General features: G+C 40.4%; 55 protein-coding genes (2 of these 55 cut by a window edge). 24 read left to right on the top strand and 31 right to left on the bottom strand.

What is annotated here, in order from left to right:
- Positions 1-1,231: the 5' portion of a tRNA uridine-5-carboxymethylaminomethyl(34) synthesis GTPase MnmE gene (gene mnmE, locus AB669_RS20430; RefSeq protein ID WP_047801209.1), read on the bottom strand. 128 nt of this gene lie to the left of the window's left edge; only the first 1,231 of its 1,359 coding nucleotides appear in the window; its start codon is at positions 1,229-1,231; its stop codon lies off the left edge, out of view.
- Between the two features lie 359 nt (positions 1,232-1,590).
- On the opposite strand from mnmE, the gene AB669_RS20425 reads away from it, so the two are divergent.
- Positions 1,591-2,478: a hypothetical protein gene (locus tag AB669_RS20425; RefSeq protein WP_197082457.1), complete on the top strand. Its 888-nt coding sequence runs from the start codon at positions 1,591-1,593 to the stop codon at positions 2,476-2,478.
- Here AB669_RS20425 and AB669_RS20420 read toward each other — a convergent pair.
- Positions 2,464-4,668, bottom strand: a complete 2,205-nt coding sequence (locus tag AB669_RS20420; protein ID WP_047801207.1) for a radical SAM protein — start codon at positions 4,666-4,668, stop codon at positions 2,464-2,466. The genes AB669_RS20425 and AB669_RS20420 overlap by 15 nt on opposite strands.
- A gap of 155 nt (positions 4,669-4,823) precedes the next feature.
- Here AB669_RS20420 and AB669_RS20415 point away from each other — a divergent pair, with 155 nt between their 5' ends.
- Complete coding sequence (locus tag AB669_RS20415; RefSeq protein ID WP_047801206.1) at positions 4,824-5,540, top strand: hypothetical protein; 717 nt, start codon at positions 4,824-4,826, stop codon at positions 5,538-5,540.
- A gap of 31 nt (positions 5,541-5,571) precedes the next feature.
- Here the strand turns inward: AB669_RS20415 and AB669_RS20410 are convergent, their stop codons facing one another.
- Complete coding sequence (locus tag AB669_RS20410; protein WP_047801242.1) at positions 5,572-6,762, bottom strand: aminoacetone oxidase family FAD-binding enzyme; 1,191 nt, start codon at positions 6,760-6,762, stop codon at positions 5,572-5,574.
- A 55-nt stretch (positions 6,763-6,817) separates the two neighbouring features.
- Between AB669_RS20410 and AB669_RS20405 the strand changes: the two genes are divergently transcribed.
- Both AB669_RS20405 and purE read left to right on the top strand, forming a co-directional pair.
- Complete coding sequence (locus tag AB669_RS20405; protein WP_047801205.1) at positions 6,818-7,957, top strand: 5-(carboxyamino)imidazole ribonucleotide synthase; 1,140 nt, start codon at positions 6,818-6,820, stop codon at positions 7,955-7,957.
- Between the two features lie 52 nt (positions 7,958-8,009).
- Positions 8,010-8,525 (top strand): 5-(carboxyamino)imidazole ribonucleotide mutase, encoded by a 516-nt coding sequence (gene purE / locus AB669_RS20400; protein ID WP_047801204.1) that lies wholly within the window; start codon positions 8,010-8,012, stop codon positions 8,523-8,525.
- Positions 8,526-8,631: 106 nt separating this feature from the next.
- On the opposite strand, the gene AB669_RS20395 is transcribed toward purE, so the two are convergent.
- On the bottom strand, positions 8,632-9,195 hold the full coding sequence (locus tag AB669_RS20395) for a YqgE/AlgH family protein (protein ID WP_047801203.1): 564 nt from the start codon (positions 9,193-9,195) through the stop codon (positions 8,632-8,634).
- A gap of 46 nt (positions 9,196-9,241) precedes the next feature.
- On the opposite strand from AB669_RS20395, the gene pdxH reads away from it, so the two are divergent.
- Positions 9,242-9,892, top strand: coding sequence for a pyridoxamine 5'-phosphate oxidase (gene pdxH / locus AB669_RS20390; protein WP_047801202.1), 651 nt, complete (start codon positions 9,242-9,244; stop codon positions 9,890-9,892).
- A gap of 379 nt (positions 9,893-10,271) precedes the next feature.
- On the opposite strand, the gene AB669_RS20385 is transcribed toward pdxH, so the two are convergent.
- Entirely contained in the window at positions 10,272-11,864 is a 1,593-nt protein-coding gene (locus tag AB669_RS20385; protein ID WP_047801241.1) for a RagB/SusD family nutrient uptake outer membrane protein, read from the bottom strand.
- 26 nt (positions 11,865-11,890) lie between these two features.
- A complete protein-coding gene (locus AB669_RS20380) occupies positions 11,891-15,022 on the bottom strand; it encodes a TonB-dependent receptor (RefSeq protein ID WP_047801201.1) in 3,132 nt (1,043 codons plus the stop codon).
- 409 nt (positions 15,023-15,431) lie between these two features.
- Between AB669_RS20380 and AB669_RS20375 the strand changes: the two genes are divergently transcribed.
- The 3 genes from AB669_RS20375 (at position 15,432) to AB669_RS20365 (ending at position 19,006) form a co-directional block, all read left to right on the top strand.
- On the top strand, positions 15,432-16,328 hold the full coding sequence (locus AB669_RS20375) for a 3-hydroxyacyl-CoA dehydrogenase family protein (protein ID WP_047801200.1): 897 nt from the start codon (positions 15,432-15,434) through the stop codon (positions 16,326-16,328).
- 31 nt (positions 16,329-16,359) lie between these two features.
- The gene (ruvB, locus tag AB669_RS20370; protein WP_047801199.1) at positions 16,360-17,382 is read left to right on the top strand and encodes a Holliday junction branch migration DNA helicase RuvB; all 1,023 of its coding nucleotides are present in this window, start codon (positions 16,360-16,362) and stop codon (positions 17,380-17,382) included.
- A gap of 115 nt (positions 17,383-17,497) precedes the next feature.
- Entirely contained in the window at positions 17,498-19,006 is a 1,509-nt protein-coding gene (locus AB669_RS20365) for a carbon-nitrogen hydrolase family protein (RefSeq protein WP_047801198.1), read from the top strand.
- A 63-nt stretch (positions 19,007-19,069) separates the two neighbouring features.
- Here AB669_RS20365 and AB669_RS20360 read toward each other — a convergent pair whose 3' ends face one another.
- Entirely contained in the window at positions 19,070-19,276 is a 207-nt protein-coding gene (locus AB669_RS20360) for a hypothetical protein (protein WP_047801197.1), read from the bottom strand.
- A gap of 137 nt (positions 19,277-19,413) precedes the next feature.
- Between AB669_RS20360 and queG the strand changes: the two genes are divergently transcribed.
- Positions 19,414-20,349 carry a tRNA epoxyqueuosine(34) reductase QueG gene (gene queG / locus AB669_RS20355; RefSeq protein WP_047801196.1) on the top strand — a complete coding sequence of 312 codons (936 nt, stop codon included), beginning with the start codon at positions 19,414-19,416 and terminating at the stop codon, positions 20,347-20,349.
- A gap of 24 nt (positions 20,350-20,373) precedes the next feature.
- On the opposite strand, the gene AB669_RS20350 is transcribed toward queG, so the two are convergent.
- The 5 genes from AB669_RS20350 to AB669_RS20330 all read right to left on the bottom strand — a co-directional run bounded on the left by AB669_RS20350 (position 20,374) and on the right by AB669_RS20330 (position 29,295).
- The gene (locus tag AB669_RS20350; RefSeq protein ID WP_053058511.1) at positions 20,374-22,611 is read right to left on the bottom strand and encodes a glycoside hydrolase family 95-like protein; all 2,238 of its coding nucleotides are present in this window, start codon (positions 22,609-22,611) and stop codon (positions 20,374-20,376) included.
- 141 nt (positions 22,612-22,752) lie between these two features.
- Positions 22,753-24,906 carry a GH92 family glycosyl hydrolase gene (locus AB669_RS20345; protein ID WP_047801195.1) on the bottom strand — a complete coding sequence of 718 codons (2,154 nt, stop codon included), beginning with the start codon at positions 24,904-24,906 and terminating at the stop codon, positions 22,753-22,755.
- Between the two features lie 171 nt (positions 24,907-25,077).
- A complete protein-coding gene (locus AB669_RS20340; RefSeq protein WP_047801194.1) occupies positions 25,078-25,269 on the bottom strand; it encodes a hypothetical protein in 192 nt (63 codons plus the stop codon).
- A 60-nt stretch (positions 25,270-25,329) separates the two neighbouring features.
- The gene (locus tag AB669_RS20335) at positions 25,330-26,754 is read right to left on the bottom strand and encodes a glycoside hydrolase family 125 protein (RefSeq protein ID WP_047801193.1); all 1,425 of its coding nucleotides are present in this window, start codon (positions 26,752-26,754) and stop codon (positions 25,330-25,332) included.
- A 255-nt stretch (positions 26,755-27,009) separates the two neighbouring features.
- Positions 27,010-29,295, bottom strand: coding sequence for a GH92 family glycosyl hydrolase (locus AB669_RS20330; protein WP_047801192.1), 2,286 nt, complete (start codon positions 29,293-29,295; stop codon positions 27,010-27,012).
- Between the two features lie 283 nt (positions 29,296-29,578).
- On the opposite strand from AB669_RS20330, the gene mnmA reads away from it, so the two are divergent.
- A complete protein-coding gene (mnmA, locus tag AB669_RS20325) occupies positions 29,579-30,670 on the top strand; it encodes a tRNA 2-thiouridine(34) synthase MnmA (RefSeq protein ID WP_047801191.1) in 1,092 nt (363 codons plus the stop codon).
- 57 nt (positions 30,671-30,727) lie between these two features.
- Here the strand turns inward: mnmA and AB669_RS20320 are convergent, their stop codons facing one another.
- Both AB669_RS20320 and AB669_RS20315 read right to left on the bottom strand, forming a co-directional pair.
- Complete coding sequence (locus AB669_RS20320) at positions 30,728-30,949, bottom strand: hypothetical protein (RefSeq protein WP_047801190.1); 222 nt, start codon at positions 30,947-30,949, stop codon at positions 30,728-30,730.
- Positions 30,950-31,043: 94 nt separating this feature from the next.
- On the bottom strand, positions 31,044-31,358 hold the full coding sequence (locus tag AB669_RS20315) for a hypothetical protein (RefSeq protein ID WP_047801189.1): 315 nt from the start codon (positions 31,356-31,358) through the stop codon (positions 31,044-31,046).
- 273 nt (positions 31,359-31,631) lie between these two features.
- Here AB669_RS20315 and AB669_RS20310 point away from each other — a divergent pair, with 273 nt between their 5' ends.
- On the top strand, positions 31,632-31,994 hold the full coding sequence (locus AB669_RS20310) for a PleD family two-component system response regulator (protein ID WP_047801188.1): 363 nt from the start codon (positions 31,632-31,634) through the stop codon (positions 31,992-31,994).
- Between the two features lie 42 nt (positions 31,995-32,036).
- Here the strand turns inward: AB669_RS20310 and AB669_RS20305 are convergent, their stop codons facing one another.
- Positions 32,037-32,633 (bottom strand): FMN-dependent NADH-azoreductase, encoded by a 597-nt coding sequence (locus tag AB669_RS20305; protein WP_047801187.1) that lies wholly within the window; start codon positions 32,631-32,633, stop codon positions 32,037-32,039.
- Between the two features lie 220 nt (positions 32,634-32,853).
- Here AB669_RS20305 and AB669_RS20300 point away from each other — a divergent pair, with 220 nt between their 5' ends.
- Positions 32,854-33,189 (top strand): hypothetical protein, encoded by a 336-nt coding sequence (locus tag AB669_RS20300; RefSeq protein WP_053058510.1) that lies wholly within the window; start codon positions 32,854-32,856, stop codon positions 33,187-33,189.
- Positions 33,190-33,221: 32 nt separating this feature from the next.
- On the opposite strand, the gene AB669_RS20295 is transcribed toward AB669_RS20300, so the two are convergent.
- Positions 33,222-34,046, bottom strand: coding sequence for an ion transporter (locus AB669_RS20295; protein ID WP_047801186.1), 825 nt, complete (start codon positions 34,044-34,046; stop codon positions 33,222-33,224).
- Positions 34,047-34,191: 145 nt separating this feature from the next.
- Between AB669_RS20295 and AB669_RS20290 the strand changes: the two genes are divergently transcribed.
- The 4 genes from AB669_RS20290 to AB669_RS20275 all read left to right on the top strand — a co-directional run bounded on the left by AB669_RS20290 (position 34,192) and on the right by AB669_RS20275 (position 36,257).
- A complete protein-coding gene (locus AB669_RS20290) occupies positions 34,192-34,443 on the top strand; it encodes a hypothetical protein (RefSeq protein WP_047801185.1) in 252 nt (83 codons plus the stop codon).
- A 36-nt stretch (positions 34,444-34,479) separates the two neighbouring features.
- Positions 34,480-35,196, top strand: coding sequence for a DUF481 domain-containing protein (locus tag AB669_RS20285; protein WP_047801184.1), 717 nt, complete (start codon positions 34,480-34,482; stop codon positions 35,194-35,196).
- Positions 35,197-35,338: 142 nt separating this feature from the next.
- Entirely contained in the window at positions 35,339-35,539 is a 201-nt protein-coding gene (locus tag AB669_RS20280; protein WP_047801183.1) for a hypothetical protein, read from the top strand.
- Positions 35,540-35,666: 127 nt separating this feature from the next.
- Entirely contained in the window at positions 35,667-36,257 is a 591-nt protein-coding gene (locus tag AB669_RS20275; RefSeq protein ID WP_047801238.1) for a DUF4142 domain-containing protein, read from the top strand.
- Positions 36,258-36,319: 62 nt separating this feature from the next.
- Here AB669_RS20275 and AB669_RS20270 read toward each other — a convergent pair whose 3' ends face one another.
- The 3 genes from AB669_RS20270 to AB669_RS20260 all read right to left on the bottom strand — a co-directional run bounded on the left by AB669_RS20270 (position 36,320) and on the right by AB669_RS20260 (position 37,970).
- On the bottom strand, positions 36,320-36,703 hold the full coding sequence (locus AB669_RS20270; protein WP_053058509.1) for a LytTR family DNA-binding domain-containing protein: 384 nt from the start codon (positions 36,701-36,703) through the stop codon (positions 36,320-36,322).
- Between the two features lie 73 nt (positions 36,704-36,776).
- Positions 36,777-37,454 carry a competence protein gene (locus AB669_RS20265; protein ID WP_231582725.1) on the bottom strand — a complete coding sequence of 226 codons (678 nt, stop codon included), beginning with the start codon at positions 37,452-37,454 and terminating at the stop codon, positions 36,777-36,779.
- Between the two features lie 153 nt (positions 37,455-37,607).
- Complete coding sequence (locus tag AB669_RS20260) at positions 37,608-37,970, bottom strand: hypothetical protein (protein WP_197082456.1); 363 nt, start codon at positions 37,968-37,970, stop codon at positions 37,608-37,610.
- Positions 37,971-38,267: 297 nt separating this feature from the next.
- Between AB669_RS20260 and AB669_RS20255 the strand changes: the two genes are divergently transcribed.
- Positions 38,268-39,185, top strand: a complete 918-nt coding sequence (locus AB669_RS20255) for an FAD:protein FMN transferase (protein WP_231582724.1) — start codon at positions 38,268-38,270, stop codon at positions 39,183-39,185.
- A gap of 91 nt (positions 39,186-39,276) precedes the next feature.
- On the opposite strand, the gene AB669_RS20250 is transcribed toward AB669_RS20255, so the two are convergent.
- From AB669_RS20250 to AB669_RS20215, 8 genes are all read right to left on the bottom strand, one after another.
- Complete coding sequence (locus AB669_RS20250; RefSeq protein ID WP_047801180.1) at positions 39,277-41,466, bottom strand: PepSY domain-containing protein; 2,190 nt, start codon at positions 41,464-41,466, stop codon at positions 39,277-39,279.
- A gap of 12 nt (positions 41,467-41,478) precedes the next feature.
- Complete coding sequence (locus AB669_RS20245; protein ID WP_047801179.1) at positions 41,479-41,964, bottom strand: DUF2271 domain-containing protein; 486 nt, start codon at positions 41,962-41,964, stop codon at positions 41,479-41,481.
- A gap of 4 nt (positions 41,965-41,968) precedes the next feature.
- The gene (locus AB669_RS20240) at positions 41,969-43,441 is read right to left on the bottom strand and encodes an ankyrin repeat domain-containing protein (RefSeq protein ID WP_047801178.1); all 1,473 of its coding nucleotides are present in this window, start codon (positions 43,439-43,441) and stop codon (positions 41,969-41,971) included.
- Positions 43,442-43,696: 255 nt separating this feature from the next.
- Positions 43,697-44,959, bottom strand: coding sequence for a DUF2264 domain-containing protein (locus tag AB669_RS20235; protein ID WP_053058508.1), 1,263 nt, complete (start codon positions 44,957-44,959; stop codon positions 43,697-43,699).
- A gap of 210 nt (positions 44,960-45,169) precedes the next feature.
- Positions 45,170-45,538, bottom strand: coding sequence for a PleD family two-component system response regulator (locus AB669_RS20230; RefSeq protein WP_047801177.1), 369 nt, complete (start codon positions 45,536-45,538; stop codon positions 45,170-45,172).
- Positions 45,539-45,691: 153 nt separating this feature from the next.
- Positions 45,692-47,758 (bottom strand): tetratricopeptide repeat-containing sensor histidine kinase, encoded by a 2,067-nt coding sequence (locus tag AB669_RS20225; protein ID WP_047801176.1) that lies wholly within the window; start codon positions 47,756-47,758, stop codon positions 45,692-45,694.
- A 557-nt stretch (positions 47,759-48,315) separates the two neighbouring features.
- The gene (locus AB669_RS20220; protein ID WP_156166820.1) at positions 48,316-48,492 is read right to left on the bottom strand and encodes a hypothetical protein; all 177 of its coding nucleotides are present in this window, start codon (positions 48,490-48,492) and stop codon (positions 48,316-48,318) included.
- Positions 48,493-48,612: 120 nt separating this feature from the next.
- Positions 48,613-49,005 carry a membrane protein gene (locus AB669_RS20215; RefSeq protein WP_047801174.1) on the bottom strand — a complete coding sequence of 131 codons (393 nt, stop codon included), beginning with the start codon at positions 49,003-49,005 and terminating at the stop codon, positions 48,613-48,615.
- A gap of 87 nt (positions 49,006-49,092) precedes the next feature.
- Between AB669_RS20215 and AB669_RS20210 the strand changes: the two genes are divergently transcribed.
- A complete protein-coding gene (locus tag AB669_RS20210; protein WP_047801173.1) occupies positions 49,093-49,311 on the top strand; it encodes a hypothetical protein in 219 nt (72 codons plus the stop codon).
- 4 nt (positions 49,312-49,315) lie between these two features.
- Here AB669_RS20210 and AB669_RS20205 read toward each other — a convergent pair whose 3' ends face one another.
- The gene (locus AB669_RS20205; RefSeq protein WP_047801172.1) at positions 49,316-49,594 is read right to left on the bottom strand and encodes a SelT/SelW/SelH family protein; all 279 of its coding nucleotides are present in this window, start codon (positions 49,592-49,594) and stop codon (positions 49,316-49,318) included.
- Positions 49,595-49,834: 240 nt separating this feature from the next.
- Between AB669_RS20205 and AB669_RS20200 the strand changes: the two genes are divergently transcribed.
- A complete protein-coding gene (locus AB669_RS20200) occupies positions 49,835-50,098 on the top strand; it encodes a cold-shock protein (protein ID WP_047801171.1) in 264 nt (87 codons plus the stop codon).
- Positions 50,099-50,129: 31 nt separating this feature from the next.
- Here AB669_RS20200 and AB669_RS20195 read toward each other — a convergent pair whose 3' ends face one another.
- Positions 50,130-50,432, bottom strand: a complete 303-nt coding sequence (locus tag AB669_RS20195; RefSeq protein WP_047801170.1) for a hypothetical protein — start codon at positions 50,430-50,432, stop codon at positions 50,130-50,132.
- A gap of 254 nt (positions 50,433-50,686) precedes the next feature.
- Between AB669_RS20195 and AB669_RS20190 the strand changes: the two genes are divergently transcribed.
- The 4 genes from AB669_RS20190 (at position 50,687) to AB669_RS20175 (ending at position 55,281) form a co-directional block, all read left to right on the top strand.
- The gene (locus AB669_RS20190) at positions 50,687-51,778 is read left to right on the top strand and encodes a glycosyltransferase (RefSeq protein ID WP_047801169.1); all 1,092 of its coding nucleotides are present in this window, start codon (positions 50,687-50,689) and stop codon (positions 51,776-51,778) included.
- The gene (locus tag AB669_RS20185) at positions 51,775-52,914 is read left to right on the top strand and encodes an acyl-CoA dehydrogenase family protein (RefSeq protein WP_053058507.1); all 1,140 of its coding nucleotides are present in this window, start codon (positions 51,775-51,777) and stop codon (positions 52,912-52,914) included. The genes AB669_RS20190 and AB669_RS20185 overlap by 4 nt, the downstream gene beginning before the upstream one ends.
- An 82-nt stretch (positions 52,915-52,996) precedes the next feature.
- Positions 52,997-54,235, top strand: coding sequence for a bifunctional PIG-L family deacetylase/class I SAM-dependent methyltransferase (locus AB669_RS21875; RefSeq protein WP_197082455.1), 1,239 nt, complete (start codon positions 52,997-52,999; stop codon positions 54,233-54,235).
- A gap of 2 nt (positions 54,236-54,237) precedes the next feature.
- Positions 54,238-55,281: a glycosyltransferase gene (locus tag AB669_RS20175; protein ID WP_047801168.1), complete on the top strand. Its 1,044-nt coding sequence runs from the start codon at positions 54,238-54,240 to the stop codon at positions 55,279-55,281.
- On the opposite strand, the gene AB669_RS20170 is transcribed toward AB669_RS20175, so the two are convergent.
- Positions 55,278-56,099: a galactosyltransferase-related protein gene (locus AB669_RS20170; RefSeq protein WP_047801167.1), complete on the bottom strand. Its 822-nt coding sequence runs from the start codon at positions 56,097-56,099 to the stop codon at positions 55,278-55,280. The two genes, AB669_RS20175 and AB669_RS20170, sit on opposite strands and share 4 nt — an antisense overlap.
- Complete coding sequence (locus AB669_RS20165) at positions 56,096-57,283, bottom strand: glycosyltransferase family 2 protein (RefSeq protein ID WP_047801166.1); 1,188 nt, start codon at positions 57,281-57,283, stop codon at positions 56,096-56,098. The genes AB669_RS20170 and AB669_RS20165 overlap by 4 nt, the downstream gene beginning before the upstream one ends.
- Positions 57,284-57,517: 234 nt before the next feature.
- Here AB669_RS20165 and AB669_RS20160 point away from each other — a divergent pair, with 234 nt between their 5' ends.
- Positions 57,518-57,671: the 5' portion of a mechanosensitive ion channel family protein gene (locus AB669_RS20160; protein WP_047801165.1), read on the top strand. Its footprint extends 2,189 nt past the window's final position; the window shows 154 of its 2,343 coding nt (coding positions 1-154); it begins with the start codon at positions 57,518-57,520; the stop codon falls past the right edge of the window.

Below are 57,671 nucleotides of genomic sequence, written 5' to 3'. Positions count from 1 at the left end.
GATTATCTGCATTTTCCAACACTTTTTGAAGTGCATTTTCGGTTTGTTTAAGCGCTTCAACGTGGCGGATATTGGTTACCAGCGTTTCGCTGGTATTGATATGATGCAGATTAACCTGCTCCAGTAAGGTTGTTTTGAGTTCCTCTATCCCTTGCTTTTCCCGAGCTGAGATAAATACTGCATTTAGTGCTCCGTAAGCCTTCCGTTGATCGTCAGCAATGAGATCAGCTTTATTCACAATTACCAGGTATGGAATACCCAGCTGTTCCAATCCCCTTACCTGCTCTTCAATTTCCGAAACGCTTTGAGCCGCATCGGTCATAAAGATAATGAGCTTAGCCTGTTTCATCTTTTCAAGGGTTCGCTCCACGCCAAGTGCTTCGATAATATCGGCTGTATCCCGAATGCCGGCGGTATCAATAAAGCGGAACACCACCCCACCGATAGTCAGCTCATCTTCGATGGTATCACGCGTTGTACCTGCTATATCTGAGACGATTGCACGCTCCTCGTTCAACAAAGCATTCAACAAAGTAGATTTACCAACGTTGGGCTTTCCGGCAATTACAATAGGTACACCATTTTTGATGACGTTGCCCATTTCAAATGAAGAAATCAACCGGCGCAGCACATGATTAATTTTGATCACTAAGTTTTTCAATTGATCACGGTTTGCGAACTCAACGTCCTCTTCTGCGAAATCAAGTTCGAGTTCAATCATGGAGGCAAAATGAATCAGCTGCTCCCGAAGGGTTTTCAACTCGTTAGCAAAGCCACCACGCATTTGCTGCATAGCCACATCGTGCGATGCTTTTGAATTGGAAGCAATTAGATCAGCTACCGCTTCAGCCTGACTCAAATCAAAGGCACCATTTAAAAAAGCCCTCAAAGTAAATTCTCCGGGTTTTGCTGCACGGGCGCCTTTACTGATTAACAAACTAATAATTTGCTGGATAATGTAATTGGAGCCATGACAGGAGATCTCAACTACGTTTTCTTTGGTATACGACTTTGGCGCAACAAATAATCCGGCAACAACCTCATCAACAATATGTTCACCATCTTTAACTAAACCAAAGTGTAAAGTGTGACTGGCCTGAACCGACAAGTCTTTACCTGCGAAAACACTGTTGGTTAAAGTAATGGCGTCCGGTCCCGACAAGCGGATGACTCCTATAGCACCCGATCCTTGCGGAGTTGACAATGCAACAATGGTATCTTGATTATTCATGCGATCTAAAACGTCAAAAATACAGCTTATCGGATGATTTAACGTGAAGCAAAAGTAATTTTTTATCACACACGATCGGGCATGCGCCTAAGCAGACTTTAGAACAAATATCCCGGCCTTAATATCGGATTTAAGCACAACGAAAAAAGGGCAATCGTCTGAATGATCGCCCTTATCTAAATTAACCGCTCTCAACCACTGGGGTTGCTGCAAGGTGCTCAAGCCTTACGATGTAAAGGTAGTTGCACATTATGAACATTTGATGAAGATACTAATCGCACTTATTATCAGCACGTTCTACGCGTTTAGACAGCATATATAGCTAAATGTTGAATTTAAGATCAGGCAAAACATACTCAATGCAGGTTTTTCTAATTAATTTAGGCAATTATTTGATACAGATGCATTCATATCCGCTAACAGATTCCGATATTGATAACTTTCGCAACACACTTTCAGCGCCCGCAAAGCCCGGAACATTGTTATTGCTGGAATTGAAAACATTATACTCCCGACTGGCACTTAATGATGAAGCGCTGATCAGCAAGCAGTATCAATATGATATCGACCGCTTAAAACAGAGCTATGATAAAGAAAAGCAAATTTGTCAGGATAGATTTACCTCTCTTCGGAAACAGTTTAAGCAAATAGATGCCCGTATTAATTCTGTTGAGCAAAAACTAAGTCACGGCATTCCAGAAGATTTAATGCTGATGGATAAGCTGATTGCTGAACAGGAATCAATAGTTGCAGAACAGGAGAAATTGAACGAAGCCGAAACAGAATTATCTGATTACGTGAGTTCAATAGATGTAAAGCATGGTAAAACCTTATCTAAACTGGAGCACGACAAGGAAGAAAAGTTACTTGAGCTGCAATCGCTGCGCCGGCACGACTTCGAAGAGATTACAGATTACGAAAAAGGCCTCCATTTAAAAACACGCCTTGCCGCACTCATTCCGATATTGGTGATTCCATTGATCATTGATTTTTTAACACTGAAAATGGGCATCCCATTATTAAAACCGCAGGAAGTTTCACACAGTATCCTGGCGCACTACCCCTTTTTCATCGCACTGATACTGACACAGTTTCTGGTAATGGAACCTTTCAATGCTAAAGTACACGACTATTTTACCAGAGATTATGCTAGGAAGTCGTTTCAAAAACTCGAAAATTTATATGAAGATCATGCGAGCCAGATGAAGTCAGTGAATGCCAACCTTTCCAGCTTAAAGCACCAGTAAGCCTGATTCCCGCAGTGTGTTGATGGGTTTGGCATACCAGAACAACTCAAAGTTTTCCATTACAGTTTCAAAGGCTGCTTTCACTTCTGCGAAAGTATACACTTTGTCCTTAGAAATATGAATTTTATCAAGAATTGCGGTCAGCCACTCGCCCTCCTCTTTGCTGGTCTGAATGGTGAAACTTTCACGTTTATCATGGAAAGTTAATGATGCCATTTCCCAGGTATTCCCTTTTTTGGACTTGGTAAAAAATTCTGCATCGGGTTGTCCCCCTATCCAGACTACTTTTGCCGTAGGCTTAGTGTTAAACTGATTTTCATCATTTAATGCGCGTTCAATAAAATCACGAGGAATTTTAGTTCTTGGTATTTTAAAATCGAACCAATCCTGCAACTCATAATCGAAACAAATGCCATGCATGAAGTTGAACAGGGATTTTTTCAGTCCAAAGCTGAATTTATTATGGTCGATACCCGTTTTATCGATATAGTTAATATCGTTGTTAGCGAAAGTTCCAATCTGCTCGGTTTCTTTCACTACCCCGAACCTTTCAGGATACATGCCAACGGGACTGTGAGCCGTCATGGCAAACTGATGCCAGAAGCCCGACTGTAAAATACCGGCTTCAAACAGCTGCCTGACCATTTCTAAACTATCTATTGTTTCCTGTATGGTTTGCGTAGGATAGCCATACATCAGGTAGGCATGCACCATAACACCTGCTGCAGTAAAATTTCGGGTAACCCTTGCAACCTGTTCAACGGTAACGCCTTTATCAATGAGCTTAAGCAAGCGATCAGAAGCCACTTCCAGTCCGCCGGAAACCGCTATACAGCCTGATGCTTTTAGAAGCAGACACAGATCTGCCGTGAAGCTTTTTTCAAAACGAATATTCGTCCACCAGGTTACGGCCAGTTTCCTCCTGATAATTTCCAGGGCTACTTCACGCATTAAAGCCGGAGGTGCCGCTTCATCCACAAAGTGAAAACCGTTCTGTCCGGTTTTAGCATAAAGGTCTTCCATGCGGTCGACAATCTGTTTGGCTTGTACTGGCTCATAGACTTTTATATAGTCCAGAGAAATATCACAAAAAGTACATTTACCCCAGTAGCATCCATGCGCCATGGTAAGCTTATTCCACCGGCCATCGCTCCACATGCGGTGCATAGGGTTCACAATTTCGATAACCGATATATAGCTATCAAGCAAAAGATCAGAATAATCTGGGGTCCCTACATCAGCCTGCTTGTAGTCCTTCCTGAACGAATCATTTTTGTATACCACTCCCCCGTTCTCCAGTAAAAAAGTCCGTTTATACATCATCATTTCGGAAGGTATGGTTCCCTGGATGTTCTGGATCAGTAAGTCGAGCGGCAATTCACCATCGTCCAGGGTGATGTAGTCAAAGAACTCAAAAACCCGTTTATCAGATAAAGACCTGAGCTCGGTATTAGGAAAGCCCCCGCCCATTGAAACTTTAATGTCCGGATAATTCTCTTTCACCCATTGTGCACAGCGAAAAGCACTATACAGATTGCCGGGGAATGGCACAGAAATAAGAAATAATTTCGGCTGAATATTTTCGATTTTAGCCCTTAATATGCCAATGAGGATATGATCGATATAGGTTGGCGCCTGCTGCAGCGCGTGGTACAACTCATCAAAAGAGTTGGCACTTCTGCCCAGGCGTTCAGCATAGCGGCTGAATCCAAAATTATCATCAATACATTCTACAATATAGTCGGAGATATCTTCGAGGTATAGTGTTGCCAGGTGCTTGGCTTTATCCTGGGTGCCCATAGCACCAAAAGCCCAGTCTAATTCTTCAAGCTGAGCAAAACGTGATGCCTGAGGCAGAAAATCATCCCCACAAATCTGCAATGCAAGCGTTGGATTTTTTCCCTGAAGGAAAGAAATTACAGCATCTATGGTTTTAAGGTATTCTTCCCGCAAGGCAAATATGCGTTTAGCGTTTGCACTTTTAGTTTGCTGATTACTTTGTATTGAATATTCAAATAAATCAGTAAGTCCTTTTTTTGAAAAAAGCTCCAGAATCACTTCGATACCCAGATCGGCCTGTGTACAGGAAATGTTCCTGGTATTCAGGAACCCTTTGATATACGCCGTTGCCGGATAGGGAGTATTCAGTTGTGTAAAAGGCGGCGTAATGGCAAAGATTTCTGTTTTCAAAAGGAAATGGTTTTAATGCAAAAGTAAGGGAATTTTAACACATATTTAACCATTCGTATGTAAGCTTCATGCCATGATAACCTCCAATTAAAAACGATACAAACTAAATTCCAATTCGAAACGTTCTAAAAAGACATCAACACCTTTTTCCCTGAATGAAGATTTGCTATTCCGTTTTGCTGATGCTAACTGTGCAGGTATGTGCGGCACAGAAAACTTTTCTGTTTCCGAAAATAAAGCAAGAGGGCAACTCCCTTGAGCAGCTCACTCCTTCCAACTGGACAATTATCGAAACAGCCAATGGCGATCTGAATAACGACGGAGTAAATGATCTGGCTGTAATTTTTGAATCAACGAAAACCATAGATGAGAACCGGACTTATGGCGATAACAATTCGGATATAATCAAAGAAACGCAGAAGCCTCGCATTTTAGCTATCTTTTTTAAAGTTGCTTCGTCGAACAGTTACCGTTTGGCTACACAAAACAATGATTTTATCCTGCGTGAAAAGGAAGGCGGTAAACTAGGTGATCCGCTCACTCAAATGAACATTAAAGAAGGACAGCTTTATCTGCGTTTTAAAGGTGGTGCAGAATGGCGCTGGGAAATGGGTTATACTTTTAAGTTTGAAAATAATGACTGGTTTTTAACCAGTGCCATCAACCTATACTTTAACCAGAACACTGGCGACATGACGGAAAGGGTTTACGATTTCAAAACCCGTGAGCTGTTTACAACTGTTGGCAACCTCCATAGAAGAGACGTAGCCAACAGAAAAACCAGTGAAGTGCTGTATTTTTCGCAACTGCGAACGTTTAAAACTTTCAAAAAACCCTGGGCATGGGAAATTATGCCGGATGTATATCTGTGATATATTGTCTTGGGATTGAGTGAAATTTCAATTATAAATGTTGTGCAATCACAAATCCACTTGCCCAGGCCCATTGAAAGTTATACCCACCTAACCATCCGGTAACATCAAGGCATTCTCCTCCGAAAAATAAATTGGGAATCTTTTTGCTTTCGAGCGTTTTAGAGGATACTTCATTGGTGTCGATGCCCCCGCGCATCACTTCGGCCTTGTCATACCCCTTATCGCCTGCTGGCTTCACTTTAAAATAGTGGATGGTGTTTTCTATTAAATCGATCTCACTTTTGGTTAGGGCAGCTACAGGTTTACTTAAGGGCAGAAACTTGCCCAGCGCATCGGTAAACTTCCGGGTATAGAAACGGTTCAACAAATTGGATAGAAGTGTTTTCCCGTTGGTTCTTCGCTCTTCATCTAACAGGGCTACAATATCCTGATGAGGTAACAGGTTAATATTAATGGCTTCCCCCCTTCTCCAGAAAGAAGAAATCTGCAGGATTGCCGGTCCGCTTAAACCCCAGTGGGTGAACAAAATGTTTTCTTCGAAAGAAATTTCCTCATTACTAACTTCACAGAAAACCGAGTTTCCCGAAAGTTGTGCAAACCAATCCTCATCTTTTCCGGTAATGGTTAGTGGCACCAGTGCCGGTGCAGTCTCTACAATCTTTAAGCTGTGTTTACGGGCAAAACGCAGGGCAAAATCTGTGGCACCCATTTTCGGAATCGGTAATCCGCCCGTAGCAATTACCAGCTTTTCGGCAGTCAGTACTGTTTTTTTTCCTTTTCGTTCATAGGTTACCTGAAAGCCCTGCTCCATAAACGCTATGTCTTTTACATCTGCATCGCACCGGATTTCCTGACCAAAATCTTCACATATAGTGGTGAATACCTGCACAATATCCTTTGCATTTTTCCCTTCAGGAAATAGTTGTCCCAATGTTTTTTCAGCTCCCTGAATACCATACGTTTCGAAAAAACCAATCGTATCATCTACTGTCCATTGCGTAAAGGCAGATTTGATGAAATGTGGATTAGCTGAGATGAATTGCTCAGCAGATGCATATTGGTTGGTGTAGTTACAGCGTCCGCCACCTGATATCAGAATTTTGGCACCGGGTTTTTCATTCCTTTCCAGCAGGATAACCTTCTTCCCCAGATAGCCTGCCTGTACAGCACACATTAACCCGCAGGCACCTGCACCAATAATTATTGCATCAGCATTCATCAATAAAACTTTTTTATGGTTACTTTTGCACAAAAGTAGCATTATTTTCAAGCGCATGGCAAAACAGATTAGCGAATTAAAACTGGGTATTTTAGGTGGCGGACAATTGGGCAGGATGCTCATTCAGCAAGCAATTAATTACAATGTAAACGCTCTGGTTCTCGATCCTGATCCTGACGCCCCATGCAAGCACATTGCCAATTACTTTGAAAACGGCTCAATAACTGATTTCGATACCGTTTATAATTTTGGCAAGAAGGCTGACATCATTACCATCGAGATTGAAAAAGTGAACATCGATGCGCTGGAACAATTGGAAAAAGAAGGGAAACAGGTATTCCCACAATCAAGGGTAATCCGTTTAATTCAGGATAAAGGCGTTCAGAAGCAATTCTTCAAGGAAAATGACATTCCTACTTCTCCTTTCCACATGGCCAATACGAAAGAAGATATGGTTAATAGCCAAATTCCTTTTCCATACATACTGAAGTTGAGAAAAGACGGATATGATGGTAAAGGCGTAATGAAAATCAATAGCGCTGCAGATCTTGACAAAGCATTTGATGCTCCGTGCATCATTGAAAAACTGGTAGATTTTGAAAAAGAAGTGGCCGTGATTGTTGCGCGTAATGCAAACGGCGACATGAAAACCTTCCCTATGGTGGAGATGGAATTTAATCCTGAAGCGAATCTGGTGGAATTCCTGATTTCACCTTCTACCTTCGCAGAAAGCCTGCAACAGAAAGCAGAAAACATCGCGAAGAATATAGCCTCAGCTATGAACATAACCGGAATTTTGGCTGTTGAAATGTTTGTTTGCAGGGACGGTGAGTTGCTGGTGAATGAGGTAGCTCCACGCCCACACAATAGCGGGCACCAGACAATTGAGGGCAATTATGTTTCACAATTCGAACAACATCTCCGTGCAATTTATAACCTTCCACTAGGCGATACCAGCAGTATTACAAATGCCATTATGATCAACCTTTTGGGTGAAAAAGGTTCGGAAGGGGTTGCGAAATACGAGAATCTGGAAAAGATTTTAGCCATTGATGGTGTATTTGTACACCTTTATGGTAAAAAATATACGAAGCCTTTCCGTAAAATGGGCCATGTAACCATTGTGGATATAGACCGGGATAAGGCAATTGAAAAAGCAAGATACGTACAGAAAACTTTAAAAGTAATTGCTTAACACCTTTTTTTAGCTTTAGATAACAACAAAAATTCAATAAACTTTATTACAAATGAGTACAGCAAATTCAAATTCGCCTTCGGCGGCAAAACCACTGGTAGGAATTATAATGGGTAGCAAATCTGATTTGCCCGTAATGCAGGATGCTGCCGATGTGATGAAGGAATTTGGAATTGACTACGAAATCACGGTGGTTTCGGCACACAGAACTCCTGAGCGGATGTTCAATTACGCAAAAGAGGCACAAGGAAGAGGTTTGAAAGTCATCATCGCAGGCGCGGGTGGTGCTGCGCATCTTCCAGGAATGGTGGCTTCAATTACCACTTTGCCGGTAATTGGTGTACCTGTTAAATCATCAAATTCTATTGATGGGTGGGACAGTATTTTGTCGATTTTACAAATGCCGAATGGGATTCCTGTGGCTACTGTAGCCCTTAATGCTGCAAAAAATGCAGGCTTACTCGCTACACAGATTTTAGCTACCGCAGATGATTCGTTAACTGTAAAAATGCAGGCCTATAAAGATGATTTAAGGCTGAAAGTTGAAGAAAGTGCTGCAAGCATGTAATTACTCACCAATGCTGATTTAATACAATCGCCAGATAGAGAACGTGCAATTTGTGTGTTAACTATCTGGCGATTTAGTTTATAAGGAATATGGCACTTTCGTCGTATTAATTTAAACTTGGGTCACTGGGAAAATTACTGACATGTGCATACTTTGGACCTAAGTTCACAACAACATCACGCCATAACTGTTCTTCATCATTGCCGAAAATAAGATCAGCATTAGAAACATTTCCCACCATCCAGGCGTTTTGTTCCCGCTCTCGTTTAAGCTGTCCGCTATCCCATCCGGAATAACCAATAAAGAATTTAATTTCATCTTCATTGATCGCGTTGTTATTGATCAGGATTTTGAGTGCCTCGAAATTTCCACCCCAGTAAATTCCGTTTCCGATATCCTCCCCGCTTTGCAGCTTATCATAAGCACGGTGAATGAAGTGAAGGGTATCGGCCGCTACAGGTCCGCCAAAATAAATTTGATTGTCGGCCTCCCACAAATCCTGAATCACATCCTTGAGTAGTAGATTCCCAACCTGATTGAGAATATAGCCTACAGTTCCCTCTGCACTGTGCTCGGTTAACAGGACAACAGATCGCTTGAAATTTGGATCGGCCATGAATGGTTCGGAGATCAGTAAGCGGCCGGTTTTAGGTTCTATATTGTTAAGCATGACGATAATCATTTGTAGCACCGTAAAAGATGCTTATTTTTGTTTTATGCAAGTTAATAACGAATTTCTACAAAACCTACGCCAGGATTACAAAAGCGCCACTTTAGACGAGTCTGAGGTTGATGATAACCCCATTAATCAGTTCAAAAAATGGTTCGACCACGCTGTTGAGGCGCAGCTATATGAACCAAATGTAATGACATTGGCGACAGCCGACAAAGCGGGACGTCCGGATGCAAGAATTGTTTTATTGAAAGGCGTAGATGACGATGGCTTCAGGTTTTTCACCAACTATTTGAGTGCCAAAGGAAAAGAACTGAAAAGAAATCCATATGCTGCACTAGTATTTTTCTGGCCTGAACTGGAGCGCCAGGTAAGGATTGAAGGAACCGTAGAGAAACTGGATAAGGAAACCTCTGAGGCATATTTTGACAGCCGTCCGGTAGCCAGCCAGATTGGTGCTATCGCTTCTCCACAAAGTCAGGTGATTCCTAACCGCGCCTTTTTAGAAGAAAAGTTCGAGGATTTACAAAGTTCAGCTAAAGATAAGAAAATTGCCAAGCCGGCACACTGGGGTGGTTACATCGTAAAGCCAACAAGAATAGAATTTTGGCAGGGACGACGCAGCAGGTTGCATGACCGGATTAATTTCGAGCTCAGTAAAGGAAGCTGGGTAAAATCACGTTTGGCACCTTAAAAACCATTATAAATGAAAAGAGATACGCTATCCAGCCATATCTCTTTTCTTTAACTAATCATTAACTAACCTAAATTTACTAGGAAGTACTTTTATAAAAATGTTAGCTTTCTTGCTAACGACTCTGTCTTTTTATTTATCAGCGAAACAAATGTTTTTTATTTCTCTTGATGAATCAAAGATCTTCAAAAAAGAAGCGCTTTTATAGCTTGTATCGACGAATTTGGGCTTTGTGTCGATAAATAAAATTTAACTTTTTTCTTAACATTTTTTAACGGAATGGATTTGGTTTTCAGAAGTTTAATCCTACTCGCCATTAAAACAAAACGGCCCCAATCGCCATGGATTGAAGCCGTCTTGTTTAATAATGAATGATTGATTAATAGCCAGGGTTCTGGGCAATATTTGGATTGGCATTTAGCTCATCCGTTGGAATAGGCCATATATACCTGTAATCACTATAAGCAATTGCAGCCTTACCTGTCGCTGTTGTAGGCCTAAGGGTTGCATCCCAGTTTGATCCGGTTCCGCTCAAGGCAGTAACTAATATCTTAGCTGGAATTCCACCACCAGTTACCTGGAAATTCGCGTCTTGTGAAAGTCTCGTGATATCAGGCCATCTTCTGCCCTCACCTGCGAACTCAATTCTACGCTCATTTAGTATCGCCTGAGTTAAAGCATTCTGGCTCGCGAAGCTCGCAATCGTGTATTGATTAGCAGTTGGAACGGCTCGGTTACGTACAGCATTTAATAAATTTAAAGCCCGTGTATCCAGTACAGTTGTCCTTGAATAAGCTTCAGCAACATTTAATAAAACTTCAGCGTAGCGGATAATTGGGGCATAATCAGTTTTATTAGTATAATCTTTATATTTATAATTAAAGAAATACTTGGCACCAGTTGTAGTTTGTTGAACTTGTAAGAGGGTTCTCCGCGTATCTCCTGTTACCCAAAACGAAGCATTATATAAGTTGGGACTGGTAGCTACCAAACCACGTCCTCCTAAACTAGCAGGCCCAAACATATTCGGCAATGCACCGTTTACACCACCATTTGCAGCAGCACTGTTTTCGATAGAGAAAATAGATTCTGTATTACTGGCGAAGCTAGTGAACGGACCGTCAGGAGTGGAAGTAAGGGCATAACTACCAATCGAACTTTTATAGGGAGAAGCAGTCGCAGAAGTACCCAATTTAGCTCCCTCTGTAATAACGCCGGCAAAATCGTTCATATGTAATTTAACGCGCGTTTTTAATGCGATGGCAGCCCCCTTTGTTGCACGGGTAATCGCGTAAGTAGCACGTGTTGCTGGAAGGTTGGTTTCTGCATAATCCAGGTCTGCCAGAATTTGAGTATAATCCTGCGCTACAGTGCCTCTGCCGACAAGTACCTGGGATGAAACTGCATCGGTAGAATTTACAGCTACAGTACGATAAGGAACTCCAGCTGCCGAACCATTATCATCAACGTATGGGCGGCAGAAATTAATGACTAATTCGTGGTGTGCCAATGCTCTTAAAAAACGAGCTTCAGCAGCGTACTGAGTAGATACGGCGCTGGTGATCGTTCCTTTAGCTGCAGCAGCTTCAACCCCAGTGATCAGGATATTACATTGGTTAATCAATGCATAGAGGTTACTCCAAAGATTGATATTATTGGCTGTAGTAGAGGTGTAGGTAGACTCATAGGTGATTTGATAAAACGTGGCCAGATTTACCATGTCTTCACCTCTCATTTCCCCCTGCTCAATAGCAGCTGCACCAAAGGGATAACCGCGACCTGTGCCACCGTTATAGGTTCCTACAGCAGCGGTATTATATACACCCGCTGCAACCAGCTCAATATTTGCCGGAGTATCGAAAGCGGTAGCCTCGGAAAGTGAATTAACCGGATTTAATTCAGTATATTTTTCGCAGGAGGTTACCATTAAAGTCACGGCAATCAGACCTGCGTAAGCAAATTTATTTTTCATCTTAAAGTTTTTCATTTCAGTAATTTTTAAAATCCAACATTTAAACCCACCAAAAAAGTTCTGGCTTTTGGATTGGTATTATAATCCAAACCAGTTTGACTATTAGTTGTGGTACTGTAATTTAATTCGGGATCTAAACCTGAATATGGTGTAATGACAAAAGCATTTTGTATCTGAGCATAGATACGTAAGCGATTTAACTTCAATTTATCGGTGAACAATTTAGGAAAAGCGTAACCTAAAGTGATGTCTTGTGCGCGAATGAATTTACCATCCTCCACAAAACGTGATACTGAACTTGAAGTTAAGTTAGTGAAGGCATCTCTACCATAATACACTTTAGGAACATTTGTGATTTGACCAGGCGTTGTCCATCTTTCTAAAATTTCAGTTCCGTTATTTAGAAATTTCTGATTTAGCAAACTTTCCTGACGGGTGATGTTCATGATTTTATTTCCACCTGAAAACACCATATTGATGCCAAGATCAAAGTTTTTATAACTGAAATTGTTTACAAAACCACCATAATATGTTGGATTAGATTGCCCCAGTATCTTTTTATCGGCTGCAGATAATGTTGTTGCAGTTGTTAAAGCTGTTGGGTTAGCAGCATCGTAAACATAATAGGTTTGATTGGCTATATTCCCCTGAACAATCTGCCCATTAGCTTTAACATATAACGGGTTACCATTTGCCGCATTTACACCAGCATATTCGTAGCCATAAATTGCGCCAATAGATTCTCCAACCCTATTGATGTTATAAGTATAGTTGATATCAGCATTGTTATTTGATAACTGAGTAATCTTATTTTTAACAAATGTGATGTTAAATGAACTACTCCATTTAAAGGGTGTTTCCCTGAATATATCGGCACTTAAGGCAAACTCGTAACCTTTGTTGTACATTTTACCAACATTTTGATATATGGAATTACCAGGTACACCTAACGATGGTGCTGTTGGAGCGGCAAGAATCAGATTATCCACGTTGTTTTTGAAATAATCGGCTGTGAAAGTAATCCTGTTATCGTAAAACGTTGCGTCGATACCCACATCGTACTTACCACTTGTTTCGAACTTAAGACTGCTATTCCCTACCTGCGTATAAGCTAAACCACTCTGAACGCCATATGTGGCCGCTCCAAATGTTCCTGCAAAAGGATAGTTACCAATATCCGTATTACCCGTTTTAGCATATCCGCCTCGAATTTTAAAATCATTAATGAACTTTAAACTTTCATTATCTTTAATAAAATCTTCTTGCGAAAGTCTCCATCCCAAAGAAAGCCCTGGAAGTTTGGCACTTTGATTACCAATGGGTAAAGAGGATATAGCGTCAATCCTGTATGTTCCCGATAGCAGATAACGTTCTTTGTATGTATAATTTGCTCTTGCGAAATATGATTTATAAGCATTTTCATTTACCCCACCACCAATATCATAGGTAGATTGGGTTAAAGAGTTACTGATAATGTTCTCTCCCCCAAAAAATGTACTTGATAATGAAGAACCACTTGCGTAGAAGGATCTGTTTTTAGTTTTTTGAAATTCAACACCGATTGTTGCTCCAAAGGAATGATCACCAATCGTTTTTGTGTAGCTGGCAGTGTTTGTCCAGTTGTATCTGAACCTTGGTATGAATTGTTGGAATTCATAACCTTTTGTTGCACTTCCCCCATCTCCATGCACAGGGTTTAAATATTGGTAATCTTCGCCAAATATATTTTGAGTTGAAATCTGAGAGCGAATGTTCAGTCCATCAATAATCTTCACATCAGCGAATGCATTTCCAAGCATAGTGAAAGTCAAATTGCGGTAAACATTATTATCCAGAATGTATTTGATATTGGTATAGTTATCGTCAATCTCCTTCAGATTGGCGGCCCTGCCCAAACGTGCATTATCAGAACTTAGGTTGTAAGACCCATCTGCATTAAAAGCTCCCACATTAGGTAATGCCCTAATGGCATTGCCAATGTTACCTGATAGTGAACTTGTTCCTGAATTAAGACCAGTATTTTTTACATATGATCCGGTTAAGCTAGCACCCACAGTTAGGTGATCACCCAATGCTTTCTGCTCAAATTTACCCGAAAATTGATACTTAGTCTGGTTATTTGCTACCGTTGTCCCCTTTAAATCGGCGTAACCCAAAGAGAAATAATAATTGGACTGATCTGTAGCTCCACTGAATGACATATTATGGTTCTGCTGAAAAGCATCTTTATTGAATACATATCCTTGCCAATCGGTATCAACTAGACTTCCATCAGCATTGTAAGATAATACGGCTTGTGGGGTAGTTGTTCCTGCATTATAAAGCTTTTCATTTGCAATGGTTACAAATTCCTGTGCATTTAGCAGGTCGAAACGCTTAGCCACATTTGCCCAGGCAAACCAATTATTGTAATTGATTTGTGTTTTGCCTTTAGTTCCTTTTTTTGTTGTGATAATAATTACCCCATTAGCACCCCTTGAACCATAAATCGCAGTTGCCGCACCATCTTTCAACACATCAACACTCTGAATATCATCTGGGTTGATATCCCCAAGTGGATTCACAGAAGCTACACTACTCGATCCACTCGAAATGATTACCATTCCATCTACAACGTATAGTGGGTCAGCACCTGAAGAAATACTATTCGTGCCACGAATACGGATTCGTGGACCTGAACCTAATATACCACTTGAATTTGTGACCTGCATGCCCGTAATTTTACCCGCAAGTGCCTGATCGAAGCTGGCTACTGGCTTTCCTGCCAGATCTTCGCCTTTAATACTGGCCACTGACGCTGTAAGATCTTTTCTCTTGGCTGTTCCATAACCAATTACCACAACATCGGTTAACGATTTGGAATCAGAAACGAGTGCTACACTGATTTTAATTTGCTTACCAACGGTAATGTCCTGTGTAACATAACCTATTGATGAAAATTGTAACACAGATGAAGCGTTTACCTTTATGCTATATGAACCGTCTGCATTCGTAGACACACCAACTTTAGTATTTGCAATTTTAACACTTACACCAGGCAATGGCAATCCGTCTTCCTTTGATGTTACCACTCCTGTGACAGTCTTCTCTTGTGCCGAAACTTTTGTTACCAGCAAAACAATAAAGAACAACAAACATTTTAGTAGTTTTCTTTTCATTTACATTTAATTTTAGTTTAATAGTTAATAAGTTTGAAAAATCAATCACAGCAAATGCAACAGACGAACTTTGGTCCAGGGCAAGCAAATACACATAAATGATTAGAGGGTTTCATTACAATGGAAAACTTGAGAGGATTCCCCAGTTCGCTAAGAACAGATGCAACGATTAATATTTCAATTGCGAATTAAAGCCATTGAAAATAACTAAATTGTTAAGACACGATAAAAAGGATGGATGTATCGACAAACAGATTTGTAAATGTTTGTTAAAAATAAATGTAGTGCGTTAAAATATTATAAAATCATAAATTAAAGACAAGTATAGAACCCTTAATTTGCACTTTTAACAAAATAAACATCACATTACCCCAATAAGCAGTCAAAATTATTAACCAGATAATCAAAAATGATAGAAGCAGTTTCAATAATCGGATCAGGAACAATGGGAAATGGCATTTGTCACCTGTTTGCCCAATATAACTTCAAAGTGAACCTTATTGATGTAAGCCAAGATGCATTAAATAAGGCCTTAGCTACCATTTCCAGGAATTTTGACAGACAAATTGCTAAGGGAACACTTACAGACGACCAAAAAATTCAGGCGCTGGAAAAGATAACCACCTATACATCCATCAAAGAGGGTGTTGAAAATGCGGATTTGGTTGTTGAGGCAGCGACAGAGAACCTGGATTTAAAACTGAATATTTTCAGGGATTTAGATCAATATGCACCAGAGCACTGCATCCTTGCTTCTAACACCTCATCGATCTCCATAACGCAGATCGCGGCTGTTACCAACCGGGGAGATAAGGTGATCGGCATGCATTTTATGAATCCGGTTCCGGTAATGAAACTGGTAGAAGTGATTAGGGGATATCAAAGTAGTGATGAAACTACCGCATTGATTATGGCACTGTCGATAAACCTCGATAAAATTCCCGTTGAAGTAAATGACTATCCTGGCTTTGTGGCCAACCGAATCCTCATGCCGATGATCAATGAGGCAATATATACCTTATACGAAGGTGTTGCAGGTGTTTATGAAATAGACACAGTAATGAAATTAGGAATGGCTCATCCCATGGGACCACTGCAACTGGCAGATTTTATAGGTCTGGATATTTGTTTGGCGATACTTAAAGTACTTCATGATGGTTTTGGAAATCCGAAATATGCGCCTTGTCCGCTTTTAGTGAACATGGTAAATGCTGGTTACAAAGGCATTAAAACCGACGAAGGTTTTTACAGATATACAGCAGGATCGAAAGACCTTATCGTTTCAGAGAAATTTAAAAGATCCTAATTTTTTTAGCATTTAATTTTATCTTTGCTTTATGAACGAGCATCTTGATCCCGAAGCAAACCACCTTACTCCTACCGACAGAGATATTGAACGGGTATTGAGGCCCCAGGCTTTCGAAGATTTTACCGGACAGGAGAAGGTCATGGAAAACCTGAAGATCTTTGTGCAGGCGGCAAAACTTCGGGGGGAAGCCCTGGATCACGTACTTTTACATGGCCCTCCCGGACTTGGAAAGACAACGCTATCTCATATCATTGCTAATGAAATGGCTACGGGGATCAAAGTAACCTCAGGGCCAGTGCTCGACAAACCAGGCGACCTGGCTGGCTTACTAACGGGACTGGATGAGGGCGATATTCTATTTATTGATGAAATTCACCGGCTATCTCCGTTGGTTGAGGAGTACCTTTATTCAGCTATGGAAGATTTTAAAATCGACATCATGCTGGAATCAGGACCTAATGCAAGATCAGTACAGATTTCGTTAAATCCCTTTACTTTGGTTGGTGCCACAACCCGTTCGGGTTTGCTTACGGCGCCTTTGAGGGCGCGTTTCGGTATCAATGCCCGGTTAGCTTATTACGATGCAAAACTATTGACAACAATTGTTTTACGTTCTGCCGAAATATTAAAAACACCAATCAGCGATGAAGGTGCCTACGAAATTGCCCGCCGTAGTCGCGGTACGCCTCGTATTGCCAATGCGCTGTTACGCAGAACGCGTGATTTCGCCCAGATTAAAGGTAACGGAACAATCGATACCGCTATTGCAAGCTATGCACTGAATGCCTTAAATGTTGATGAGCATGGCCTGGATGAAATGGATAATAAAATATTGAGTACGATTATCGACAAGTTCAAAGGTGGACCGGTTGGCTTAAAAACCATTGCTACAGCTGTTGGTGAAGATGAGGGAACTATTGAAGAAGTGTATGAACCCTTTCTGATTCAGGAGGGTTATATCATGCGTACCTCGCGCGGAAGAGAAGTTACTGAAGCGGCATACAAACACTTGAAGAAAAACTTTCCCGGGCAAACTGGAAAGTTGTTTTGATACTATAAAGACCTCTTCCATTTTTGTAAATTGGGAGGTCTTATTTCTTCATTTTAACCTGCCGCTTTCAAACATTCTTTGCAGATCTCTGTTCATACTGTACAAATCAAACATTATGAATATTGAATTACGAAGATTAACGCTCGAAGATTATGCTGACCTTAAAGAATCAATGCTGCAGGCTTACGACAGCATGGGTGGGTCTATCTGGCCCAAGTCGAGTATCGCTAAATTACTGAACATTTTTCCTGAAGGACAACTTTGTATCGCTGTTGATGATAAGGTTGTAGCTTGCTCGCTCGCCATTATCGTAGAGTACGATGAATACGGCGACCGCCATACCTATAAGCTAATTACGGGCGACTATTCTTTTTCTACACACGATCCTAACGGAGATACCTTATATGGAATCGAAATATTCGTACACCCTGAGTTTAGAGGCTTGAGGTTAGGCAGAAGACTTTATGAAGCTCGAAAAGAATTGTGTGAGGGACTTAATCTGAAAAGCATCATCGCAGGAGGACGAATTCCTGGTTACCACCAATATGCAGAACAACTGAGTCCCAGGCAGTATATTGACAAAGTAAAATCCAAAGAATTATACGACCCTACCCTAACTTTCCAGATTTCAAATGATTTTCACGTAAGGAAGGTGCTGAAAAATTACCTGCCGGGAGATAAGGAATCAAAAGAATATGCAACTTTAATCGAGTGGAATAACATCTACTATCAGGGTGTGGATGCCTCCGCGCGTTCTGCAATGAACATCCGCCTCGGTTTGGTTCAGTGGCAGATGCGTTTATTCCCCAATATGGATTCGTTTTACGAGCAGGTTGAATTTTTTGTTGATGCGATAAGCGGCTACAAATCCGATTTCGTGATGTTTCCTGAATTATTTAATACTCCGCTGCTGGAGCCCTATAATCATCTTCCTGAAATTGAGGCTATGCGGAAGCTTGCTGAAAAGACGGAAGAAATCGTGGCCAGAATGCATGAGTATGCGCTAAGCTATAATGTAAACATTATTACAGGTAGTATGCCGATAATTGATGAGGGAAAGCTGTACAATGCGAGCTATCTCTGCCATAGAACGGGTAAAATCGATGAATACCGGAAAATACACATCACGCCCAACGAACAGAAATATTATGGCATGGTGGGTGGGGATAAGGTGCAGGTTTTTGATACCGACTGCGGAAAAGTTGGTATTCTGATTTGTTATGACGTAGAGTTCCCCGAGCTAAGCAGATTATATGCAGATCAGGGAATGCAGATTCTATTTGTGCCATTTCTAACTGATACCCAGAATGGTTATACCCGGGTACGGCACTGCGCCCAGGCCAGAGCGATCGAAAACGAATGTTATGTGGCTATTGCAGGCTGTGTGGGTAATTTGCCGAAGGTAAATAATATGGATATTCAGTTTGCCCAATCGGCGGTATTCACCCCATCAGACTTTGCTTTTCCCACTAACGCCACCAAAGCCGAGGCTACCCCAAATACAGAGATGGTTCTTGTAGTTGATGTCGACCTCCATTTACTGGATGAATTGCATCATTATGGTACAGTAAAAATATTGAAAGACAGAAGAAAAGATCTTTATCAGATTAAATTGCTCAAATAAATTTACATATAACAAGAAAGCCAGTTCGTTTGAACTGGCTTTCTTGTTATGAAATGAATGACCTTACTTCCTAAGCGCAAACCAGACAATTAAGCCAATAATTACAGCTATCGGCAAAATCCATTTCAATACCGAGCCTGCACCGTTTTCGTCCTTTTCAGTAACGGCAGGTTTTGCTGGTCCCGGATCTTCTTTATGATTCTCGTAATCTTTTTCTATCGGTTTTGGAGCTTCTCCAGATTCCGTATGTTTTGGATCTATTTCTTCCATGGTTTTGCAGTTGAATCCGGGTTCTCCAAATATTATAAACAAATATTAAAGAACCCCAATTAATTAATTTAGTGTTTGCATTTAGAACAAGTGATTAATGAAAATGTTTTGATTGTAAGCCTTATCTTTGCAAATCCGTGTACTTAAATAAGGTAAAATATAGCAAGCTGATTAAAGATGAAGCCATACGTTTGGGCTTTATGGCCTGCGGTATTTCCAAAGCTGAGTTTCTCGAGGAAGAAGCACCACGCTTAGAAAAATGGCTGAACCAAAATCATCACGGTGAGATGAAATACATGGAAAACTATTTCGACAAGAGGCTGGACCCGCGCCTTTTGGTTGATGATGCAAAATCGGTTATTTCGCTATCGCTTAACTATTATACCAATGAGAAACAGGCCGATCCTACCGCGCCAAAAATTTCAAAGTATGCATATGGTCAGGATTACCATTATGTGATAAAAGAAAAATTGAAAGCGCTTACCGTTTTTATAGAGGAAAACATCGGTGCGGTAAATGGCAGGGCATTCGTAGATTCGGCACCCGTACTCGACAGGGCCTGGGCAAAGAAATCCGGCATTGGCTGGATCGGAAAAAATTCTAATCTGATCAGTAAAACTGAGGGCTCATTTTTCTTCCTTGCCGAACTAATTGTAGACCTTGAACTGGATTATGACCATCCCTTTCAAACTGATCATTGCGGTACCTGTACACGATGCCTGGATGCATGTCCTACAGATGCTATCATCGCACCTCAGGTGGTAGATGGAACCAAATGCATATCCTATCTCACCATCGAACTTAAAAACGAAATCCCTACTCAGTTTAAAGATAAAATGGATAACTGGATGTTTGGTTGTGACGTTTGCCAGGACGTTTGCCCCTGGAATCGCTTTTCAAAAGTGCACCAGGAGGAGGCCTTCCAACCCGATTCGGGATTGCTTGACCTTAAGACCAGCGACCTGACTGAAATCACTGATGAAGTTTTCAAAAAAGTATTTAAAGGTTCGGCGGTTAAGCGAACTAAACTTTCGGGATTGAAAAGAAACATTGATTTCCTGAAATCTACATAAGACACTTAAATTCACTTCCTGGCATTATTTCATAGTCAAACTATTATACCCCCAGTACCAGTCTGCATGATGACTGTAGCTTACCGAAAGGTTTTTAACAGCATTATCCTTCGCATTAACGCTGATTATTTCATTGGCTAACAAACCAGAAAATCTGATCTCAACCTTTGCTCCCACTGTTTTCTGTTCAAATTGCAGTGATTTTCTTTTATTCGAAGTGACTTCGAAATTAGTAATATCCGACGAAATTATGCAGCCACCACCTATAAGGCTATTGATCTGGATGGAATTTGTTTTTCCATTTCTCCTGTTCGCACTTATCAGAAAGGCGCCGTCAGTTCTTAAATTCTTAAAGGAAACATCTTTCCATGATTCCGGTATAGCTGGGAAGATCCTGATTTTATCATTCCAGTTTTGCAGAAGTAGTTCCTGTATCGACGTTGCGGCCGCCAGGGGTGTTTCGATTACCGGACCAGATTCTTTATAAAGGGTATTGGGTTGGATGTACTTATTAAAGAGTTCATTCAAGAGCGCATAACTTTTATCCCCATTTCCCATTTGCGCGAACATACTGGCCGAGCCGGTGTAGGTGTATCCCTGAAGTGCCCCTTTCAGAGAAATCCAGTGATTAACCGATTTGAGGATAAGCGCCCGTTCATTTTCGTGGTCCCAGTTTACCAGGCCATAAGGATAAATCATTAAGAGATGAGAATAATGCCTGTGTGATGAAGTGAGCGCTACATCCTTGCCAATCAGGAAACCATCTTCACCCTTTGGGTACGCGGTAAGGTTTTTAAGCACTTCCCTCCATTTGGCCTCATCTCCATCCTTTATTCCCTGACTAGTATTGATGGATATAAGGGTATTCAGTCCCCAATTTAAGCTGGCAAGCGAATAGTTAGCGTCTACGGCATTTTTATACTCCGGTGAATGAGATAGCGGCAGATGATAAATCCCCTGCTCATCTTTGTATAAGAGATGTAAGAGAAAATTAACTGATCGTTTCAATAAAGGATAAATTTCGGTTTTCAATAGCTGCTTATCCCCCGTATACTCATAATATTTATAATAATAATACATCATCCAGGTCAGGTTACCTGCTTCAAAAGGGCCTTTTACCATATCTGCTTCATTGGTGGGGCTAATCAGATCGTAAGATGAGCTACGGCCTATGAAGGCAGAATTATAGCGCCACTTCTCGGGAGCATTATTAATCAAGTTCTGAAGATTGGTTTTGAAAGACTGGAATAACGGTTTGGTGAGTTCAAGGTGATTGGCAGCAAAAACAGGTGAATAGGTAAGCTGGGTATTCAGGTTCCACCAGATCGCAGGCCACGGTGTTGAACTGGCCCAGGGACCCATCAAATCAATGAGTATTTTATTTTCCCGTGTAATTGAAGCGAGTTTATATAGCTGGATCCAATAGAAGTTTTCCATCCTCTTATCTGGCAGGCTTACAAAACTTTTCTGGTAATACTGGTGCCACCAGGACTTGTGATTTTTGAGGTGATTAATATCCTTTTCAAAACCCCTAATACTGTTGATGGCTTCCAGATCTTCATCAGCACTGGCAGTAGCATCGTAGCCAACAGAAACCAACATCTCATCTTTTGAGGCTTTAAAGACAGTGCTATATCCCCCATGATTTAATAATGGCTGATGGTAAACTACAAATTCATTGATATTCTTCCTCACAACCGGTGGATTATCTGGATAGGTTTTGGGTTTGTCAGTCGGGTGACTCTGCATGTATCTAAAACTTACACTTCTTTCCTGCTCCCATTTCCAGTCGAGCTTCCTGTTTTGCTGGTCTTTCAATTCAATATGGATGACCTCATGTTTAGCATCAACATAAGCTGCAACATCAATTGTTCCCTGATCAGTAAATATTTTACCTGAGGCTATTGCATCATAAAGATGAAGCTGAATATCTGCCCGGAGTATTTTCCCCCTAACGTTCACCATAAAATGCCCGATAGGGAGTCGGGCCTTAGTATAGAGCTTACCAGCCTCTGGCATAAGTTGTGCCCTCACATCAATTACATCTGATCTGCCTACGTCAAGCCTGATGGTACTATCGCCCGCCTGGTAAATATTCAGGCCCATTAATCCATTACCTAAAGTAATACCGCTATAATAGTCTTTTCCCAATTGCTCCCATTTCATATTCTGCTTTGCCATGAACTGCTCCCAGTTTATGGTTTGGGCAAACAACTGGTACTGTGCAATTAGACAACATAAGATGGTCAGAAAGATTTTCATATAAACTTTTGTATGATGTTTTAAAATACTCCGGCAGCAAATTTAAAGCATCACAAAAGGACAGAGGATAGAAAATCGTAAACAATTAGGGGTAAAATTGCTTAATGATCACATTTATATGGTCAAAAGTAAAAATTGTGATTACTCTGTAACCATTTCCACTGTGCCGCCATTTCTAAACACATCGTGAGATATAAAATATCCAGGAATCTTCTTACCATTTACCTTTATCGCCGTGAGTTTTCTTCCTATGAAGGGCTTTTTAATGATCAGCAGTTTACCACTACTGGTTTTCCATTTAATTTCATCGAACAACGGTACGGTAACAATGTAATTTGGATCAGTTGCAGAGAACGGATAGATACCCAAAGCGCTGAACACATACCATGAAGACATTTCCCCTGCATCATCCATTCCTGAAAGTGCAAGGCCTTCCTTGCCTATTCCATATAGTTCATTTAATATCTTATCAATAATTTTCTGAGATTTTTCGGGTTTGCCAATAAAAGTATAGGCAAAAGGCGCTTCATGATCTGGCTGGTTACCCTGGCAATATTGTCCAATCATCGTTTCAACATTCCGGGCAATATATTTTGGATTCCAGGGAAGTGTAAACAGAGAATCGAGTTTTGATTCAAAGCCTGCTGCACCGCCATACAATCGAATTAAACCCGGCATGTCGTGAGGTGCATAAAAGGAAACCTGCCATGCGTTTGCCTCCCGGTACATGTATTCGTAATAGGGATACTGGGGATTGAATGGCTTTATCCAGTTGCCATTTTCAAGTCGCCCTCTCATGAATCGTGTGCCAGGATCGAACATATTTTTATAGTTTCCGGACCTGGCCATGAGGCTTCTGTAATTGCTGGAGTCGCCAAGTTTCTTTGCAATTTGAGCCAGCGAATAATCGTCATAAGCATATTCGAGTGTTTTGGACACCCCTGCTTTGGCTTTCGTTTCAACATGTGGATTTTTAATATCCGGATCAGAAATATATCCTTTTTCAATATATTCTTTGATAAAAGGACGTGCTCCGCCTTCTACGTTCGCATTTTTCAAAAAAATCTGATATGCCGCCTTGATATCAAACTGATCTATTCCCCGGAGATAAGCACCCGCAACGGATGAAGTACCGTGATCGCCATGAAAAAAAGTAGGCATGAACCCCCGTTTTTGCCCGACATCGATCATCGACTTAATAACGTCAAGCGTAACATCCGGAGTAATCAATCCCAACAGTACATCCTTATTGCGGTATGTATCCCACAGGGATGGCTCCGTGTAGTACCTGAAATCAGATTTGGTCACCTGTCCCTTAGCATCTTTAAACTGACCGTTTACGTCACTGCGTAAAGCCGGCCAAAGAAATGACCTGTAGAGACTGGAATACAACATGACCTTTTGTTTACTGGTGCCCCCTTTTACCTGGATTGCAGACAGCAATTTCTCCCATTGAGTCGCTGCAGCCGCTTTAACCTGTGTAAAAGTTTTTGAGCCGATTTCACTTTCCAGATTCTCCCTTGCATTTTCGACGCTTACAAACGAAAGACCAATTTTAAGCTCTACCGGCCTTGTTTGTCCATCGCTTAAATGAAGAATGGCATAGCCGCTATTTTTCCCTTCTTCTTTTTTCTCTAGTCTGTCTATTTTGGTGTTTGAAACCGCATAAAAATATACGTTCTCCCCGTTCTGAAAGCCTTTCACCGCATAATCACCATCCTGCGATATATTCCAGTCAGACACCCGGCTATTGGCTTTTGCGAGATCAAATAATACCTGCCGGTCCTGATTGTCTTTAAATTCATATTGATGAAAACCACATCTTAAAGTGGAAGTCAGGTTTACGTTAACCTGATAGTCGCTTAAATAAACCTGATAGAACCCGGGCGACGCACTTTCTTTTTGGTGAGAAAACTTTGATCCAAAATGGGTACCAGGCTTTGACATAGGCAAAACAGGCACGTTGCAAAGGTTCCAATGACCTTTATTAGTATGGGCGAATCCCAGAATTACATCATCCTCATACTCATAGCCGGCACCTGAACCATACTCGGTAATGGGACTAAGCTGAACCATTGCGTTTGGCAGTGAGCTGCCCGGAAAGCATAGACCGGCCCATGAGCGCCAGCCCTCTGGCAATTCGTATCCTAAAATTTTAGGGTCAGTTAATGGTGCCGTGCCAATAAAGGGGTTTACATAATTGGTTAAAGTGTTTTTCTTCTGGTTCTGGGATTTTACCGCTTGTGTTATCATTAGCGATAAAACAACAAATATATACCTGGTTAGTAGTTTCATTTGATTATAAATCGTTTTATTTGATAGTTGAATACATTAAACCGATTGACATAAGGTGATTAAATATGATAACGTTACTCCCGTAAGACCTTAATTTATTTAAGAATTAAAAAACAGGATACATAGAAGGAAAGCTAAAAACTTACATCAGCTGTCTGTAACCGGTGATTTTTAACACACTTGCCTCAACTTTTTAATCGCTAATTCTTGCTTATCTTCCAGAATGAATATAAAAAGCAGAAAATCATCTGTTTCCTGAATTTCGATTTTATGCACTACACCCGAAATTTCGGCGCTTGTAATTTCATCTCCCGGCTTCACATCTAACAATAGAGATGTTGGTATATTATCATTAAGTAGCATAGTTGATTACAAAGTTAAAGCCCCCACTGGTATTTTTTTTTCCAAATGAGGGCTTTGTTTTTATCCGTTAAGTAAAGCAGGTTTTTCGTGGTATGTTCTCCATAACAACTCACCAAACAAGGTGTTGGACCAGGCAAACCATGCTCTGGTAAATTTTTCAGGATTATCTTTATGGAAAGATTCATGCATGAAGCCTTTACCTCCATGTGTTTTTTGCAATGTCTGGATGCATAATTTGATCTCTGGATCGTCTGTTGAGGTCAGCGCCCTCATCGTAATACTCATTGGCCAAATCATATCCTGACCAACATGCGGGCCGCCAATTCCTTCGGCTGCTGTGCCTTTAAAGAAATATGGGTTATCTTTCGATAAAGCAAATTTACGGGTGTTCTGGTAAATTGGATCTTCAATTTTCATAGCGCCCAGATAGGGCAAACTAAGCAAGCTTGGCACATTTGAATCATCCATCATGTAATTGCTTCCAAATCCATCGACCTCAAAGGCATAGATTTTTCCATATTTTGGATGGTTAACAATTGCGTGTTTTTGCAAAGCGGCATTCACTTCGTCGGCAAGATTCAGCAAATTGCTTTCAAGCGACTGATCCGCCTGCAGGGCTTTGATCATTTCGGCAGCCTGTTTCAAGCTAGAAACAGCAAAAAAGTTAGATGGAACTAAAAATGGAAAAATTGTTGCATCATCGCTGGGGCGGAAGGCAGAACAGATCAAACCTACAGGATTAACCGGAAAGCCATATCCTGCCATAGGCTGTGAGTCTGTTGGCTGCGTGGTTTCCCGTTGAAAATGATAAGGACCATGACCAGTTTTACGCTGCTGCTCTTTAAAAGTTTTTAGTGTAGCTTCAATCCCTTTTTTCCAATCTGCATCGAAAGGTGTTTTATCTCCGGTTTTCTTCCAGTAATGGTAGGCTAAACGAATAGGATAGCACAGCGAATCGATTTCCCATTTACGCTCGTGAACGCCGGCCTGCATATCTGTTTTATCGGTTTTCCACTCTCCTACCTTATTTGCATCACCGTAGAAAGCGTTGGCATAAGGGTCTTTCAAAACGCATTTGGTTTGATGGATGATTACGCCAGCTATCAATCTCTTCAGTGGCTCATCCTCATTCACAAACTGCAAATAAGGCCAAACCTGTGCAGAGCTGTCACGTAGCCACATGGCATCAATATCCCCGGTGATTACGTAGGTATCAGGACGACCATTTTTTTCATTATAATAAACTGTTGTGTCAAGTGTATTTGGAAAGCAGTTTTCAAAGAGCCATGCCAATTCAGGATTTTTCACCTTCGACTGAAACGTTTTGATTGCAGAGTCAACGGCTTTACTTTTAAAATGGCGTTTTCCTGCAACAACCCTGACAACGGGAAATTCGGGAAAAAGTTCAGAAGCAAGAGAAAATTTGGATGCAAGTACACCTGCCCCCAACATACCTGAGCTCTGGATAAATGTTCTTCTTTTCATTATTGTGTGTGATGAGATTTGGTTCTATATAAATTTAATATCGCCAACCCTAAAACGATGTTCAGCAAATCAAAGGTTTATGACTGATATCGCAAATTATCTGGTTAGAACGAAAACAAATATTAAGATAATTTTTTTAAGTTCAAAATCGAAAACCTTTAAATATGTATTTCTAAATCGATTTTCTTATAGCTTGTAAATGAAAAAACCGCCAGCATACGCTGGCGGTCGAATATGGAGAAAGGTATGATTAAATTATTTTTTTGGTTTTGCACTCATATAGAAGCTAAGCTTTCCACCGTTAATAATATCAGCATGTTTAATCTGGTGGCTCGTGATTTCTTTCCCATTCAGCATCACCTTTTGTACATACACATTTTTGGCGCTCTGATTTATGGCTTCGACAGTAAAATTTTTACCGTTCTCTAAGTTAATAATTGCTTTATCTACAAGCGGACTACCTAGCGAATAGACATCCGAACCGGGTGCTACAGGATAGAAGCCCATCGACGAAAACATATACCAGGCACTCATTTGCCCGCAATCATCATTGCCACCCAATCCATCTGCGGTAGGTTTATACTGCATGTTAAGGATATGACGAATTTGCGCCTGTCCTTTATATACTTCGTCAGTCCAGTTGTACAGGTAAGCCACATGGTGTGCTGGTTCATTTCCATGAACATATCCTCCGATAATACCTTCGCGGGTAATATCCTCGGTATGGGCAAAAAATTCATCAGGCAAATGCATGCTAAAAAGCGTGTCCAAACGTGCTGCAAACTTCTTTTTTCCCCCCATCACTTCGATTAATGAAGCAGGGTCATGAGGTACAAAGAAACTGTAATTCCAGCTGTTGCCTTCAATGAAACCCTGACCCTCAGTATCTTTTGAGTCGAAAGCTTTTTTGAAAGTGCCATCTGCCAGGCGTGGACGCATAAAACCAGATGCGCTATCGTAATTGTTCCGCCAGTTGTTTGAACGTTTAATAAACTCTTCATAAACATCCATGCGGTTTAACTTTTTAGCAAGCTGCGCAATAGACCAGTCATCATAAGCGTATTCCAATGTATTTGACACGGATACACCACTGCGTTCAGCAGGAATATAACCTTTGTCTATATAATATCCTATACCTTCATAATCGCGGTGTTTAGCTGTGGTGATACAGGCATCGAGGGCTTTGTTGGCATCACCATTATAAGTACCTTTTATTATCGCATCGGATAAGACAGAGACACTATGATAGCCACTCATACACCAGTTATCGTTTGCATAGTGCGACCAGATTGGTAACATATGTAAACTGCTTTGATCGTAATGTGCCATCATGGATTTAACCATATCATTGCTACGCGCTGGTTGAACAATATTGAAGAATGGATGCAGTGCCCTGTAAGTATCCCACAACGAAAACGTAGTGTAGTTTGTAAATCCATCTGCTTTATGAACGCCCTGATCAAGCCCCTTATACTCCCCGTTTACATCGGTATAGGTTGTTGGATTAATGAATGCATGGTATAATGCCGTATAGAAATTGATTTTATTATCGTTGCTGGTAGTAACCTGAATTTTATTTAGTTCTTTATTCCAGTTTGATTGTGCCTGTGCTTTAACTTTTTCAAAGTCCCAGCCGGAAATTTCTGCACGCATGTTCTGCAAGGCGTTTTCCTGACTTACCGGTGATAACGCAAATTTAATTTTCACTTTTTCGCCTTCCTGGGTGTCAAAGTCGAAGAACATTTTGATTTTTTTACCGGCTATTTCCGGAAAATTCTGATCCTGATTGAATTTACCCCAGAATCCTCTGTAGGCTTGTTTAGCATCGAAACTTTTTCTGCCATAACTTTTGAATGGCTTAGAAAAGCTCATTGCAAAAAATACCGTTCTTGTTCTGGCCCAACCATAAGTTTGCCTGTACCCCGTAATCAGTGTATCATTCACTACGCGGACGTATGACCAAACGGTTTTATCTTCATAATTGTAAATGCCTGCCATCAGATCCAAAATGATATGCGATTGATCTGATTTTGGAAAGGTATACTGGTGCATCCCCACCCTGTTGGTAGCTGTTAGCTCTGCAGTGATGTTATCATCGTCCAGTTTAACTTTGTAATATCCGGCTTCAACAGTTTCGTTGGCGTGCGAGTATGCTGAGCGATAGCCTGATTTAGGATTGTCTGCCGTACCTGGATTTAGTTGCAGTTTCCCCTTGGTTGGCATAATTAAGAAATCACCTAAATCAGAATGGCCTGTTCCACTAAAGTGCGTATGGCTAAAGCCCGTAATGGTTTTATCTTCGTATTTGTAACCTGCGCAATATTTGTAAACGTCGCCATTATATTTACCATTTACTTCATATGATAAGGTATCGGTTTCGGGACTTAATTGAACGGCACCGAACGGAACGGTTGCGCCAGGATATGTATGACCCATTTTTGATGTGCCGATAATGGGTTTTACATATTGCACCAAATTCTGCTGTGCCGAGGCCACGAGTGAAGAAAGTACAAGACAAGGCAGGATAATTTTTTTAATCATGTCGGTTTTAAAGTTAGCTTATATTTGAAAATCCTAAGGTATTAATTTAAACGCAAAACTGTAAATAATCTTTGTCTAAATCGTTTAACCAACACAAAAAATACAATTCTAAAAGCTAAGAGATTTGAGAGGCTCACTCCACAAACTGACAGGTCGACCTACGGAGGTGTACCCAGGATGATTGATATGTATTAGTGGCCTGCTGTGGCTTTTTACAAGGAACTGACTTCAGCTCACCAATTTCAATTAAATAAAGCTTATTTTTGCACTCTATTTTTTAAAGATGAGTAAACACGGTAGAATTCTGGTAGCCATGAGTGGCGGTGTGGATAGTTCGGTTGCTGCAGTAATGCTGCACGAGCAGGGTTATGAAGTAATCGGCCTTACCATGAAGACATGGGATTACGCAACCTCAGGGGGAAGCAGTAAAGAAACCGGATGTTGCTCGCTGGATAGCATTAATGATGCCAGGACACTTGCCGTAAATTATGGTTTTCCGCATTACATTTTAGACATACGCGACGAATTTGGTGATTATGTGATCGATAATTTTGTTGATGAGTACCTTGCCGGAAGAACGCCTAACCCATGTGTTTTATGTAATACCCATATTAAATGGGAAGCTTTATTAAAAAGGGCTAATAAACTCGACTGCGAGTTTATTGCAACCGGCCATTATGCCAACATCCGCCAGCAAGACAGCGGACGCTATGTAATATCAAAAGGTAAGGATGAAAACAAGGATCAGTCTTATGTACTGTGGGGAGTTTCACAAGAAAATCTATCCCGTACTAAATTTCCGTTGGGCAGTTTTGCAAAATCAGAAATCAGACAGATGGCTTTGGACATGGGACAGGAAGAATTAGCCAAAAAATCTGAGAGTTATGAAATTTGTTTTGTTCCTGATAACGACTACAGAGCTTTTCTTAAACATAAAGTAGAGGATCTGGAAGACCGTGTAGCCGGGGGAAATTTCATATTGAGCAACGGAATGGTCGTTGGTCAGCATAAAGGCTATCCCTTTTATACCATCGGCCAGCGTAAAGGCTTAGGTGTGGCATTTGGTGAACCGATGTTTGTTACCCAGATACTTCCTGAAAGCAATACGGTTGTTTTAGGCCGTGCAGAGGAGTTGGAGCGTAAAGAAGCAATGGTCCGCAATATCAATCTGATTAAATATGGCAGTATTGAGGAACCTATGAATGATGTAATTACAAAAATACGTTATAAGGATGCCGGCATGTTAAGTACAATTGTTCAGGAAAAAGATAGGATGAGAGTTGTTTTTGACCACAATGTTTCGGCAATTGCTCCGGGACAATCAGCAGTATTTTATGAAGGAAACGATTTGCTTGGCGGTGGTTTTCTAGTTTAATCACGCCCATTAAAAATATCAAACCCCGGCCGTTTAGAAATAGCCGGGGTTTTTAATTTAATACTTTCTGTTATCCAGGAAAGAACCAATATCATTGATTACCTCCTGAGGGGTATCCTTTCCACTCAGCTGTTTCCAGGAACCTTCAACTTTATCTAATTTTCCGATTACTTCCCCGTCTATCATATAGGAGAATGGTTCATCACTTCCGTATTGCATCAGGGTGTATACATGATGCTGGTGATTGGGTAAATCGCATCTATAAGCCAGTTCTATCATTTCATTTAAGTTTGTAATAGAACATCAATAGATTTCAATTTGTTCATACAAATTTGAAGAAAATCCCAGACTGCCTTACTCAGGTGATAACATGCTATTCATTTCCCTTGAAAATATTAATGGCGGCTGTTTTCCAATGTAAGTAGCCCAGATTACCACATATCTGAGAAACAAAATTATCTATGTCTTCAGGTACATCATTTACAACCCGCCACCTGATTTTGTATTTTGGATTGTAACTGATGTAAACCACTACGTCATCACTACGCTGTCCTAATGCCTGCAAAGGCTGTAAATAAATATCCTGCAAATCAGCAGCTGCGATTTTTAATCGCTCATTCATAATTTTCCCCAATGATAAATCAGGCTTAAAATCAGTTTCTAATATGGCTAATACGGTAACAGTCATAAAAAATAATATTATCAATCAAAAAACCCAGCCATCTGCATTTTGTTTTATCCCCCGAATAGAGCGGTTTGAACCATAAACTGGATGTCACTTAGCGCAAATCTATACTAAAATATTTAGTATATAAACATATTTTAATCTTTTTTTTAGCTAATTAATGAATAAGATAAAACGGTGACAGATGAACCAATGCCGTGGATAACTTCAATGATGTTAAGAATTATTTTAAACACCTGATTAATAGTTCCGTTATCCATTGAAACAGGAGGTTCTATGAAAAAGTGCATCTATGTAGTTGAAGATAATCCCGGCATACGGGAAATCATTTCATTCCTTTTAGAGGAAGAGCTTTTTGAAGTAAGAGCTTGCAGAAATACCCGTGATTTTTGGTTACAGATGAATAAGCACACGCCGGACATGATCATCCTGGATATTGTGCTTCCAGATGGAAATGGGTTAGATATCTGCAATAGCCTGAAGGGGAATATTAAAACACACGGCATTCCTGTTATGATGATGTCGGCCAATAACCACTTAAATGCTGTAAAGTCAAAATGCGATGCTGAGGATTTTATTAACAAGCCTTTTGATCTTAATGATTTTGCTGCCAGAGTTGACCGTTATATGCAGAATTAAAAAATATGCCCTGCGCTGCCAAAAGGCAGGCAAGGCCTATTTTTAAAGAACGATTTTGGAAATGGCGTTTTCTAATGCGTTGTCTTTCAAGTCAGGCATATTAACACCCTCAACCCTGAAAGCAGTTACATCTACCATGCCCAAAAAGCCAAGCACAGCTCTTAAATAAGGTTCAGTAAAATCGTATGCCTTCATTGGCCCTTCTGAATAAACACCACCCGAAGAAATAGCCAGATAAATCTTTTTACCTTTTACCAAACCTTCAGGTCCGTTTTCGCCGTACTTGAAAGTCTTACCGGCACGGGCTACATGATCAATCCATGCTTTAAGCGTAGAATGAATTCCGAAGTTGTACATTGGCACACCAATTACAATTACATCGGTATCCTGAATCTCAGCAATTGCTTCGTTTGAATGCTTCACTGCTTCAGTTAATTCCGGAGTGTGATTTTCTAGCGGGGTATAAAAAGAGTTCAAATGCACTTCCTCTAAATGTGGAAATGGGGCCGATACCAGGCTATGTGTTTTAACAGTACTTTCCGGATTTGCTTCAGTAAGTTTCTCAACTACTGCATTTCCCAGTTTAATACTGAAAGATGCCTCCCCTCTTGGGCTGGATATAAGATGTAAAATTTTCATTTCTTTTGCTATTTAATTCTGTAAAAATAAAGCATACGGGATTAAAGAAAGTGTAACTAAAAAATAATAGCACTATCCTTTTGTATAGCGATCGAAAAAACAAAGCATTAAAACCCGTTTAAAATATATTTGTAGTTTCGGGTAGCGCCAGGTACAAGAAATATAATTATTGTTCAAACCATAGTCTCTCCAATCCTGTTCTTTAATAAAAAAAACTACCATGGAAAATCAAGAAAACATTCAACCAGAAGAAGAAATTGCAAACCTGGAACAATTTCAGGTGGGAAGATCAGAAGGCAGTGCAGCAGATGGACACTCTTTACCCGAAAATGACGAATATACAGCCGAAGAGGTACAATATGCCGATGGAGAGGGTACACGTTTAAATGAAGAACTTGGACCGGATGACGAAGAAGATGATGATGATTTGATAGATGGCGACGATCTGGAAACGGATGAAGACGCGGAAGATATTGAAGAAACAGACGACTCGGATGTAGAAGAACTGGATAAAGATCTCAATGCCTACGATGAAGATGACAGTGAAATGCTGTAAGTAAAAGAGAAGCTCCTAAGGGAGCTTTTTTTTTACCTGAATAGCGATGAACCACAATACTTACAGAAAAGTGCATCGCTGTCATGGCCTTCCCTGCTACAATTCGGGCAAGATTCAGGAAGCTCTTTTTTCTTACTGGCCGCCACCGCAATGTCGTGCGTAATTATTCCGGTCGGTACAGCAATGATGGCGTAACCAATTAACATCACTACAGATGCAACAAACTTGCCCATCGGCGTTATGGGAGAGATATCCCCGTAGCCAACTGTAGTAATGGTTACGATTGCCCAATAGATGCTTTCAGGTATATTTGAAAAGCCGTTCTCACGATTTTCGACCAGATACATAATCGACCCCAGGATCACTGTAATGGTTAACACGGTGAGCAAAAAAATACTAATCTTACGTAAACTATTTCTCAACGCCTGGGTTAGGAAGTTAATTTCGGTAAGAAACTGTCCTAGTTTAAAAATTCTGAATACCCTTAATAATCTCAATGCCCGGAATACAAGCAACGATTGCGCACCAATAAAAAATATGCTAAGATATGATGGCAACAATGCAATCAAATCGATAATTCCCAGCGGACTAAAAACATATTTAATTGGTTTACGAATGCTAACGAGTCTTAATATATATTCTAAAGTAAACAATGCAGCAAAAATCCATTCGGCAATGTTAAATATTTTACCATAATGCTGATGGATACCCACAACACTATCCAGCATCACAACAATGATACTGGCGAAAATTGCAATCAGTAAGCCCACATCAAACGCCTTACCTGCAGGCGTATTTGACTCATAAATAATTTCATGAAGCTTGAAGCGCCAATCTTTGGGTTCTGATTCAACCATTTTTATAATAGATCTTGTATGTTGGAATCTCACCCGAATTCTGGCTGGATGAGCATTTATATTTAGTGAACACCTTATTAATTCGAATGTTTGATTCAGAACAAAATGAATAAAACATTAGTCGTAAATACTTGTCGTGTAAAGTATGAGAGTAAAGGGAACAATAATCCATAAACTGGGTACGGGCGAACATGTTTTGATTCTTCTGACAGAAAATAAAACAGAGCAGCAAAAGTTATATCATTACCTAACGATCGATGCCATGCAGTTTAAGCAAGAAATCGCTACTGAAGCGCCGAAGCTTGATTACATTACTGCCGGATTTAAAAATACTGAAGGAACAGTAATATTCAACCAAAATTATATTGAAATGCCTAAATGGTATGAATTGAACTAACCTAAACATATTTCTGCATAAAAGTGTTATTTATGGATGAGGAGTATACTTTTTGTAGCCGTGTGTCTATTCGTTAACAATGCATTTGCACAATACACCGACAGCACAAATTACCATTTGCTTTTAAATTCAACAGGCTCAGTTAACCGAACTAATGATGATCAGGCTTATTTACTAAACAACGCATTAAGCTTTGGTGTAAAGAAGAAAAGCGTGGTATTAAATTCATTATCGGCCTGGTTATATGGAAAGCAAAATAACAACCTCAGCAATAACGATTTTTCTACTACGCTAAACTTTAACCTGTACAAAACCTTCCCCCACTTCTACTATTGGGGTTTAGCTAACTACAATACCAGTTATTCGCTGAAACTCAAAAACCAACTGCTGGCGGGTTTAGGAATTGCCTATAGCATTGTCGACAAGGAATATGCATACGTGAACCTGAGCAATGGAATTCTGTTTGACCAAAGTAGTTTAATTGCCGGGGATAATTACCACACCTACAGAAACTCATTAAGATTACAATATCACTTCAGTATAAAAGAACTCATCACCATTGACGGTAACCATTTTCTCCAGAATTCCTTTTCCAGAAAAGGAGATCATATTATCAGATCAAACACTACGCTTGGATTTAAACTTAAAAAGTGGATAAGCCTGACCACTGCGCTTACGTACAATAAATTGAATATTACCAACAGCGAAAACCTCAATTTAACTTACGGACTGAGTTTGGATAAATATTTTTAAAGCATCATTCTTCTTTTACTAATAGCTGTGGAAAAATATATAAAATTATAAATACACTGTATATCAATCAATAAAGCTGAAAAATAAGTTGTTTGACAATTATGTTTTTAAAGATGTGCCATCCAAATATTATTTTTGTTTTATGGCAAATACAAACGTTAAAAAATCAATTCAGAATAAGATAGAATCACTTGGTAAGGAGATTGAAAACTTACAGGCAGAACTTGTGAAATGGGAAAAAATCGCTGCCGATTACGAAACGAATTCGGAAAGCATTGATTTGATTTTATCTATTCAGCTTCCTGAGAAACCGGAAGGAAAGGCAAAAAAAATTAAGCTTTAGTCAGCTGAACAGCATGAAAAAAGGCGTAATATCATTTGCGCCTTTTGTTGTTTTAGCTATTTAACACGAAAATTTAAACTATTTCATTACGGGCAATGTTTACCTGATACAACAAAAACCTATGTATATGAAAAAGTTAATTTATGTGGTTGCCGTATCAATTTCGGCGTTTACGTTCCAGTCTTGCGGTAGCGGACAAAAAGATGCGAAAGAAAGTGCCGATAGTTTAAATATGGCTAAAGACACCACAACTAATGTGGCAGAAACCGGAGGCATTGCTGTCGATGATGCCGATGCAAAATTTGCCACTCAGGCAGCCGTTGGTGGTATGGCAGAAGTGGAGTTAGGAAAACTTGCCTTAGAGAAGGGTACAAACCAGCAGGTTAAAGATTTTGCAAGCATGATGGTTAAAGATCATGGAACAGCAAATACAGAATTAATGGCTATTGCTGCACAGAAAAACATCACCTTACCGAGTACCGTAGATGATGAGCATAAAAAAACCATGGAAGATCTTGGTAAAAAAACTGGCGCGGATTTCGATAAAGCCTATGTAGATGCAATGATTAGCGGACACAAATCAACCTTAAAACTGATGGAAGATGAATCAAAAGATGGTAAAGATGCCGAATTAAAAACGTTTGCAACTAAGACTGCACCAGTTGTTCAGAGCCACCTGGTGATGATTAATAAGATCAGTGACAGTATAAATAAATAAGTTTCTTCACCCAAAGTCATTTTATCTTAAAGTGACTTTGGGTACTTTAAATGGCATTGGTTCTATTTTATTTCCCGCCTCATATTTCTTCCTTCGCGGTTAAGCAGTTCTTGTATAATGCCATCGAGTTTTTTATAATTTACCGGCTTCATAAGATACCGGTCACAATTTACACTAAACGCATCAAGTGCATAATGCTCATAGGCGGTAACGAATATTAAATACTTTACTTTATTGCGAATTACCCGCGCAACGTCTAATCCCGAAATATCCATCCTGATATCAAGAAATAGAAAATCAACATTATCGTAATCCAGAATTTCACGGGTTCCCACCACCGGATCTGTGAATGTATTCAACAACTCCAGCTGATTACTTTGGTTAATGAAATATTTAAGAATATTGATGCTTATTTGTTCATCATCGATGATTACACAGCTATACATATCAGATTGAGCTTTAATTTAGTAAACCGAGTTAACTAAGCAAAGCTACGGCCAAAACACAGGCATTGTTGATTTAACTTTCAGGAGGCGTATATAGTGCTATGAATTTCTTTCTGGTAATCAACTTCAGATAAGGGTAATTTCCGGAAAGCTGTGGTCTTTGTTTAAGTTCGTATATAAAATGCCCACCTAAATCGACGAATATGGGACAGGTGGCCTCGAACCATACCTTGTGAGGATTTTTCCAGCAAAAAGAATATAGATCAGATGTCAGAACGATGTCCTTTAGTTCTGGATGATAAAAATTGAGGATACGGGGATTTATTTCCCCATTTATGACCTCATTTTTTCTAACCATTGATAAATGATCGGAATGGCAAAATTCAAAAGCATCTAGTTTTGGATCATCGACTGCTGGGAGGTGTTTTAATATTCTGAAGCCTTTAAATTTCTTTCCATTCAAAACCCAAACCAAATTCGGATAAAAAGCCTCCCTGCTTTTCAACTCCAGGATTGTGATCGGCGAGTTTTGAAATTCGATGGTATGTCCTGATGGAGTAAATATGTCTGCTCTGTGAAAATCGCCTTTCGCAGCATCGTTAAATCCTACTTCGCGGAATGATGGAGGAAATGCCAGCTTCCAATCCCTGTGCCAGGCTGTTTCCTTTCTGTAAAAAGGCTCTGCTACAAGCGTTCCTGCACCTGAAGAGAGCTGAATGCTGTCGTTGTGAAAGTTGATAGGGTCATTCATGAAGTATACCCGCGCAAGCTATTGCAAAATGGATGATTTCGGGTGATACAAAAATAAAACTAAATATATTAGCAGGAGAATCTGCAAGCGGCGAATTTAAAACCTATAGGAATACACACCGATATCCCACAACATAAAATGATAGCATAGCCTTTAGTTTACTTTCACAATACCCGAAGGAGACGTAGCTTTATTATTCACTATTAATGCGGCAGTTAAGATACCTGCCAGGAATACTCCTTTTACCAGCGGAGATCTTTTTCCCTTCTTCACCCCGCGGTAGATATTATAAAGTGCGATAATGCCCAATCCGGCCATCTCTATTTCCTTACGGTTTTGCATGCCTCGTTTGGTGAATAGCATTTCCGTAAGCTGGTTAACTATGCTAAAGCTGAGTTGTACTTCCTTCTTTATTTTCGATTTACTTGCCTTCAATCCTGCTGAATCACCAACAGCTTTCAATCCATCCAACACCAATCCGTTTGTTTTCGCTTTTTTTGTATAAGTATTCATCATCAGTTCTTTTAAAAAGCAACATGAATAATAGCCGATGGTTTTGAAAAGTTTCAATTTGTTAGATCAGCTTAATCCAACTCTGCATGATATTATGTGATGTACAAAATACCTAAAGATTCGTTAACCTTATTCAACGGTTAATATTTCTTTAAGTAATAGCTGCAATTTCATGTGTGTAATCTTTAAATTTGGGCTTCATTTAACCGTATTAAATTGAAGTTAAAATTCACATTATTTATCTTGACCCTCTCCACCGCATTGCAAGCTCAGGTTGTAAAAAAAAGAACAACAATGCTAATGGGTGGTAGATTTGATATATCTATCGTAGCCAAAACAAAGCTAATTGCGGAAGCCAATATAGATACCATCATTGAAGAAATTTCGAGAATTGAATTCTTAATTTCCGACTGGAAACCAACGTCACAAGTTTCTGCTGTCAATCAGCATGCTGGTGAATATCCCGTAAAAGTGGATCGGGAGGTTTTCAAACTTACGCAGCGTGCCATTCAGTTATCGAAACTAACCAATGGCGCGTTCGACATCAGTTTTGCAGCTATGGATCGAATCTGGAAATTCGACGGATCAATGACTGAAATGCCGTCACCTGATGCAGTCAGAAAATCTGTACAAAATGTTAATTATAAAAATATCATTCTCGACAGCATCAACTGCACTATTTTTTTGAAAGAGAAAGGCATGAAGATAGGTTTTGGGGCATTAGGAGAAGGTTATGCCACTAACCGCTGTAGAAAAATGATGTTAGAAAAAGGCATTAACGCTGGTATCGTAAATGCTACCGGTGACATGAGTGTATGGGGTAAACAACCCAACGGCAAACCATGGATGATCGGAATTACCAACCCATTTCACAAAGATAGCCTGTTTGCTGCTGTTCCCATCAAAAATGGTGCGGTTGTAACTTCTGGCAGCTATGAAAAATTTGTGATGTTTAATGGAAAACGGTATTCACACATCATCAATCCCACAACAGGATATCCTGTAACAGGACTAACCAGCGTGACAGTTTTTGGGCCCGATACTGAGAAAGCAAATGGTTTCAGCACCTCGATCATGTTGCTTGGTAAGGATAAAGGTCTCCAATTACTCGCTGGATTTCCAGAATATAGCTGTGTGATATTCGGAGACGATGGCCAGCTTTACTGGTCTGGAAACCTTGACACCCAGACGATTGAAAAGTGGAAGAAAAATCTGTAATCATTAATTCTGATTGAGATCACTTTCCTCCACCCTAACACCATGAACTAAACAATATTATGTTTATCTGGAAAATATCGGGTCGGTTACACTAATAACAATCCATTAATACCTGTCCGCGCGATTGATAGAAACTAATGCTTTTGTTATCCTGTTCCTGGCATAGTTGTTCCAACCAGCTGATAACATCCTTTTGCATGCTTAAGGAGCCGCATAACATAACCGCTCCATCATTTCTCAGCGTTTGAGCTACAAAATCACTATCCCTTGCCAGTAAATCTTTTACATACATTTTATCCCCTTCACGCGATAATGCAACATTGACTTTAGCAGCTTCCAGGGCTTTAGCGTTAATACTTTTTTCATACAAAGCGAATGATTGCTGGTTCCTGAAACCACAATACAGGTGAATATTTTTCTGACTATCATGTTGATTCAGCATCCCCAGAAATGGTGCAATACCGGTTCCATTTGAAACCATAATCACTGTTTTTCGCTTATGGGGAAAATGGAAATGAGCATTCTTTATAATGGACGCAGACAATGACTCTCCAACATTCAGATTGTATAAAAACCCGGAACCCAGCCCACCTTCGTGCAGTTTAACGCTGAGCTGTACTTCTTTGCCAACTTTTCCTATGGAATACTGTCGCTCTCTATGATCATTTGCAGGATAAATCGTCAGCAAATCACCAGAATCAAATTTCTTTAAACGCTTAGGCCTTAATCGTATTATGAACGATGTCTCTTCATGTGCGGAAACAATTTTATCGGTAACTATGAACTTCAGTGTTTTAGGCGCCTTCGTTTCCAGCAATTTATCCAGTACCGTTAATTCGATATCAGAATGTGAAGCCCAGGAGTTAGCCCAGATGGTGAATTCCTCGGGTGACCGATCGTTGACTGTATGTATTTCAAGTATCGGCGTTGCCCAGGTCTTTTTCGATAGTGCATTATTCACCTCATAACCAAACTTACAGAAATCCGGGTATGCATGAGAGCCAAAGGCTACAACAGAAAACTTAACAGACTGTTGTTGTGGATAACGTTCTAGCTGCGAGATAAACTTCTTCGCGTTTGTTGGCGCATCACCCTGCCCGTAGGTGGCCGTAAAAACAAGGATTTGCTTCGCCTGAGCAAATGCCTTATAATCATTTAGTTCGGCCATAAATGAAAGCTTACCGCTCGTCAAAAGCTGATCGTGTATAGCCTTTGCAAATCTAAAAGTGGTTCCATTCTCTGAACCCACCAGAATAATAAACTCGGCTGCTTCCGGTTTAAATTTATTCCTGATCCGGTTCGAACGCCTTTTCCACATGATGACGAAACCAGAATAAATAAAAAACAAAATATTTATCGAAGCGATCGCCAAAACAACTGCCCATATCGCATTGGTCCTGCCCGTATGTAAATCCATACTAAGTGTATTTAACAGAGTAGCTGTTGTATAGGCCTGCTCTGTTAAAATCTCTCCTGTAATTTGATTTAACGTAATTTCCCTATCCTGAAGTTTGATAGTGAAATAGTCTTCTACATCTTCTGAAAAAGGAAACTCAATCGACTGCACTTCTCCAAGCTTTATATTTTTCAGCACTTCAAAATCCTGCAGCTTTTTTTCGGGAGTAGTTTTGAGTGCATCTAAATCTACCTTGTGCGTAATCTTTTGTTCCTTGATTAATCCAAATCTTTGCAGCGATAAGAATGTTCCGCTCAAGGAAATGATGATAATTGGAATAAGCAATAGCCGACCGAGGACTACGTGGTAATATTGTGCAAAACCATCTCTGACTATTTTTCCAAAAAACTTTTTAAAGCTTCGCTGACGCTGAATGATCAGTACAGTTCCTGATGTTGCAATGAGAAATAGCAGAAATGCGGTTATACCTACAAAAAAACGACCGGTTTCGTGTAGAAACAAAGAGCGGTGTAAAGTTGTCACGGTTCTGAAAAATTCGTTTTCTTTACCTACCCTCCCAAGGGATTTTCCACTAACAGGATCGACATAAAATTTTCCTGACTCATCATTTAAATCAGTGCCGTTAATGCTGACAAACTGGTTGGCATCTATTGTTACATCGCTGATATCGGTATACGATTTCTTCAGATTGGGGATTACCTCGGCTACCGTAAGGCTGCTGAAACCTTTAGAACGGTAAGGTTGTGTTTTTTCCGTAACAGGCTTAAAAGCGAGGATAATTCCCGTTACTGAAGCCAGGGTAATAAAAATAAAAGAAGATATAGCCAGTGCTAAGTGGCTATATCTCCAAACAGAAATTGTCATTTATAATATTTATTAATTAGCGCTCAAACGAACGTTTCTGATGTACCCTGTTCCTTCAGTCTTAGCAGCAAGTCCTTCAGTGGTAAGTGGAATTTCAAGGTCTTTGACGTAATATTTATTGTCTTCAACAGCAGTTTCAAAACGGATCTTGTAACCTTTATTCAGTTTAGCATTATCGATTTCAAAAACGGTTACACTTCTGTCGCCGCCCGTAACTGAAGCGCCTGTAATTGCACTGATATTAGTCGGTTTAGCTTTAAAGGCCTTGTGCCACTCCTTTAGATCGGGATACCATTTTTTATCCGAACCCATCACATAGAGCGTTTTCTCATATGTACCTTTCGGGTCTATTAAAGAAACTACGATGTATGCACCTTCGCCTACGTAGTTTGTCATCTGCACAAGGCATTTGTACTTGGTAGTTTTCTGTGCAGAAGAAAAATCAGGTAACGTAAGCACCAGCATAAATGCCAGGCATAATTTAAAAAAAGTATTCATTTTATTATTTTAAGAAATCTATAGCAATTTTATTTTTTGACAGGTATTCATTTTCACTGGCCAGGTCGAAAGGTGTTTCTTTAAATTCGGTAGTTACATCTTTTTTGGCACCAACAGAGATCAGGTATTTCATAAGTTCAGTATCTTTCGCTGTCATCGCTGCCTTATGCAAAGCCGTATAGCCTTCTTTGTTTTTCACGTTAACGTCTGCCTTTAACGGCGTAATAAACTTTGCTAAAGCTAAATCATTTTTCGCCACAGCGATATGGTATAAGCTGTTTCCGTTAGGCTGTGCAGCAGCAAGGTCAAATCCCTTGTCGGTTAACAGTTTATATTTCGCATTAAAATCTTCCATACCTCTTGGTGAATAGCCCTGCATCAGGTAATATGTCAGATTATTTCCGTCTTTATCTGCAAGTTTTAAATCAGCCCCTTTATCCAAAAGTAACTTCACCACATCAGCAGAGTTACTGCGAACGGCCATATCTAATGCAGACACGCCCTTCGCATTCACCTGATTAATGTTTTTTACATTTTTCAATAATAATTCCAAAGCTGATAAATCCCTGGTGAAACCTGCTGCATTAATGAAGGCGGTGTTTCCATCCTTATCGGCCTCATTTACATCTACGCCTTTGGATAGAAAATAGCTGATCAATTCTTCCTGCTTTGGTTTACGAACAATATAGAATAAAGCGTTTTCCCCGTTTGTTCCCAATGCTGACGGCTTAAGTTTCAAACTTTCCAGATACTGAAAAACGGGTAAACCGTTTGAAGATCCTCTTCCACCCTGTGCAGCCATCAATACGGCGTTATTGTTATATTTTACCCCCTTGGCAATTAATTTATTCATTAATTCAATGTTACCAGTTCTTGCTGCGTAGTTAAACGCAGTATTTCCAGAGGCGTCAACACTATTCAGGCTTAAACCTTTTGAAATAAAATAATTTGTCAGTGCAAATTCTTTATCATTACTAATCCCGATCAGTAATGCATTTGCACCGTCATGGTTTAAGTCTTTCTTTAAATCGGCACCTTTTGCAATCAGTAAATCATAAACCTTAGTATTCTGTTGTCCGGCAGCCGCGGCAAAAGTTAAAGGGGAAAACCCATGACTGTCTTCCAGGTTTGCCTTTGCACCGTTTTTTAAAAGGTATTCCATCACCGGCACATTTCCTTTTGAGGCAGCGGTAAATAAGTAGGTCCTTCCATCATGCAAAAGCTTATCTACACCATTACCAGGTTGAGACAATAGAAACAAAATGGACTCTATAGGGGCATCATTGCTGATTGCAAAGAAAGTAGCATCAAAAGAGATCTGATTCAACTGAGAAGGGCTATTTCCTTTTTCAATTTCAGCCTTTATCGTGGCCAGGTCGGTGTTCCCTTTCCAAAAAGCCTGATCAAAGAAAGTATTTTTCTGAGCCTTTAAGCCCATTGATGCAATCAGTAAAGCACCAAGAAGGATTTTTTTCATTTGAGTTTTGTTTAATTCTATCTAGATAGCCGAAGTGTTTGGATTACTAAAATCGAGCGCTAAGTTAAAAAGAATGATTCTAAATAAATAGCCTGATTTAAAACAATTCTAAATAAAAGATTAATTGTCTCAAATTTATGACAATAAAAAACCGGATTGGATAAATTCCAATCCGGTTCCGCCAGCAATCCGATCCTTGTATACTCCCCACCTTTAAGGTTTTCGTAATCTGAAGAATGATCAGCATAACCACTGTTAATATTCTACCTTGTAATCTTTCTTAACTTTAGCGCCCGACCATGCTTTAACGGAAGTCCACGGTGCCGGAGGTGATGTCCAGAATGGATCGTTTGCTTTTAATCCTAATGGTAAGAACCCAAGGGTAGCCATGTATAAACTCCCTGTTGAGGTGTATACATCGGCTATTTCAGGCTGGTGACCATTAAACCCCAACACCAGCCAGCCGTTGTTGTCGAAATTTTGTTTACCATCATACATCCGGTGAAATACTGCTGTTAATGCACACCTGACCTGAGCAGGACTTACCTCTGCGGGTAGTTTTCCAATCAATGCGGTTTGCCCCAGCGCCTGAAATGCCGCAGTACGGTAAGTAACTGATCTTCCATAAGCAGGGTAAGAACCATCAGGAGCAATAACGCGTTCCAGGTACTCACTGTATCTCGCCATTCTTGCCAACGATTTATTATAGTCATCCACATTTGTTTTACCTTTTTCAAGCATAATCTGCATCAAATCAACCATCATCGGATGAATCACATAAGAGTTGTAATAGTCCATGCTGAATTTTTCACCATCGCTGTACCAGCTGTCACCTACATACCATTCATTAATTTTCTTCAAGGCAAACTGCAAACGGGCCGGATCATATTGTGCTCCGATTTTAAACAGAAATCCTTCTGTCAATCCTGCAAAAAGCAACCAATTGTTATAGGCACCAGTCCGGTTGCGCAACGATTTAAATTCTTCCACATACCGCTGTTGTGTGGTTGTATCCAAAGCCGCCCAAATCCCTTTTGGTGCGCGAATGAAAGCCTGTGCAACATAGGCTGCATCCACTATTGCCTGCGGTTCAGATCTGAAATCCAGGTAATCTTTACTTTTTGGATCAACAGCATGCTTAAGTCCTTCGATGACAAGCAACCGGAAAGATTTTCGCAATTTACCCTCTTCCGAATCATCATCGGGTAACTCCAGCCATGGTGCGATACCGGCAATTGTCCGCCCAACAGCTTCCAGATAAGTTACATGTTCCAGTTTGAGGTTGTAATTGTTTCCCTTTTCGAGCGGCATATTCTGCTTTAAAGTTTCATTTGCCAGATTGTTGATCACCGGATATGATATCCGGTATAAGGTTTTCACCCAGAATTTCCGGTCGGCTGTTCCTCCCGATTGCTTTGTTTGAGCAGTTGAGGATAAAGCGATAAGAACAAATATCCCTGCAAAGTGCAATGAAGCAACCAGTTCTTTTGATTTTTTTAGTGTCAATTTGAAGCTCATATGTTATTGTCGTTTACCAGTATATCCCTTTTCCTGACTAAAAGTACCATGCCTTATATCTCGCCATGGCTTCCAGATAATAGTGGTCGACATAAATAATGATGCAATACCTCTCTATTCATGTAGGCTTCAGCGATAGGAAGTATTTCAGTATAGAATTTAAAAAGATGTTCGGCAAAAGCCCCACAGACTACATGGCAGAAACAATAACTAATAACTCACCGCCAAAAGATTTTTTACATTAGCAGCGAGCTTATCGTACTCGAAAGGCTTAAACATTACCAGGTCTGCGTTATTACGAATAGCTTCTACCTCGCGGTCGAGCAATGCAGTGATGAGCATAATGGGGATATGCCTTGTATTGCCATTATTTTTAAGCTCAAAACACAAAGACCTGCCGTCATCATCTCCAAGCATAATATCCATAACAATTAAATCAGGCTCAAACTCGTGAAGCGCAGAATAAAGCAGTTTTGACCGATGGATTACCATAACCTGAAAGTCTTCATTCTCCAGGATCAGTTTGATCACGTCAGCATTACTTGCATCATCCTCAATAACAAGAATTTTAGAGCCCATAATTAAATTTAAGCATTAATATTAAGAATAAAAATCCGTATTTATACGATAAAAAAATGGAATAAGTACTAAGTATATCTGCATCATTCGGGTTACCTTTTTGCGTCATGAAAAAATCATTACAATACTCTACATTTTCGGCAAATGCCTAAGCTAAATGGGCAGCCACACCCAAAACGTAGTACCTCCTGATGGATTAGGTTCAAACCAGATCTTGCCGTTGTGGGCATCGACAATCTGCCTCGCGATCGATAAGCCTAAACCAAAAGAGGGCTCACCATGTGTGCCTGCATTTCCTATCTTCCCGCGGTTATCGAAAAGTGTGGCGGCAACGTTTTCTGGTATACCTACCCCTTCGTCGGCAATGCTTATTGCCACTCCATTTTGCTGGTAAGAAAGCTCGATGTTTATCTCCTTATCTTGCATGCTAAATTTAATGGCATTGCCGATTAAATTACTGAAAACACGCCAGATTTTTTCCCGGTTCATCAAAAATGTTACCCTAAAAGCTTTCAGATTAATATGTATTGATTTTTCTGCAGCCTTATGTTCCAGCATTTTGACACAGTAGTAAAGTATATCAAAAATATCTGCCTCCCGAAGCTTCAGTTCAAGCTGCCTGGTTTTCGATTCCAGCAATTCATTGATCATTTTTATGGCCTCTTCTCCGGATTCCTGAATGAGGTCGTACATATGCTGATCCTTAACTGGCAGGGGTGTTATATAGGATAATGTTGAGGCTGCCATCATCATCCCACTGATAGGGTTCCGCAAATCGTGCGCAATCACCTGCAGCATATCATTGTTTTCCTGATGACTCTCTTCCAGTGCCTCATAAGAATGAATAATCTGAGTATTCAAGATCCTCATCGCCTTCAGGTTTTTCCTGTCTTTTCGCAGGTTTTTGATAAATAAAAATGCAATGATTATAATGAGTATCAGTAAAATGATTGAGCCATATAGAAATAAGGATTTACGTTCACCTGTTCGCTCAAGGGTCAGCATCTGATATCTTCGTTCAGCATTTTCTAATCCATTATCAAAGTCCGAACGTTTCACCGCTTGTTCAGCTTTACTGATGGAATCTGTAAATTTCCCTAATGTTCCCAGGAAATGGAAAGCACTTTTGTAGTCGCCAATTTTGTGGTAATACTGGCTTTGAGCATCCAGCCAGCGCTTTAAAATTTCGTTATTCCTGCTTTCTGGCCCACTTGTAGATTGCAGGTAAGTATCAACCTGGTCTAAAATATTGCGCGCCTTCTCAAACTCATTCTTATCCAGATATAAATTGATCAGTTTAATTTTGGCTGTTTGCGCATCATCAATCGCGAATCCCTTATGATCATTTAGGCGGATACTTCTTCTAAGCATATCTTCTGCCTTTGCTGATTTGCCTTCTTTGGCATATAAACCGCCCAGGTTCCCATAGATGACACCTTGTGCCATAATCATGGACTTATATTCTGCAGGAAACGACTTTTCGTTATCAAAAATACATTTGAGTGCAAGCTGATAGTAATGAATTGCACTATCTGGTTTATTTATCCGCTCATAGCTTAATCCGGTAGCATTTAGTACAGCCTGAGGAAAATATACATTTGAATTAAAATCCCTGTTTGCACAGGCGTTTTTCTCGGTGATCGCTTCTTTGAAGAAAGTTATTGCGCGGCTATAATTGGCCTGCCGGTACCTTACTAAACCGATTCGAAAGCTAAGTACAGCTTTGCTGCAATCGTTCAGGTGCTTTCCGGCGAAGACTTTAGCTTCATAATAATAATCGTAAGCACGTTCAAAATTGCCAGAGGAGCGAAGTACGTCTCCCTTAGTAAAAAGGCTTACAGCATACTCATATTTATACTGTTGCTGATGCGGTTCAATTGCATGAAGCATACTATCTGCATAGATTTCAGCAAACCGTATATTGTAACTGTAATTCAGATAATAAATGGCTTTAAAATTGTAAATCTGCCATCGATCGAATGCCGCTATTGAATCGAATCTGGCAGTCGAATGTTCCAGATAGTTCAATGCCCCTGCTTCTTCTCCTAAATCCAGTAGATGTGATGCACTATCAAGTATTGACTTTACAGCAGTGCTAGACTTATATAATTCCTGACGATCATTTTTACAGGCAGCAAAACTCAGACAAAAAAGTAATAACAGTGCTAACGGGTTCGTCAACCTGAAAAGAATATGTTGCTTGATATTTTTATTCACCATAAGTAATAAGTCAGCACAGATATTGCTGAAATAAGGACGAAACAGTCAGATTTAATTTTATTTCCTTCCTTTGATAAAATCTCAGTAACGTTTAAAATAGCGGAATTACTTTCTGTAATACGGCATTCTGAATAAGGTTAGCGTAATTAGCAATCTTTCGTATGCATACGTCCGTATCAAATCAAACGTATGTTTAACAAAAATACATCAAATATTTAACCAAACAGAATTCATATGGTTTTAATCATCCAGGAAAGGTTTGCTAAACAATCAGGTTATAAAATGTGTGAAGAAATTTCTACATTTCTACGGTAATGAATAATAATTGAGTAAATCATACTCCTGTTGAGTTTAAAAGTTTGGAAATTGACAGAAAAATTATATTTTCAAAATATCAAACTATAACCAATGGAGAAAATTAATTTAATTGTGGGATTGTGTTCATTCTTATCGGCGTTCGGAATATTAATTGTTCTGGTTCGTTCAAGTGATAAAGAAAACGACGTGTAAAATTGGGTTATGGCCGGCCCCTTCAGGCCGGCTTCCTCATCGCTCAACTAACGCCACATCCTCCACAAAGAAGCATCTTGATCATCTGCATTTGAAATAGCCTTCCACAAGGCCTGTGAAATGGTCTCCAACCTTACAGTAGTTAAATTTTGATCCGGATGTGGAACGTTTCCGTTTGAACTATCCGACTGTACATTTGATAACTCATGATCTGAAGACTTCATTTCCATAATTTTTGCAGTTGTTTCTTTTTTCAACGCTTCAGTAAATAAAATGTTTTTGCCTTAACAACATATAACATAAACCTATCAGGTTTTTTACAGAGCTCATTCAGATCAATTACTTTACGTTTTTTTGCTTGTACTTGCAAGCGCCCAGAATACCAGAATGGGTTGGAAAAATAAACGGGCAAAACGTTTCTGATCGGTGTTCAATCCGAACGCGCTTCTTTTGTTAAGATACTGCGAAACATTGCCTGGAAATACGGCAACAAATAAACTCGCTGCTGCCAGGCCCACGAATTTCTGATATTTTACTGGTGCGAAAATCAAGCTCGTCCCCATTGCTATCTCCACAAATCCGGAATAAACAACTGTATCATCTTTTTTAAGCGGAACCCAGTCGGGAACCTGGGCCTGAAACGGTTTTCTTGCAAAAGTAAGATGACCGATGCCTGCAAAAACCAGACCCGTTCCCAATAAAATTCTTGTGGTATTTTTAATCAATGAAGTTTTCATAAATCAGCGGTAGAATAAGATCAAGGTAGATTGACCATATTATCAACATTACTAGCTATAAAATTGTTTTCCGCTTACCTTTGCCCCATGACAATGCAGGAATTACAGGAACTTGAAGATTTTTTTAATAACGCAGGAAAACAGCCGGTACCGATTTTTCTGAATGATGCAACTGAAATTACTGATTACGAACTCTTTCTACAAAGCCACATTCAACCCTTGAAGGCAGATATTGGTGCAAAAGTTTACCAGCCCCTTATCCACCGCTTAAAAATGCTGAAACTGCTTATCGAATCAAATGCCTGATCAGCTATTTTCGGTCGCTATGTCCAAGGTCTTTCTCCGGACTTATCTCATCCCGCACCAGTTGCTTTAATTCCTTAATTTCAGGAAAACGTTGTGCAGTTTTTCTGTCGAAAATGATTCTCTCTCTGCTGGAAACGGTAAAGGTTCCTCCTAACTCACTTGGAATTAGTGTTACACCTTTAAGCTCATCTGCAAAAGTGGTGAGCAGTTCCTGAGCCATATACGCTGCGCGCAACATCCAACCGCATTTCGGACAATATTCAATACTAACTGTGGGCTTCATATTTAAAGTTTTTGAGTGTCAAATCTAACTAAAATTTAATATTACATCAGATACCGTTAAACAATACCACACTAATGATGTATGATTAATATAACGCTACCATCAAACAACTTAGCTTAATTAAAAACTTCAGGCTATGTTTTTATTTGCATATAAATTCTTTTTTTGGCTTCAACAAGCGACATTTGGGGAAGTCTATCATGTCGTCCTGAAAAATGACGGTCTATTTCAATTTTGAGTATGAGAAAAGGTATTGTGATCCTTATTGATCCAGTTTCCGATAAAGGTTATATTGTTGATGAAAACGAGCAGGATATTCCCTTTTTTATAAGTTCACTGACGGGGGGTGTTGAGGTAGGCGACCGGGTAACGTTTGAAATCAAATTAAGCAAGAGTGGTTTAACTGCGGTTAGCATAGCAGTTTATGTAGAGCAACCGGCAAAAGATCAAAGCCTGCTACCGTCACCTTTAAGCATTTACATCTCAAAGGAATCACCCGAATAATTCGATGTAACTTAATTTCCATTTAAAACAGTTAAATTCTCCTGGTCGGGGTTTTGTGAAGTGGCTTGATTGCAGTAATTAAGGCATCTAAAGTTCCATCAGTTTGGTGGCCGGTATAACGGACAATCATTTCAATAATCTGAGGCGGAAATACATTTCGGTCCATGGGTAACAATCCAAAAAGTCTCATCAGCGTTGTAGTGCTAATATAATCTTCCTGATGTGTAAAAATTGCAACGGAAATCTGCTCGCACAATTGCCTGTCGACAGTTATACTTCCAAACTTCTTGTGCAAAGCCTCACGCAGGGAATGCAAGGTCTTCATACTGTTCATATTCGTTAGGGATGATTTAATCAAAAATAAAGTATTGTCATAGCATCTGCAATAAGGTGTTGACATATGACAAACGAAAAGTCACACTAAACAGGATTAATTTAGTCCAAAGCGCAATTATTGAAATGTATCATCGTCTGTATGTGCGATGCAAACTTTAACAAACGATCCCAACTCCTGTTATTTCTTTTTCAAAACTTTACCACTGTTTACACTGTCTTCTTAAGGAAAAAGCACATCGCTATCCCCTCAACATGAAGATCGGAATCATCTCACACCTAAAACACCCCATACGTGCGCCATTTGCCGGCGGACTGGAAGTTTTTACACACCATATCACAACTGCCTTACAATCCAGCGGGCATGACGTTACCTTATTTGCGAGTTCATCTTCAGATCCTTCCCTACCACTAGTACCGATACTTACAGATGATCACTATGATGAACTGACCGGACAGCGGAGGAAAATGAAGGATCTGCCTTCGGAGTACATCGCTGAACACCATGCCTATTTCAGGTTAATGACTGAAATTGACCAATATGGTTTTGATGTAATTTTCAATAACAGCCTTCACTATGTTCCCATCACCATGGCAACAATTGTAAATACACCAATAGTAACCGTATTGCACACGCCTCCATTTTATGAACTTGAGCTGGCCATTGCTGCTGAACGTAGGAAACCCATAATAGATTACATTACGGTTTCCAGAAAAAGTGCCGAAAACTGGCGCGGATTAGTCAATCAGTGCAATGTTATCCTGAATGGAATTAAAATCGAAAAGTGGGATTTTCATCCTGAAGCCGGCCTCGACAGGTACGCCCTTTGGTTTGGAAGAATTCATCCTGATAAAGGACTTCACCTTGCTATCGCCGCTGCCAGAGCGGCAAAAATCCCGTTGCGAATTGCTGGTGGTATCGCTGATGAAAAATATTATAAACAAAAAATAGAGCCCCTTATGGGCGATGACCTTGTTTTCCTTGGACTTCTGGATCAGCCGTCGCTGAACCGGGAGATTGGTAATGCGTCTGTATGCCTGATTACCCCTTGCTGGGAAGAACCATTCGGATTTGTTGCAGCAGAAGCCATGGCCTGCGGTACTCCTATTGCCGGTTTTAGAATGGGCGCACTTCCCGAAATCATTGCCCCCCATACAGGTGTACTTGCAGCGGGCGGAAATGTAGATCAGCTTGCAGAGGCGATACTGGAAGCTGAAAAACTTAACCGCTCGGAAATCAGAAAATATGCGCTGCAAAAGTTCAGCTTCGTTACAATGATTGCTGCATACGAAGAACAGCTCGAATCCACCGCTAATAAGAATAATAAACTCATCAATACGATATGAACATCAGCCAAACAGCTCCTGTAAAAACATTTAAACGGGTGCATTTTGAAGCCGCCCTCAAAAGCATCGCGAAGCTTGCCAATACCACAGAGCACAGCCCGCTGGGTCCGGTTCAGGAGTTTGAATTGTTGCGCGAATGTGGCGCACTGGAAGTAGTACTTCCTGGCAATGCACTCGACTTCAATACACCCAATACGCCAGCCTTACTCGAATTACTAAAGGATGTTGGAAAAGCGAATCTTTCTGTAGGAAGGATCTTTGAGGGCCATATCAACACCTTATATTTAATTCACCTGTATGGCAATACTCAACAAAAGGAAAAATGGTACAATGGCGTGAAGGAAAATGGAGATTTGTTTGGAATCTGGAACACGCAGGGTGCCGATGGCATTAATATTAATTGCAATCACGAGTCCTATATCATCAGTGGGAGCAAAACCTTTTGTTCCGGAGCATCGCTGGTTAATAAAGCACTCATCACGGGCAACATCAAAACGGCGCAAAACGAAGGCTGGCAAATGCTCATCGTGGATATGGAGAAGATAAGCGATGAAAATATCGATCGTGAAAGCTGGAAACCACTCGGGATGAAAGCATCCGGAAGTTTTAAGGTAAACTTTTCAGGATATAACTTTAAAGATTGCGATTTACTTGGGCAACCAGGAATCTATTTAAACCAACCTCATTTTAGTGGTGGCGCCATACGCTTTGCAGCCGTTCAATTAGGCGGAGCAGAAGCGATCATGGAAAGCACAATTGAATACCTGAAAGCACTTAACCGCACCGAAGATCCGTTTCAGCAACTCCGGATTTCCAGGATCTGTTCGGAGGTAACAACCGGAAATCTTTGGCTAAGGCAATCGGGTAGATATTATGATGAGTGGGTTATTGATTATACCCGGACACAAGATCTGATTGCATTTGCCAACATGACCAGGGTAAATATAGAAGAAAGCTGTTTAAAAGTAATGGAAGAAAGTAACCGCTGCGTGGGTGCGCGGGGACTAATGGCTCCTTATCCTCTGGAGCGGATCTTCCGCGATCTCAGCTTCTATCTCCGGCAGCCTGCTCCGGATGCTACACGCCTTAAAATAGCCGAGTTCTTTATTCAAAATCCCGGAGGCTTTAATGACTAATGTATTCGAAAAAGAGAAATTCTGGTCCTCGGCTGTTTCTTTGGAGCCAGAAAGACTCAAGGAAATAAAATGTTGTCTCATTATGGTGCCTCATCCAGATGATGAGTCATTGGCATGCGCAGGACTGATTTCAAGTCTAATCGAAAATGGCACGGACGTCCACATCATATTAACTACCGATGGAAGCCGCTCCCATCCCGGTTCAAAAAAATATCCTGCTGCCAAACTCAGCCAGTTGCGGCTGGAGGAACTTCGGCATGCGCTGAGATTACTCAAAGTAAACTTAAAGAATCTACGCTGCTACCACGCCCAGGACGCATCGATGCCCGCAAAAGGGCAGGAAGGTTTTGATAACCTGGTGAGCCTTTTAGTGAGCGACCTTAAACGGATCCAGCCTGACCTTATTCTCCTTCCCTATGAACTTGATCCACACTGTGATCACCGGGCAACCCATCAGCTCCTGATTTCATCCCTGGAGCGCGCCGTTATTGCCCGTCCGGTTTTATGGGAATATCCGATCTGGTTATATGAAAATGCAATCGCATCAGATATTCCGGCACTTGAAAAGCGCGAGCTGCTGTCTTTGGATGTACGGAAATATCTGGTGCTAAAATCGGAATGCATTGCCGCTCATGTTTCGCAGACCAGCATGCTGATCGATGATGACCCCGATGGTTTCATCCTTTTGCCGGAAGTGATTGCTAATTTTACGCAGGGGAAGGAGTATTTTATGGAACGCAAAAAGATAAATCCGAACAATACACTAAACGAAACATATTTTGAAAATATGTACCTGCAGCATGAAGATCCCTGGGATTTTGAAAAAAGTGCTTACGAAAAAGCTAAGTACGGCGCCACAATAGCAGCGATACCGAAGAGAACTTATGATAATGCTTTAGAGATTGGTTGCTCCATCGGGGTGCTCACCAGCATGCTTGCCCCACACTGCAGGCAGCTCATTGCCATGGATTTAAGCAGTACTGCCCTTGAAAAGGCAGTAAAAAGACTATCCGCACAACCTCAAGTGAAGTTTATAAAAGGTGGAATTCCAAAAGATTTTCCAGTCGGCCGATTTGATCTCATTGTGATGAGTGAAGTAGGATATTATCTGAGTAAAATGGATCTGCAACGGACGAAGGAGCAGATAACAAAGACCCTTGAGCCCGGAGGAATACTTATTCTTGTTCACTGGACGCACTTCGTAGCAGATTATCCGCTCACCGGAGATGAGGTGCATGATCTTTTTATGGACTCCGGTCTCTATCACCTTCAGGCATCCCGCACAAACGACTATCGTATGGATGTTTATCAAAATCATTAAATATGTCATTTACCATTGCTTTTTACGTACACCATCATGGCTCCGGTCACCTTATGCGAACGCTACAGATCGTCAGTGCACTTCACGGCCAGAAAATCATACTTATGGGAAGCGGACTGAAAAGCATTCATACATCTGATCAGTTCGAGGTAATTCATTTACCACCTGATTATGAGGAAGAAGCCCTATCAGAAACCAGTAGCGAACAGCCGCAAACATTTCATTACGCGCCACTAGGTTTAGCAGGTATTCGAAACAGAACGGAAATCATGACGCGCGTGTTTAAGGATCGTTATCCGCTCCTACTGGTTGTCGATGTGTCGGTGGAGGTGACACTGTTAGCGCGACTGTCTGGCATTCCTACTATTGTGATCAGGCAACACGGCAAACGAGACGATCTACCGCATATCATGGCCTATCAAAGTGCAGAGGTACTATTGGCACCTTTTCCAATAGAAATGTTGAATCAACCGGAAGACAAAACCTTTGATAAAACATTCTTCACGGGAGGTTTTTCCAGATTTTCTTCGCGGCCGCTGGTTAAAGATATAGTCAAAAACAACATTGCAATATTGATTGGTGCCGGGGGAAGCAGCATCAATGCATCATTGATTTCTGAAATTGCTGCTCAGGCCAGGGATTATAAATTCCATATCATAGGCGGCCCTGATACCAACAATAATACCCAAAATACGTGCTGGCATGGCAAGATTGAGGATCCTTTTGATTTGCTAACGTCCTGCGAACTGATCATTGGAAACACCGGACATAATACTGTAATGGAAACGGCTTCATTGAACAAGCGTTTTATCGGCATTCCCGAGGACCGGCCTTTTAACGAACAGGTAGAAAAAGCGCTTTCAATTACCGGAAGAATGGGTATAGAAATTGTTTACCCTGCTGATTTAAATATACAAAACTGGAATGAGCTTATACAAAGACTTGTATTGCAATTACCTGATTGGAGTGGTGTAACAGACGAGACAGCACTAGATAAAGCCGCCGGATTGATTTTATCGACTGGAAAACGCCTTTTTGATAACTAAGTTTTTAATGATTTTGCCACTTCAATGGCCGAGGGTAATTTCAAAATGCTGAGGCTAGAACTGCTCCATTTGATTAGGCCCATGGCTTCGAAAGCACTAAGCCACCCTTCCATTGGCCACTTTTGCCATTTATCAAAAAACACTTTTGCATTCTTTATCACATCTTCAAAATGATTCAGGGGTGGGCTAAATTGCTCATGATACTGGTGATATGCCATGGCGGGAATAAGCTTCATACCAATTGCTCTGGTTCTGGCGGTAAAAGCAAAGTCAGTATCTTCTGCGCCATAGCCTGTAAACGATTCATCAAAGCCTCCAATGTACTTAAAGTCCGACTTAAAGCAGGCAAAGTTCAGCGACCAGAATAATTCATGTGGCAATTCTTTCAGTCCGCTCCTAACCGGATCAACTGAACTCAAACCTTCCATATGCCGGATAAAATCAGGCTGATCAACAGCACCTTTTCCCAGGTAACGTACTTCTCCGTTATTAAGCATACCATGCTGCGCTCCCGATAAATATTCCACAATTAAATCCGGGGCGGGGATACAGTCAGTATCAAGAAAAATCAGTAAATCTCCCCTTGCATTGGCGGCCGCAACATTTCTTGCCGCTGCCAATGGAAGTTTATGGTGATGTTGAAACGAAACCTGTTTGACAGGAAATGCTGTTGGTGGAAGCTTTCGCACGGATTCATTCATCAATACGATAATTAATTCATCAGGAAGAATTTGATTATCTGAAAGCCCGTTAATCAGATTCTCAAGTGCCTTTGTTCTTCCCTTAACCAGGGTAAGAATTGATACGTTTACCTTCATACTGCTATTGCAGGTTGCGCATATGACCTTGATTTCGAAATTACATTGAAGCCTGAAAAATAAGACCTCAATTCCCTGATGGAATCTGAAATGGGTTGCAATGGCATTAGTTTCGTTAAGCGCTTCGTTAAAATCGACTCAATTTCTTCCCATACCGCTTCAAAATATTTCCCCTGGTTTAGCCATCTACTAAGGGTTTCCAATTCAAAGTCCATTTTACATGCCAGTGCGTGGGTTTCCATGGTCATCTCCCTTCCCGCTTTCACTGCTTTCCATAATGATCTGAATTCCTTTTTCAGCATTAGTTTCATGCGGAGGCAATCAAACGATTCAACCATTTGGTGCTCACAACGTTTGGTCATTTCCTTCCAGTATTGCAATTGCACCGAAAAACCGAAATCCACACGCCCTGTTAATCTCGCTGATGTATAAATGATCACTTTAGGCGAATGTCTGATCTTGGCATCCACCCGCTTTAACGCTTTCCTGAATTCCTCGTCTTCCAAAAATGGTATTGCCGGAATCCGGCCAGCCCTGTCGTATATTTCACAGGTTACAGCAAGGCTTGGGCCATAGCACTGAAAATGCCGCGGCCATGGATTGCTTTCGCAGGGATCGAGTTCCGACTCCAGCCGGGTTTGTAAAAATCGGTATCCCACATCTTTTAAATGATGGCGCTTAGCTAGTGTCGGCGTACCTTTTGGAATAATCCTGCCGCCAACTACGTCCACACCCTTTTCCATTTCACTTAATATCTGGAAAATCCATTGTTGGTCTACATTGCTATCAGCGTCAGTGGAAACAATGATGCCTTTTTGTCCGGCAGTATTCATCAAACGCTCATAGGCAGCATCCATTAACAAACGCCGCACTGTACCGATATGCGCCTGTTCAGTTGCAATCTGTACATTTTCAACTAATAGGTTGAAGTCGGGATATTGCGCTTGATATGCTTTACATATATCAAATGTGTGGTCTGAACAATTATTTGCCAAAACCAACACTTCATACACCTCTTTTGAAATCGCCTGACCTGAATAATCAACCTGCAAGCGTAAAGCATCTAAAGTAGTTGCAATAAATTCTGCTTCATCTTTAGCCGGAACAATGACCGATAAGCGAAGAAATGGATTAGGGGTATGCAGAAATAAACTGGGGTATTGATCAGTGAGGCCATGGATCATAAGCGTATTTATTCTTAGTTATTTAAAGAGAGAACATGTATCTCATGCAAAAGTTCTGAAAATTTTAGTTCCATCCCTACTGTTCTGTTTTACATAGAGATATAGCCTTTTTAAAAATCTTCAAAACAATCTGCCTGTTGAGGGGTTCAGTATCAGATACATCAGGCGACCCGTCAGTATGTAGCCCCGGTTTCATCTGCCTGTTGTCGATTTAATTTTCCGTTCCGTTTACATATGAAAAAATTCTGCAAAGCGCTTCTGATTATCTTATTGTTTTCCATCTATTGCATCCTGGCCGTTGAGGGGGGCTTTGCACAAGGCATACCTGCTACAAAAAATGATTCCGTTAAAACCATTCCTGATACGCTTCTTTTCAGGATTCAAACTG

The sequence above is a fragment of the Pedobacter sp. BMA genome (assembly GCF_001027745.1).
Taxonomy (GTDB): domain Bacteria; phylum Bacteroidota; class Bacteroidia; order Sphingobacteriales; family Sphingobacteriaceae; genus Pedobacter.
This window is presented reverse-complemented; position numbering and strand designations above follow the sequence as displayed.

Bases quoted from the DNA above. Each gene is read 5' to 3' on its own strand.
- AB669_RS20425 (WP_197082457.1), top strand. From the start codon at position 1,591: ATGCAGGTTTTTCTAATTAATTTAGGCAATTATTTGATACAGATGCAT.
- AB669_RS20415 (WP_047801206.1), top strand. From the start codon at position 4,824: ATGAAGATTTGCTATTCCGTTTTGCTGATGCTAACTGTGCAGGTATGT.
- AB669_RS20410 (WP_047801242.1), bottom strand. From the start codon at position 6,762: ATGAATGCTGATGCAATAATTATTGGTGCAGGTGCCTGCGGGTTAATG.
- AB669_RS20405 (WP_047801205.1), top strand. From the start codon at position 6,818: ATGGCAAAACAGATTAGCGAATTAAAACTGGGTATTTTAGGTGGCGGA.
- purE (WP_047801204.1), top strand. From the start codon at position 8,010: ATGAGTACAGCAAATTCAAATTCGCCTTCGGCGGCAAAACCACTGGTA.
- AB669_RS20395 (WP_047801203.1), bottom strand. From the start codon at position 9,195: ATGCTTAACAATATAGAACCTAAAACCGGCCGCTTACTGATCTCCGAA.
- pdxH (WP_047801202.1), top strand. From the start codon at position 9,242: ATGCAAGTTAATAACGAATTTCTACAAAACCTACGCCAGGATTACAAA.
- AB669_RS20385 (WP_047801241.1), bottom strand. From the start codon at position 11,864: ATGAAAAATAAATTTGCTTACGCAGGTCTGATTGCCGTGACTTTAATG.
- AB669_RS20380 (WP_047801201.1), bottom strand. From the start codon at position 15,022: ATGAAAAGAAAACTACTAAAATGTTTGTTGTTCTTTATTGTTTTGCTG.
- AB669_RS20375 (WP_047801200.1), top strand. From the start codon at position 15,432: ATGATAGAAGCAGTTTCAATAATCGGATCAGGAACAATGGGAAATGGC.
- ruvB (WP_047801199.1), top strand. From the start codon at position 16,360: ATGAACGAGCATCTTGATCCCGAAGCAAACCACCTTACTCCTACCGAC.
- AB669_RS20365 (WP_047801198.1), top strand. From the start codon at position 17,498: ATGAATATTGAATTACGAAGATTAACGCTCGAAGATTATGCTGACCTT.
- AB669_RS20360 (WP_047801197.1), bottom strand. From the start codon at position 19,276: ATGGAAGAAATAGATCCAAAACATACGGAATCTGGAGAAGCTCCAAAA.
- AB669_RS20350 (WP_053058511.1), bottom strand. From the start codon at position 22,611: ATGAAAATCTTTCTGACCATCTTATGTTGTCTAATTGCACAGTACCAG.
- AB669_RS20345 (WP_047801195.1), bottom strand. From the start codon at position 24,906: ATGAAACTACTAACCAGGTATATATTTGTTGTTTTATCGCTAATGATA.
- AB669_RS20340 (WP_047801194.1), bottom strand. From the start codon at position 25,269: ATGCTACTTAATGATAATATACCAACATCTCTATTGTTAGATGTGAAG.
- AB669_RS20335 (WP_047801193.1), bottom strand. From the start codon at position 26,754: ATGAAAAGAAGAACATTTATCCAGAGCTCAGGTATGTTGGGGGCAGGT.
- AB669_RS20330 (WP_047801192.1), bottom strand. From the start codon at position 29,295: ATGATTAAAAAAATTATCCTGCCTTGTCTTGTACTTTCTTCACTCGTG.
- mnmA (WP_047801191.1), top strand. From the start codon at position 29,579: ATGAGTAAACACGGTAGAATTCTGGTAGCCATGAGTGGCGGTGTGGAT.
- AB669_RS20320 (WP_047801190.1), bottom strand. From the start codon at position 30,949: ATGATAGAACTGGCTTATAGATGCGATTTACCCAATCACCAGCATCAT.
- AB669_RS20315 (WP_047801189.1), bottom strand. From the start codon at position 31,358: ATGACTGTTACCGTATTAGCCATATTAGAAACTGATTTTAAGCCTGAT.
- AB669_RS20310 (WP_047801188.1), top strand. From the start codon at position 31,632: ATGAAAAAGTGCATCTATGTAGTTGAAGATAATCCCGGCATACGGGAA.
- AB669_RS20305 (WP_047801187.1), bottom strand. From the start codon at position 32,633: ATGAAAATTTTACATCTTATATCCAGCCCAAGAGGGGAGGCATCTTTC.
- AB669_RS20300 (WP_053058510.1), top strand. From the start codon at position 32,854: ATGGAAAATCAAGAAAACATTCAACCAGAAGAAGAAATTGCAAACCTG.
- AB669_RS20295 (WP_047801186.1), bottom strand. From the start codon at position 34,046: ATGGTTGAATCAGAACCCAAAGATTGGCGCTTCAAGCTTCATGAAATT.
- AB669_RS20290 (WP_047801185.1), top strand. From the start codon at position 34,192: ATGAGAGTAAAGGGAACAATAATCCATAAACTGGGTACGGGCGAACAT.
- AB669_RS20285 (WP_047801184.1), top strand. From the start codon at position 34,480: ATGAGGAGTATACTTTTTGTAGCCGTGTGTCTATTCGTTAACAATGCA.
- AB669_RS20280 (WP_047801183.1), top strand. From the start codon at position 35,339: ATGGCAAATACAAACGTTAAAAAATCAATTCAGAATAAGATAGAATCA.
- AB669_RS20275 (WP_047801238.1), top strand. From the start codon at position 35,667: ATGAAAAAGTTAATTTATGTGGTTGCCGTATCAATTTCGGCGTTTACG.
- AB669_RS20270 (WP_053058509.1), bottom strand. From the start codon at position 36,703: ATGTATAGCTGTGTAATCATCGATGATGAACAAATAAGCATCAATATT.
- AB669_RS20265 (WP_231582725.1), bottom strand. From the start codon at position 37,454: ATGAATGACCCTATCAACTTTCACAACGACAGCATTCAGCTCTCTTCA.
- AB669_RS20260 (WP_197082456.1), bottom strand. From the start codon at position 37,970: ATGATGAATACTTATACAAAAAAAGCGAAAACAAACGGATTGGTGTTG.
- AB669_RS20255 (WP_231582724.1), top strand. From the start codon at position 38,268: ATGGGTGGTAGATTTGATATATCTATCGTAGCCAAAACAAAGCTAATT.
- AB669_RS20250 (WP_047801180.1), bottom strand. From the start codon at position 41,466: ATGACAATTTCTGTTTGGAGATATAGCCACTTAGCACTGGCTATATCT.
- AB669_RS20245 (WP_047801179.1), bottom strand. From the start codon at position 41,964: ATGAATACTTTTTTTAAATTATGCCTGGCATTTATGCTGGTGCTTACG.
- AB669_RS20240 (WP_047801178.1), bottom strand. From the start codon at position 43,441: ATGAAAAAAATCCTTCTTGGTGCTTTACTGATTGCATCAATGGGCTTA.
- AB669_RS20235 (WP_053058508.1), bottom strand. From the start codon at position 44,959: ATGAGCTTCAAATTGACACTAAAAAAATCAAAAGAACTGGTTGCTTCA.
- AB669_RS20230 (WP_047801177.1), bottom strand. From the start codon at position 45,538: ATGGGCTCTAAAATTCTTGTTATTGAGGATGATGCAAGTAATGCTGAC.
- AB669_RS20225 (WP_047801176.1), bottom strand. From the start codon at position 47,758: ATGGTGAATAAAAATATCAAGCAACATATTCTTTTCAGGTTGACGAAC.
- AB669_RS20220 (WP_156166820.1), bottom strand. From the start codon at position 48,492: ATGAAGTCTTCAGATCATGAGTTATCAAATGTACAGTCGGATAGTTCA.
- AB669_RS20215 (WP_047801174.1), bottom strand. From the start codon at position 49,005: ATGAAAACTTCATTGATTAAAAATACCACAAGAATTTTATTGGGAACG.
- AB669_RS20210 (WP_047801173.1), top strand. From the start codon at position 49,093: ATGACAATGCAGGAATTACAGGAACTTGAAGATTTTTTTAATAACGCA.
- AB669_RS20205 (WP_047801172.1), bottom strand. From the start codon at position 49,594: ATGAAGCCCACAGTTAGTATTGAATATTGTCCGAAATGCGGTTGGATG.
- AB669_RS20200 (WP_047801171.1), top strand. From the start codon at position 49,835: ATGAGAAAAGGTATTGTGATCCTTATTGATCCAGTTTCCGATAAAGGT.
- AB669_RS20195 (WP_047801170.1), bottom strand. From the start codon at position 50,432: ATGAACAGTATGAAGACCTTGCATTCCCTGCGTGAGGCTTTGCACAAG.
- AB669_RS20190 (WP_047801169.1), top strand. From the start codon at position 50,687: ATGAAGATCGGAATCATCTCACACCTAAAACACCCCATACGTGCGCCA.
- AB669_RS20185 (WP_053058507.1), top strand. From the start codon at position 51,775: ATGAACATCAGCCAAACAGCTCCTGTAAAAACATTTAAACGGGTGCAT.
- AB669_RS21875 (WP_197082455.1), top strand. From the start codon at position 52,997: ATGGTGCCTCATCCAGATGATGAGTCATTGGCATGCGCAGGACTGATT.
- AB669_RS20175 (WP_047801168.1), top strand. From the start codon at position 54,238: ATGTCATTTACCATTGCTTTTTACGTACACCATCATGGCTCCGGTCAC.
- AB669_RS20170 (WP_047801167.1), bottom strand. From the start codon at position 56,099: ATGAAGGTAAACGTATCAATTCTTACCCTGGTTAAGGGAAGAACAAAG.
- AB669_RS20165 (WP_047801166.1), bottom strand. From the start codon at position 57,283: ATGATCCATGGCCTCACTGATCAATACCCCAGTTTATTTCTGCATACC.